General features: G+C 73.4%; 55 protein-coding genes (1 of these 55 only partly in view). 17 read left to right on the top strand and 38 right to left on the bottom strand.

Annotated features, from left to right (window positions below; genetic code table 11):
- Positions 1-31, bottom strand: the 5' portion of a protein-coding gene (locus ACFYZL_RS33745) for an ATP-binding protein (protein ID WP_388684302.1). Its footprint begins 1,565 nt before the window's first position; only the first 31 of its 1,596 coding nucleotides appear in the window; its start codon is at positions 29-31; its stop codon lies off the left edge, out of view.
- A 105-nt stretch (positions 32-136) separates the two neighbouring features.
- On the opposite strand from ACFYZL_RS33745, the gene ACFYZL_RS33740 reads away from it, so the two are divergent.
- Positions 137-1,525 (top strand): cation:dicarboxylate symporter family transporter, encoded by a 1,389-nt coding sequence (locus tag ACFYZL_RS33740; protein WP_384746641.1) that lies wholly within the window; start codon positions 137-139, stop codon positions 1,523-1,525.
- A 275-nt stretch (positions 1,526-1,800) separates the two neighbouring features.
- Complete coding sequence (locus ACFYZL_RS33735; protein WP_384746639.1) at positions 1,801-3,573, top strand: S8 family serine peptidase; 1,773 nt, start codon at positions 1,801-1,803, stop codon at positions 3,571-3,573.
- A 101-nt stretch (positions 3,574-3,674) separates the two neighbouring features.
- Here the strand turns inward: ACFYZL_RS33735 and ACFYZL_RS33730 are convergent, their stop codons facing one another.
- The 3 genes from ACFYZL_RS33730 to ACFYZL_RS33720 form a co-directional block, all read right to left on the bottom strand.
- Positions 3,675-4,343: a (2Fe-2S)-binding protein gene (locus tag ACFYZL_RS33730; protein WP_388684298.1), complete on the bottom strand. Its 669-nt coding sequence runs from the start codon at positions 4,341-4,343 to the stop codon at positions 3,675-3,677.
- A gap of 12 nt (positions 4,344-4,355) precedes the next feature.
- The gene (locus ACFYZL_RS33725) at positions 4,356-5,603 is read right to left on the bottom strand and encodes an MFS transporter (protein WP_384746635.1); all 1,248 of its coding nucleotides are present in this window, start codon (positions 5,601-5,603) and stop codon (positions 4,356-4,358) included.
- A 66-nt stretch (positions 5,604-5,669) separates the two neighbouring features.
- Positions 5,670-6,470, bottom strand: a complete 801-nt coding sequence (locus ACFYZL_RS33720) for an alpha/beta fold hydrolase (RefSeq protein ID WP_384746633.1) — start codon at positions 6,468-6,470, stop codon at positions 5,670-5,672.
- Positions 6,471-6,610: 140 nt separating this feature from the next.
- Here ACFYZL_RS33720 and ACFYZL_RS33715 point away from each other — a divergent pair, with 140 nt between their 5' ends.
- On the top strand, positions 6,611-7,297 hold the full coding sequence (locus ACFYZL_RS33715; protein WP_384746631.1) for a GNAT family N-acetyltransferase: 687 nt from the start codon (positions 6,611-6,613) through the stop codon (positions 7,295-7,297).
- Positions 7,298-7,327: 30 nt separating this feature from the next.
- Here ACFYZL_RS33715 and ACFYZL_RS33710 read toward each other — a convergent pair whose 3' ends face one another.
- From ACFYZL_RS33710 to ACFYZL_RS33700, 3 genes are all read right to left on the bottom strand, one after another.
- The gene (locus ACFYZL_RS33710; RefSeq protein WP_384746671.1) at positions 7,328-8,356 is read right to left on the bottom strand and encodes a TolB family protein; all 1,029 of its coding nucleotides are present in this window, start codon (positions 8,354-8,356) and stop codon (positions 7,328-7,330) included.
- A 65-nt stretch (positions 8,357-8,421) separates the two neighbouring features.
- Positions 8,422-9,687 carry an MFS transporter gene (locus ACFYZL_RS33705; protein WP_388684293.1) on the bottom strand — a complete coding sequence of 422 codons (1,266 nt, stop codon included), beginning with the start codon at positions 9,685-9,687 and terminating at the stop codon, positions 8,422-8,424.
- A gap of 2 nt (positions 9,688-9,689) precedes the next feature.
- Positions 9,690-10,571 carry an alkaline phosphatase family protein gene (locus tag ACFYZL_RS33700; RefSeq protein WP_384746627.1) on the bottom strand — a complete coding sequence of 294 codons (882 nt, stop codon included), beginning with the start codon at positions 10,569-10,571 and terminating at the stop codon, positions 9,690-9,692.
- A 276-nt stretch (positions 10,572-10,847) separates the two neighbouring features.
- Here ACFYZL_RS33700 and ACFYZL_RS33695 point away from each other — a divergent pair, with 276 nt between their 5' ends.
- On the top strand, positions 10,848-12,155 hold the full coding sequence (locus tag ACFYZL_RS33695; RefSeq protein ID WP_384746625.1) for an alpha/beta hydrolase: 1,308 nt from the start codon (positions 10,848-10,850) through the stop codon (positions 12,153-12,155).
- Here ACFYZL_RS33695 and ACFYZL_RS33690 read toward each other — a convergent pair.
- Complete coding sequence (locus tag ACFYZL_RS33690; protein WP_388684290.1) at positions 12,133-13,599, bottom strand: carboxylesterase/lipase family protein; 1,467 nt, start codon at positions 13,597-13,599, stop codon at positions 12,133-12,135. The genes ACFYZL_RS33695 and ACFYZL_RS33690 overlap by 23 nt on opposite strands.
- Before the next feature lie 101 nt (positions 13,600-13,700).
- Between ACFYZL_RS33690 and ACFYZL_RS33685 the strand changes: the two genes are divergently transcribed.
- Both ACFYZL_RS33685 and ACFYZL_RS33680 read left to right on the top strand, forming a co-directional pair.
- Positions 13,701-14,030 (top strand): hypothetical protein, encoded by a 330-nt coding sequence (locus ACFYZL_RS33685; RefSeq protein ID WP_388684287.1) that lies wholly within the window; start codon positions 13,701-13,703, stop codon positions 14,028-14,030.
- Between the two features lie 96 nt (positions 14,031-14,126).
- Positions 14,127-14,411, top strand: coding sequence for a chaplin (locus tag ACFYZL_RS33680; RefSeq protein ID WP_384579191.1), 285 nt, complete (start codon positions 14,127-14,129; stop codon positions 14,409-14,411).
- 129 nt (positions 14,412-14,540) lie between these two features.
- Here the strand turns inward: ACFYZL_RS33680 and ACFYZL_RS33675 are convergent, their stop codons facing one another.
- From ACFYZL_RS33675 to ACFYZL_RS33665, 3 genes are read right to left on the bottom strand one after another with little or no spacing between them, the layout of a single operon-like run.
- Positions 14,541-15,404, bottom strand: a complete 864-nt coding sequence (locus ACFYZL_RS33675; RefSeq protein ID WP_384746619.1) for a tyrosinase family protein — start codon at positions 15,402-15,404, stop codon at positions 14,541-14,543.
- A gap of 29 nt (positions 15,405-15,433) precedes the next feature.
- Positions 15,434-15,802 carry a tyrosinase family oxidase copper chaperone gene (locus ACFYZL_RS33670; RefSeq protein ID WP_384746617.1) on the bottom strand — a complete coding sequence of 123 codons (369 nt, stop codon included), beginning with the start codon at positions 15,800-15,802 and terminating at the stop codon, positions 15,434-15,436.
- Positions 15,803-15,861: 59 nt separating this feature from the next.
- On the bottom strand, positions 15,862-16,392 hold the full coding sequence (locus tag ACFYZL_RS33665) for a GNAT family N-acetyltransferase (protein WP_384746615.1): 531 nt from the start codon (positions 16,390-16,392) through the stop codon (positions 15,862-15,864).
- 229 nt (positions 16,393-16,621) lie between these two features.
- Between ACFYZL_RS33665 and ACFYZL_RS33660 the strand changes: the two genes are divergently transcribed.
- Together ACFYZL_RS33660 and ACFYZL_RS33655 are read left to right on the top strand one after the other, a co-directional pair.
- Positions 16,622-17,185, top strand: a complete 564-nt coding sequence (locus ACFYZL_RS33660) for an RNA polymerase sigma factor (RefSeq protein WP_384746613.1) — start codon at positions 16,622-16,624, stop codon at positions 17,183-17,185.
- The gene (locus tag ACFYZL_RS33655) at positions 17,182-18,204 is read left to right on the top strand and encodes a CU044_5270 family protein (protein ID WP_388684282.1); all 1,023 of its coding nucleotides are present in this window, start codon (positions 17,182-17,184) and stop codon (positions 18,202-18,204) included. Before ACFYZL_RS33660 ends, ACFYZL_RS33655 begins: the two co-directional genes overlap by 4 nt.
- 9 nt (positions 18,205-18,213) lie before the next feature.
- Here the strand turns inward: ACFYZL_RS33655 and ACFYZL_RS33650 are convergent, their stop codons facing one another.
- The 3 genes from ACFYZL_RS33650 to ACFYZL_RS33640 are packed head-to-tail and all read right to left on the bottom strand — an operon-like array spanning position 18,214 to position 21,511.
- On the bottom strand, positions 18,214-19,314 hold the full coding sequence (locus ACFYZL_RS33650) for an acyl-CoA dehydrogenase family protein (protein WP_384746609.1): 1,101 nt from the start codon (positions 19,312-19,314) through the stop codon (positions 18,214-18,216).
- Positions 19,311-20,510 (bottom strand): acyl-CoA dehydrogenase family protein, encoded by a 1,200-nt coding sequence (locus ACFYZL_RS33645; protein WP_384746607.1) that lies wholly within the window; start codon positions 20,508-20,510, stop codon positions 19,311-19,313. Before ACFYZL_RS33645 ends, ACFYZL_RS33650 begins: the two co-directional genes overlap by 4 nt.
- A complete protein-coding gene (locus ACFYZL_RS33640; RefSeq protein ID WP_384746605.1) occupies positions 20,507-21,511 on the bottom strand; it encodes an NADPH:quinone oxidoreductase family protein in 1,005 nt (334 codons plus the stop codon). Before ACFYZL_RS33640 ends, ACFYZL_RS33645 begins: the two co-directional genes overlap by 4 nt.
- Before the next feature lie 260 nt (positions 21,512-21,771).
- On the opposite strand from ACFYZL_RS33640, the gene ACFYZL_RS33635 reads away from it, so the two are divergent.
- On the top strand, positions 21,772-22,935 hold the full coding sequence (locus ACFYZL_RS33635) for a hypothetical protein (protein WP_388684277.1): 1,164 nt from the start codon (positions 21,772-21,774) through the stop codon (positions 22,933-22,935).
- A 50-nt stretch (positions 22,936-22,985) separates the two neighbouring features.
- Complete coding sequence (locus ACFYZL_RS33630) at positions 22,986-23,882, top strand: SDR family oxidoreductase (protein ID WP_388684275.1); 897 nt, start codon at positions 22,986-22,988, stop codon at positions 23,880-23,882.
- A 4-nt stretch (positions 23,883-23,886) separates the two neighbouring features.
- On the opposite strand, the gene ACFYZL_RS33625 is transcribed toward ACFYZL_RS33630, so the two are convergent.
- The 5 genes from ACFYZL_RS33625 to ACFYZL_RS33605 form a co-directional block, all read right to left on the bottom strand.
- The gene (locus tag ACFYZL_RS33625; protein ID WP_384746599.1) at positions 23,887-24,720 is read right to left on the bottom strand and encodes an enoyl-CoA hydratase/isomerase family protein; all 834 of its coding nucleotides are present in this window, start codon (positions 24,718-24,720) and stop codon (positions 23,887-23,889) included.
- A gap of 51 nt (positions 24,721-24,771) precedes the next feature.
- Positions 24,772-25,536: a PIG-L deacetylase family protein gene (locus ACFYZL_RS33620; RefSeq protein ID WP_384746597.1), complete on the bottom strand. Its 765-nt coding sequence runs from the start codon at positions 25,534-25,536 to the stop codon at positions 24,772-24,774.
- Between the two features lie 54 nt (positions 25,537-25,590).
- Positions 25,591-26,901, bottom strand: a complete 1,311-nt coding sequence (locus ACFYZL_RS33615; RefSeq protein ID WP_388684271.1) for an alpha/beta fold hydrolase — start codon at positions 26,899-26,901, stop codon at positions 25,591-25,593.
- A gap of 263 nt (positions 26,902-27,164) precedes the next feature.
- Positions 27,165-28,253, bottom strand: a complete 1,089-nt coding sequence (locus ACFYZL_RS33610; protein WP_384752482.1) for an S-(hydroxymethyl)mycothiol dehydrogenase — start codon at positions 28,251-28,253, stop codon at positions 27,165-27,167.
- Between the two features lie 88 nt (positions 28,254-28,341).
- Positions 28,342-29,370: a LysR substrate-binding domain-containing protein gene (locus ACFYZL_RS33605; RefSeq protein ID WP_388684268.1), complete on the bottom strand. Its 1,029-nt coding sequence runs from the start codon at positions 29,368-29,370 to the stop codon at positions 28,342-28,344.
- 71 nt (positions 29,371-29,441) lie between these two features.
- On the opposite strand from ACFYZL_RS33605, the gene ACFYZL_RS33600 reads away from it, so the two are divergent.
- On the top strand, positions 29,442-30,377 hold the full coding sequence (locus ACFYZL_RS33600; RefSeq protein ID WP_384752487.1) for a dihydrodipicolinate synthase family protein: 936 nt from the start codon (positions 29,442-29,444) through the stop codon (positions 30,375-30,377).
- A 376-nt stretch (positions 30,378-30,753) separates the two neighbouring features.
- Positions 30,754-31,488 (top strand): transglycosylase SLT domain-containing protein, encoded by a 735-nt coding sequence (locus tag ACFYZL_RS33595; protein WP_388684265.1) that lies wholly within the window; start codon positions 30,754-30,756, stop codon positions 31,486-31,488.
- Here ACFYZL_RS33595 and ACFYZL_RS33590 read toward each other — a convergent pair.
- The 7 genes from ACFYZL_RS33590 to ACFYZL_RS33560 all read right to left on the bottom strand — a co-directional run bounded on the left by ACFYZL_RS33590 (position 31,472) and on the right by ACFYZL_RS33560 (position 38,561).
- Positions 31,472-32,383: a squalene/phytoene synthase family protein gene (locus ACFYZL_RS33590; RefSeq protein ID WP_388684262.1), complete on the bottom strand. Its 912-nt coding sequence runs from the start codon at positions 32,381-32,383 to the stop codon at positions 31,472-31,474. The two genes, ACFYZL_RS33595 and ACFYZL_RS33590, sit on opposite strands and share 17 nt — an antisense overlap.
- A gap of 53 nt (positions 32,384-32,436) precedes the next feature.
- Positions 32,437-34,128, bottom strand: a complete 1,692-nt coding sequence (locus ACFYZL_RS33585; protein WP_388684260.1) for a serine/threonine-protein kinase — start codon at positions 34,126-34,128, stop codon at positions 32,437-32,439.
- Positions 34,129-34,155: 27 nt separating this feature from the next.
- A complete protein-coding gene (locus ACFYZL_RS33580) occupies positions 34,156-35,814 on the bottom strand; it encodes a peptide-N4-asparagine amidase (protein WP_388684258.1) in 1,659 nt (552 codons plus the stop codon).
- A 90-nt stretch (positions 35,815-35,904) separates the two neighbouring features.
- On the bottom strand, positions 35,905-36,420 hold the full coding sequence (rraA, locus tag ACFYZL_RS33575) for a ribonuclease E activity regulator RraA (RefSeq protein ID WP_388684251.1): 516 nt from the start codon (positions 36,418-36,420) through the stop codon (positions 35,905-35,907).
- 56 nt (positions 36,421-36,476) lie between these two features.
- On the bottom strand, positions 36,477-36,743 hold the full coding sequence (locus ACFYZL_RS33570) for a GlsB/YeaQ/YmgE family stress response membrane protein (RefSeq protein WP_384581544.1): 267 nt from the start codon (positions 36,741-36,743) through the stop codon (positions 36,477-36,479).
- A gap of 67 nt (positions 36,744-36,810) precedes the next feature.
- On the bottom strand, positions 36,811-37,653 hold the full coding sequence (locus tag ACFYZL_RS33565) for a hypothetical protein (RefSeq protein ID WP_384752504.1): 843 nt from the start codon (positions 37,651-37,653) through the stop codon (positions 36,811-36,813).
- Positions 37,650-38,561 carry a phosphatase PAP2 family protein gene (locus tag ACFYZL_RS33560; RefSeq protein ID WP_388684248.1) on the bottom strand — a complete coding sequence of 304 codons (912 nt, stop codon included), beginning with the start codon at positions 38,559-38,561 and terminating at the stop codon, positions 37,650-37,652. The genes ACFYZL_RS33565 and ACFYZL_RS33560 overlap by 4 nt, the downstream gene beginning before the upstream one ends.
- 193 nt (positions 38,562-38,754) lie before the next feature.
- Here ACFYZL_RS33560 and ACFYZL_RS33555 point away from each other — a divergent pair, with 193 nt between their 5' ends.
- Positions 38,755-39,372, top strand: a complete 618-nt coding sequence (locus ACFYZL_RS33555; RefSeq protein WP_384752509.1) for a TetR/AcrR family transcriptional regulator — start codon at positions 38,755-38,757, stop codon at positions 39,370-39,372.
- A gap of 170 nt (positions 39,373-39,542) precedes the next feature.
- On the opposite strand, the gene ACFYZL_RS33550 is transcribed toward ACFYZL_RS33555, so the two are convergent.
- Both ACFYZL_RS33550 and ACFYZL_RS33545 read right to left on the bottom strand, forming a co-directional pair.
- Positions 39,543-40,085, bottom strand: coding sequence for a TerD family protein (locus ACFYZL_RS33550; protein ID WP_384752511.1), 543 nt, complete (start codon positions 40,083-40,085; stop codon positions 39,543-39,545).
- A 123-nt stretch (positions 40,086-40,208) separates the two neighbouring features.
- Complete coding sequence (locus tag ACFYZL_RS33545; RefSeq protein WP_388684244.1) at positions 40,209-41,330, bottom strand: hypothetical protein; 1,122 nt, start codon at positions 41,328-41,330, stop codon at positions 40,209-40,211.
- 226 nt (positions 41,331-41,556) lie between these two features.
- Here ACFYZL_RS33545 and ACFYZL_RS33540 point away from each other — a divergent pair, with 226 nt between their 5' ends.
- Entirely contained in the window at positions 41,557-42,375 is an 819-nt protein-coding gene (locus ACFYZL_RS33540; RefSeq protein WP_384752516.1) for a glutamate ABC transporter substrate-binding protein, read from the top strand.
- Here ACFYZL_RS33540 and ACFYZL_RS33535 read toward each other — a convergent pair.
- Together ACFYZL_RS33535 and ACFYZL_RS33530 are read right to left on the bottom strand one after the other, a co-directional pair.
- Positions 42,359-43,342, bottom strand: coding sequence for an SMP-30/gluconolactonase/LRE family protein (locus ACFYZL_RS33535; RefSeq protein WP_384752519.1), 984 nt, complete (start codon positions 43,340-43,342; stop codon positions 42,359-42,361). The two genes, ACFYZL_RS33540 and ACFYZL_RS33535, sit on opposite strands and share 17 nt — an antisense overlap.
- A 189-nt stretch (positions 43,343-43,531) precedes the next feature.
- Positions 43,532-44,098, bottom strand: a complete 567-nt coding sequence (locus tag ACFYZL_RS33530) for a DJ-1/PfpI family protein (RefSeq protein ID WP_384752522.1) — start codon at positions 44,096-44,098, stop codon at positions 43,532-43,534.
- 229 nt (positions 44,099-44,327) lie between these two features.
- Here ACFYZL_RS33530 and ACFYZL_RS33525 point away from each other — a divergent pair, with 229 nt between their 5' ends.
- On the top strand, positions 44,328-45,140 hold the full coding sequence (locus tag ACFYZL_RS33525; protein WP_384752525.1) for an endonuclease I family protein: 813 nt from the start codon (positions 44,328-44,330) through the stop codon (positions 45,138-45,140).
- A gap of 21 nt (positions 45,141-45,161) precedes the next feature.
- Here ACFYZL_RS33525 and ACFYZL_RS33520 read toward each other — a convergent pair whose 3' ends face one another.
- The 3 genes from ACFYZL_RS33520 to ACFYZL_RS33510 all read right to left on the bottom strand — a co-directional run bounded on the left by ACFYZL_RS33520 (position 45,162) and on the right by ACFYZL_RS33510 (position 48,876).
- A complete protein-coding gene (locus tag ACFYZL_RS33520) occupies positions 45,162-45,773 on the bottom strand; it encodes a hypothetical protein (RefSeq protein ID WP_384752527.1) in 612 nt (203 codons plus the stop codon).
- A 164-nt stretch (positions 45,774-45,937) separates the two neighbouring features.
- On the bottom strand, positions 45,938-47,602 hold the full coding sequence (locus ACFYZL_RS33515; protein WP_388684346.1) for a family 20 glycosylhydrolase: 1,665 nt from the start codon (positions 47,600-47,602) through the stop codon (positions 45,938-45,940).
- A gap of 62 nt (positions 47,603-47,664) precedes the next feature.
- Positions 47,665-48,876: an MFS transporter gene (locus ACFYZL_RS33510; RefSeq protein ID WP_388684239.1), complete on the bottom strand. Its 1,212-nt coding sequence runs from the start codon at positions 48,874-48,876 to the stop codon at positions 47,665-47,667.
- A gap of 114 nt (positions 48,877-48,990) precedes the next feature.
- On the opposite strand from ACFYZL_RS33510, the gene ACFYZL_RS33505 reads away from it, so the two are divergent.
- Positions 48,991-49,446, top strand: coding sequence for a MarR family winged helix-turn-helix transcriptional regulator (locus tag ACFYZL_RS33505; RefSeq protein WP_384752533.1), 456 nt, complete (start codon positions 48,991-48,993; stop codon positions 49,444-49,446).
- Here the strand turns inward: ACFYZL_RS33505 and ACFYZL_RS33500 are convergent.
- Genes ACFYZL_RS33500 through ACFYZL_RS33480 form a run of 5 tightly spaced genes read right to left on the bottom strand, consistent with a single transcriptional unit; the run spans position 49,443 to position 53,944 of the window.
- Complete coding sequence (locus ACFYZL_RS33500; protein WP_388684236.1) at positions 49,443-50,735, bottom strand: protein kinase; 1,293 nt, start codon at positions 50,733-50,735, stop codon at positions 49,443-49,445. The two genes, ACFYZL_RS33505 and ACFYZL_RS33500, sit on opposite strands and share 4 nt — an antisense overlap.
- Before the next feature lie 30 nt (positions 50,736-50,765).
- Entirely contained in the window at positions 50,766-51,257 is a 492-nt protein-coding gene (locus tag ACFYZL_RS33495) for a hypothetical protein (RefSeq protein WP_384758656.1), read from the bottom strand.
- Positions 51,254-51,907, bottom strand: coding sequence for an RNA polymerase sigma factor (locus ACFYZL_RS33490; RefSeq protein ID WP_384758653.1), 654 nt, complete (start codon positions 51,905-51,907; stop codon positions 51,254-51,256). The genes ACFYZL_RS33495 and ACFYZL_RS33490 overlap by 4 nt, the downstream gene beginning before the upstream one ends.
- Before the next feature lie 8 nt (positions 51,908-51,915).
- Entirely contained in the window at positions 51,916-52,359 is a 444-nt protein-coding gene (locus ACFYZL_RS33485; protein ID WP_384758650.1) for an LAETG motif-containing sortase-dependent surface protein, read from the bottom strand.
- Positions 52,360-52,402: 43 nt separating this feature from the next.
- Entirely contained in the window at positions 52,403-53,944 is a 1,542-nt protein-coding gene (locus ACFYZL_RS33480; RefSeq protein ID WP_388684232.1) for a PLP-dependent aminotransferase family protein, read from the bottom strand.
- Between the two features lie 29 nt (positions 53,945-53,973).
- Between ACFYZL_RS33480 and ACFYZL_RS33475 the strand changes: the two genes are divergently transcribed.
- Positions 53,974-54,900, top strand: coding sequence for an EamA family transporter (locus ACFYZL_RS33475; RefSeq protein ID WP_388684229.1), 927 nt, complete (start codon positions 53,974-53,976; stop codon positions 54,898-54,900).
- Positions 54,901-55,050 lie beyond the last annotated feature (150 nt).

Here is a 55,050-nt window from a genome sequence, read left to right as displayed (position 1 = left end):
GACTGCGCGGGGGCCGGGGGAAGCGGAACATGGCGCTCAGTGTGCACCGGGTCGTGAACTCAATGAACGCAAGGGTGACCGGGGTCACAGCGCTGGGCGATGGTCTCCCGGAACGACTTCACCACCAGGAGGCATCGTGGCCGCCAGGCGCGACAGAACGCACTATCTCTACATCGCGGTGATCGCCGCGGTGCTGCTCGGCATCGCCGTCGGCTTCGCCGCGCCCGGCGTGGCCGTGGAGCTCAAGCCGCTGGGCACCGGCTTCGTCAACCTCATCAAGATGATGATCTCGCCGGTGATCTTCTGCACGATCGTGCTGGGCATCGGTTCCGTCCGCAAGGCCGCCAAGGTGGGGGCGGTGGGCGGGCTCGCCCTGGGCTACTTCATGGTGATGTCCACGGTCGCGCTGGCGATCGGACTGCTGGTCGGCAACCTCCTGGAACCGGGCAGCGGGCTGCACCTGACCGAGGCCGTGAAGCACGCGGGTGAGGCGCAGGCCAAGGCGGGCGGGGCGCAGAGCACTCCGGAGTTCCTGCTCGGGATCATCCCGACCACGCTGGTGTCCGCCTTCACCGGCGGGCAGGTGCTGCAGACGCTGCTGGTGGCGCTGCTCTGCGGGTTCGCGCTGCAGGCCATGGGCTCCGCGGGCGAGCCGGTGCTGCGCGGGATCGGGCACGTGCAGAAACTGGTGTTCCGGGTGCTCGCGATGATCATGTGGGCGGCGCCGGTGGGTGCCTTCGGCGCGATCGCGGCGGTGGTCGGGGCGACGGGCATGGACGCGCTCAAATCCCTGGCCGTCATCATGATCGGCTTCTACACGACCTGTCTGCTGTTCGTGTTCGTGGTGCTCGGCACGCTGCTGCGGGTGTGCACGGGAGTCAGCGTCTTCGCCCTGCTGCGCTACCTGGGCCGCGAGTTCCTGCTGATCCTGTCGACCTCCTCGTCGGAGTCGGCGCTGCCGCGGCTCATCGCGAAGATGGAGCACCTGGGGGTCTCGCGTCCCGTCACGGGGATCACGGTGCCGACCGGGTACTCCTTCAACCTGGACGGGACCGCGATCTACCTGACGATGTCCTCGCTGTTCATCGCCGAGGCGATGGGCAAGCCGCTCGCACTGGGCGAGCAGATCTCGCTGCTGCTCTTCATGGTCATCGCGTCGAAGGGCGCGGCCGGGGTCACCGGCGCGGGTCTGGCCACGCTGGCGGGCGGGCTCCAGTCGCACCGGCCGGAACTCGTCGACGGAGTGGGCCTGATCGTGGGCATCGACCGGTTCATGAGCGAGGCCCGGGCGCTGACCAACTTCGCGGGCAACGCCGTCGCGACGGTCCTCATCGGGACGTGGACGAAGGAGTTCGACCGCGCACGGGCCGGTGAAGTCCTCGCGGGACGGCTGCCCTTCGACGAGAGCACGCTCATCGACGACGCGCACGTGACGGCCCCCGCCGACCACGGCGACCCGGCCGGGGAGCCGGTGGCCGCGGTGCCGCCGCCCGCGGGCGGCCCCAAGGACGGCGTTCCGGCCTAGCCGGTACGCCCGTACGGGCCGGCCGGGCAGGGTTCGCCCCCACGGTGCCCAGCCCGGTCGGCCCCGTCATCTTCCGACACCGCTCGAAATAGACGAATTTCAGCCACCGGCGTGCGAACCGTAGTGCTGTAAAAGGTACTTCCATACCGGGGCATCCGTCTGACATCTTGCGTCCACCACTCGTTTCGTACGACGCGATAGGTGCCACCAGCACCATCGCGTCATCGGAGGACGCATTGATACCCCACATATCCAGCCGACCTCGACGTACTCTCGTGCTGGCCGCCACCCTCGGCGCCGCACTCGCTTTCGGGGCCCCCGCCGCGCTCGCCGGCACCGCCCCCGTCTCGCCTTCCGGCTCTCCCGTCAAGGCCGGCTCCGCATCCGCGGCGCCCAAGGCCGCGGCGCCGACTTCCCAGAGTGCGACCTGGGCCGCCGGCACCCGCGCCTACCTCGTGATCACCGCTCCGGGTGACACCACCGCGGTCCGCAACGCCGTCGCGGCCAACGGCGGCACGGTCTTCCAGTACTACGACGCCATCGGCGTGGTCCTGGCCCACACCACCTCCGGCACCTTCGCCACGACCATGCGCGGCGTGAGCGGGGTCCAGAAGGTGGGTGCCACCCGCACCTCGGACGTGCCGGCCGACGCCTACGACCCGGCGCTGCCCGCCAACCCGGCGCAGGCCGCCACGCCCGCGGGCGAGCCGGCCCGCGTCGACATGACCCAGATCAAGGCCGACCAGGCCTGGGCCGTCACCACCGGCTCGCCCTCCGTCAAGGTCGGCATCCTGGACACCGGCGTGGACGACCAGCACCAGGACCTGGCCCCGAACTTCAACGCGGCCGACTCGGTCTCCTGCGCCTACGGCAAGCCGGACACCCGTACGGGCGCCTGGCGCGACGTCGGCACCCACGGCACCCACGTGGCCGGTACGGTCGCCGCCGCCAAGAACGGCAAGGGCGTCGTCGGCGTGGCCCCGGGCGTGAAGATCTCCTCGGTGCGCATCGCCGAGCCCGGCTCCTCGCTCTTCTTCGCCGAGAACACCGTCTGCGGGTTCATGTGGGCCGGTGACCACGGCTTCAAGGTCACCAACAACAGCTATTACACGGACCCGTGGCAGTTCAACTGCCCGGACAACCTCGACCAGGCCGCGATCATCGAGGGCGTCAAGCGCGCCCAGGAGTACGCGGAGGGCAAGGGTTCGCTCCAGGTCGCGGCGGCCGGCAACTCCAACATCGACCTGGCCAACAAGACGACCGACACCGAGAGCCCGAACGACTCGACGCCGGTCACCCGCACCATCACCAACGCCTGCCTGGACATCCCGACCGAACTCCCGGGCGTGGTCACGGTCGCGGCGAACGGCACCGGCACCACCAAGGCGTCGTTCTCCAACTTCGGTCAGGGCGTCATCGACGTCTCCGCGCCGGGCAGCAACGTCTACTCGACCGCGCCGGGCGGCACCTACGCCACCATGAGCGGCACCTCGATGGCCAGCCCGCACGTCACCGGTGTGGCCGCGCTCATCGCCAGCACCAACCCGGGCATCACGCCGGCCCAGATCCGCGACAAGCTGGCCACCCAGGCCAACGACACCGCCTGCCCGTCGGACAGCCGGTGCAAGGGCACCACGGCCAACAACGGGTTCTTCGGAGAGGGCCAGGTCGACGCCCTGAAGGCGGTCGGGTCCACCCCGCCCCCCGGCAAGTACTTCGAGAACACCGGTGACGTCGCCATCGGCGACAACACCACCGTGGAGAGCTCCATCGCCGTCAGCGGTGTCACGGGCAACGCCCCGGCCACCCTCAAGGTGGGCGTGAACATCGTGCACACCTACATCGGTGACCTGAAGGTCGACCTGATCGCCCCCGACGGCTCCGTGTACACGGTCCACAACCGGGCCGGCGGCAGCACCGACAACATCAACCAGGTCTACACCGTGAACGCCTCCTCGGAGGTCGCCAACGGCACCTGGAAGCTGCGGGTCAACGACAACGCCGGCGGCGACACCGGCAAGATCGACTCCTGGAACCTGACCTTCTAGTCCCATCGGCACCACTGGTCCCACCGGTTCCACAGCACCCCCCCCCGCGGGCCGTCGGGGAGCAGCCCTGCTCCCCGATGGCCCGCTCCGGCGCGCCCGCGCTACCTCGTGCGCAGCACGCAGTCCCCGCAGAGCCCGCCGCCCGGCACCTTGTAGTACAGACAGCAGCTGCGCCGTACGAAGGCCACGCCGAGCCCCTCCTCGTGGACGAAGGTGCCCGTCCCGGCGAGCGCCCCGCCCTCGCCGAGCAGTTCACCGGCCACCTCCACGGCCGCGCCCCCCGGCACCCGGTCGAGCAGTACCCGCAGGGCTCCGACCAGTCCCGAAGCGGCGTTGCCCCGCAGCACCTTCGGCGAGACCCCGAACCGCTCCCGCAGTCCCGCGTCGAGCACGGCGAGGTTCCCGAGGACGTTCTCCCCGAGGGCGCCGGCCGGCAGCTCCCCCGGCTCGGGCAGCCACAACTCCAGCGAGCCCGCCGGCGGCAGCCGCCACCACACCCGGTCGGGGGCCAGGTCCGGCACCCTCCCGGCCAGGGCGGCGCAGCCGAGCCCGATGGACCACAGCCGCGAGGCGATGCCGAGCTGGGCGGTCGAGGCGGCCACCCGCCCGGGCCCGCTGCCGATCCGCCGCCCGACCTCGGCGACGTACGGCCCCAGCCGCTCGCCGTACAGCTCGCCGAGCGGTCGGAAGCCCTCCCCGGGCGGCCGGCTCCCGTGGGGCACGGTGAAGAACGGCCCGACGGAAGCGAGCCTGCGCAGTACCTCGTCCATGCCCGGATGATCTCAGGCGCGGCTGCCCAGTCGGTCGGGGAGTGGGCTGCCGGCCCGCCCGAGGGCGGCCTCGGCGGCGCGCACGGCCGGGCCCATCCCGTACGAGGCGGCCAGCAGGAGGGCGCCGAGCACCAGCCATCCCGGGATGCCCCACACCAGCAGGAGCGAGGTCAGCACCAGCGGCCCCAAGGTGCGGGCGACGGGGACCCCGGTGCCGAAGAACCCCTGGTACTGGCCCATCCGGTCGGCGGGCGCCAGGGAGAAGCCGATCTGCCAGGACCCGGCGGACTGCCGCATCTCGGCGTCCACCTGGAGCACCGCGCCCGCCACGAGCAGCCCGGCCGCCGCCCAGCCCGCCCCCGGCAGTGCCGAGAGGGCGAACACGACGCACGAGACGGCCATCACCAGCCCCGAGACCCGCAGCGCCCGCCGAGCGCTGTCCAGGTCGGTCACGGGCCGGGCCACGCGCACCTGGAAGAGCATCACGGCGACGGTGTTGAGCACGAACAGCGCCGACACAAGCCAACCGGGGGCGTGCGTGCGCTGCACGATCCACAGCGGCACGGCGAGGCTGAGCAGCGGCATTCTCAGCAGCAGGACCGCGTTCAGCAGCGTGACCAGCGCGTACGGGCGGTCCCGGAGCACGGCCAGTCGGGGTTCCCCGGCCGCCCGCCCGGGTGCGGGGGCCACCGCGGGCAGCGTCAGCAGTACGGCGGCGCAGCCGAGGAAGCCCACCGCGTCCAGGACGAAGACCGCGAGGTAGGCCCGTTCGGTGTCCGCGCCCAGGGCCAGGCCGCCCAGGGCCGCGCCCAGGGCCAGCCCGCCGTTGAGCATCGACTGGAGGTGGGCCAGCACCCCCGTCCGCTGCTCCGCGGGGACCACTCCCGCGAGGAGCGCCTGGCGGGCGGCGCCGAGGCCGCACTGGGCGGTGGCGTAGACGACCACGGCCGCCAGGAAGGCCCAGAAGGACCGGATGAAGAGGAAGGAGAGCACCGAGGCCGCGGTGGCGGCCGCCAGCAGCGCCGAGGTGCCCCGGGGGCCGCGCCGGTCGGCGAGCGCCCCCAGAGGGACGCCGGCGACGGAGCCCACGGCCCACGCGACGGTCAACCCGAGGCCGATCTGCGCGGGCGAGAGACCGACCACGCGGGTGAAGTACAGGGCCGAACACACGTAGTAGGCGCCGTCACCGACGGAGTTGCTCAACTGGGCCGCGGCGAGCCGTCGCGGCGCCCCGGGCGGGGGCAGGATCCGTAGCGTCACCCCGTCATTCCATCAGCCGGATGGCCCGCAAGGGAGAGCCATTCAAGGCTCGGGATCTTGGGCCACTCACAGGGCCGCGAGGAACTCCAAAAGCGCCCGGTTGACGGCCTCCGGCCGCTCCACCCCGGGCAGGTGCCCGGCCCCGTCGACGACCGTGAGCACCGAGTGCGGCATCAGGGCGTGCATGGCCTCGGCGTCGGCGACCGGGGTGTAGACGTCGTCCGCGCCGACCAGCAGCAGGCAGGGCTCCGAGGTCCCGGCGAGGACCGGACGGTAGTCGGGGCGCTCGGCCCGCCCGCGCAGGGCGGCGGCCGCGCCCTCGGGGTCGGTCGCGCACATCATGGCGCTCACCCGGGCGGCCGCCTCGGGCATGCCGGTCACGTTGTAAGGCGCCAGCATCTTGTCGATGACCTCTTCCGCGTACCCCTTCATGCCCTCCGCGAGGAGCCGTTCCGCGAGCTCCCGGCGGTACCTCTTGCCGTCCTCGGTCTCCGGTTCCATCGATGTGTCGCAGAGCACGAGGGCCCGTACCACACCCGGGTGGCGCAGCCGCAACTCCATGGCGATCTGCCCGCCCATGGACACACCACCGACGACCACTTGTTCGATGCCGAGGCGGGCGAGCAGGGCGGCGAGGTCGTCCGCGTGGTCGGCCAGGAGCGCCTTGCCGGGAACGACGGGACTTTCTCCGTATCCTCGCAGGTCAGGGGTGATCACCCGGTAGCCGGCGGCCGTCAGCGCGGCTGTCTGGGGCGCCCACATCGTGCGGTTGAACGGATGTCCGTGGATCAGGATTACGGGCGCTCCGGCCCGGGGACCCAAGTCATCGAAAAAGACGTTCACGCCATTGCCAAATTGGGGGTTCATGAGAGGACTTTAAGGAGCTACATTGAGCCACTCGCGTTCACCTGACAGCCCGTTGCCTTTCACCCGTGTTTTGCACGGGGGGCGACGTCAGAGACGCACACTGTGCAACCACCCCACCGCCCAGAAGGACCGAAGGCTCCGTGCCCGTACCCGTACTCCTCGCCGGCCGCTCCGTGCGGCTCGAGCCCCTCGCCCCCCACCACACCGAGGCTCTGGCCCTGGCCGGGGCCGAGGATCGTACGACTTACGCCTTCACCCCCGTACCCCATGGGGTGCAGGCGTCCCACGAGTACATCGAACGCGCCCTCGCCGATCAGGCGGCGGGCCGGTCGCTCCCGTTCGCGGTGGTCAGAGCCGCGGACGGCCTGGTTGTCGGTTCCACCCGGTTCCTGGAACTGGACTACTGGCAGGGTCCGCTGGTGTGGCCCGCGGTGCCGGGTGTCCCGTTCGGTGATCCGGCGACGGCCGTCCCCGATGCCGCCGAGATCGGCAACACCTGGCTGTCCCCGGGCGCCCAGGGCACCGGCATCAACACCGAGGCGAAGCTGCTCATGCTCCGCCATGCCTTCGAGACCTGGGGGGTGCGACGCATCTCACTGCGCGCGGACGCCCGCAACCTCCGCTCGCGGGCCGCGATGGAGCGTCTCGGCTTCACCTGTGAAGGGGTCCGCCGGGCCCATTCCCGGGGCCTCGACGGCGCGGTCCGCAGCACCGCCTTCTACTCGATCCTCGACGAGGAGTGGCCGGCCGTCCGGTCGATCATCGAGCTGAGGCTCTCGGCGAAGGCCCCGCGCAGGCGCAGGCGCAAGACGCTCGTCCCGGCGTAACGGTCCTGCGGTCTCCCGCCCCCGCCCTCCTCACCCGAGGAAGGCGGGGGCGAGGGCCGACGCCATGAGCCGGGCCGGGGCGCCGCTCCCGTCCGCGGGCACCGTGTACAGGTCGGCCCCGAAGTCCCCGGGCAGCGAGTAGGCGACGGTCCGCTCGTCCAGCCACACGACCTGGTCGTCCACGCTGCGCTCCTCGGCGAGCGGGGTCTCCGCCCCGGAGGCCAGGTCCAGGGCGTAGAGCCGCCACGGGGCCTCGGCCGGCAGGCCCTCCACCCGCTTCTTGAAGACCAGTCGCCTGCCGTCGGGTGCCAGCGACGGGCACTCCACGTTCTCGCGCAGGGTGGTCACCGTACGTGCGGTCAGGTCCCCGCGGACCAGGTGGGTCTTGCCACCGGTGGCCATGGTCGCGTAGAACGCCTGCTCGTCGGCGGTGAAGGTGACCCCCCAGAAGTTGACGTCGGCGTTCCGGTACTCCTTGCCGTCCTTGAGGATCGTGAAGTCCTCCAGGGAGGCGTCGTACCGGCCCGTGCGCAGGTCGAGGACCGAGGTCCGCGTCGAGAAGTTCGTACCGGCGTACGAATCCCCGCCGACGAAGACGGTCCACGCGGCGAGGTGCCCGCCGGGCGAGACCCGGGCGCGGGTGGGGATGCCGGCCAGCGGGTGCGCGGAGACCTCCTTCAGGTGGGCGTCGAGCACGACGGCCCGGTAGCCGTCCTGGACCCCGCCCTTGACCGCCTGGAGGCAGATGCCGGTGCCCGCCGCGGAGTGGAAGCGCAGGCAGCTCACTCCGGAGGCGGTACGGGCCCCCTCGGGCGCGGAGACGGGGACGGAGGCGAGTTCGTCGCGGTGCGGGCCCCACGCCATGTTGCGGAAGACGATCCGCGGGCCGCCGTCGCCCGGGGTCAGCGAGAGCTCACCCCGGGTGATCTCGGGACCGCCCGCCTGAACCTGGTTCTTCTGCTCCGCGCGGTCGGCGGCCCGCAGGAAGGACAGCCCCGCGACCACGGCCAGCACGGACACGACGGCGGCCAGGATCAGGATCCGGTGGCGGAGGGACAAGGGGGGCATCGGTGGCATGGGGGCCTTTCGGGGCGGCTTCGGGGGGGGTTTCGGGAGCGGCCGCGTCAGTCGTCGCCCGCGGGCAGCAGCCGTACGGACACGCAGACGGCCACGGCGAGCAGCGCGGCGGCCACGGTCAGGGCGGGGCGGGCGCCCCAGACCGTCCAGGCGGCGCCGAAGCCGAGGGACGCGGCGAACCGGGCGAGGGCCTGGCCGGTCTGGACGAGGGCCAGACCGGCGCCGCGGTGCTCCTCGGGGACGGCTCCGGCGGCCGCCGCCATCAGCACGCCGTCGGTCGCCGCGTAGAAGCCGCCGTGCAGCAGGAGCACCGCGTACGGCAGCCACCCGCCCGACCCGCCGAGCAGGAGCAGTCCGTAGGCGAGCAGCAGGGCGAGGTGGCCGCCGACGAAGACGCGGCCCCGGCCGATCCGGTCGGCGAGCCGCCCCAGGGGCAGCGCGAGCAGGAAGAACGCGGCGGCGGTGCCGAGGGGCAGCAGTGCGAACCAGCGGTCGGCGATTCCGGTGGCGCGCTGGAGCAGCAGGAAGACGAAGGCGTCGCTGACGGTGAACAGACCCAGGACCAGTGCGCAGAGGCCGATCCGGCGCAGGTCGCGTCGGCGCAGCAGCCCGACGGCGGCGCGCAGCGAGACGGGTTCGGCGTCGGCGGCCGGTGCGGTCCGCCGGCCGGGGACGAACAGGACCAGGACGAGGACGCCGAGGGCGGCCACGCAGGCGCTGACGGTGAACACGGCGTCGTAGCCGTCGGCCGCGCCGCGCAGGATGAGGAAGGCGAGGATCGGGCCGATGAGCGCGCCGGCGGTGTCCATGGCGCGGTGCACGCCGAAGGCCCGGCCGCGGTCCTCGGGGGCGGCCGCGAGGGAGATCAGGGCGTCGCGCGGGGCGGTGCGCAGGCCCTTGCCGGTGCGGTCGAGGGCCAGGACGGCGCCGATCGCGGGCAGGGTGTGGGCGAGCAGGAGCAGCGGCTTGCAGAGCGCGGAGAGGCCGTAGCCGATGCCGGCGAGGGCCTTGTGGCGGCCGAGGCGGTCGCCGAGGTGGCCTCCGGTGAGCCGGACCAGGGCACCGACCCCGTTGTAGAGGCCGTCGAGCAGTCCGAAGCCGAGCGGGGAGAGCCCGAGGCCGGCGACGAGGTAGAGCGGGAGCACGGCCGTGACCATCTCGGAGGAGACGTCGGTGATCAGGCTGACCGTGCCGAGGGCGAGGACCGTGGGGGCGAGGGCGGCGCGCCGCCCCGGGTGGGTGCCCGGGGCGGCGGCCTGCGGCTCGGGGGTCACGGCGGGCGCGGGGGTCCCGCGGCTGTCCGCAACGTACATGGTCAGGAAGCCCAGATCCCCGTGATGTCCTTGGCGGTGGCGGCGTTCCCGGCGTGGGTGGTCAGACCGGCCAGGCCCTCGAGGGTGCGCAGCATGTCGTAGTGGTTGTAGGTGGTGCTCGACGTGCTGCCGGGGGTGACGGGCTGGCCGTAGAGCACGGTGGGGATCTTGTTCCCCGCGAGCCGGTTGTCCTCGTCGAAGGTGACGACGAGCAGGCTGTTGTGCGTCTTGGCCCAGTCCGCGTAGGGCTTGATCTTGTTCTTGAGCCAGGTGTCGCCGGTGCCGACGGAGCAGTCGTGCATGTCGTTGCACAGGTCCGGGACGACGAAGGACACCTTGGGCAGGGTGTTGAAGTCCGTCGGGAACTGGGTCATCGTCTTCGCGGTGCTGGTGGGCACGTTGGAGAAGGCGAACCAGGGGTTGTGCTTGCGGGCGTACTTGCCGCTGCTGCACGTGGTGGAGCCCGCGCTGGGCAGGCCCTCGTTGTAGCTGCCCCAGCTCTTGCCCGCGGCGATCAGCTCGGAGGCCAGGTTCGGCGCGGAGCTGAAGCCGGGCGTGTAACAGCTGTCGCCGGTGACGCCCTGGTTGGAGCCCGAGAAGAGCTGGAGGTAGTTGGGCTGGCTCGGGTGGGTGATGCCGTACGACTGCGTCAGGTTGGCACCGCCGCTCCTCAGCGAGTTGATGTACGGCGCGCTGGAGCTGCCGATGACCTGGTCGTAGGCGTGGTTCTCGAAGACCACGACCACGACGTGGTCGGGCGCGGGCAGGCCCGCGGCGTGGGCGGGCTGGACGGCGCCGATGCCCGCCCACAGGGCCACGCCCGCGACGCTGAGGCCGAATGCGGTGGCGAGGGCGGTCTTACGACGAGAGCCTGGCAGGGGCATGCCAAACACGGGGTACCTCCGGGCGGAATGAGGGTTCGGACGGCGGCGCGGAGGCACCATACCCAGGGGCATGTGCACTGGCCAGGGATACTTGGCGAACAGAACCCGAACTCCACCGGCCCTTCAGGCGCCGGGTAATGGCCTCACCCAGAAAACCCCAAGAGAAGTAAAAATGCGGAACCCGGACAAGTATTCGTTCATCTTCCGAACGGACGGGACCAGCCGCCAGACCACACCGCCCCCTCGGGGGCAGCATCAGCCGGAGAGCCACCGCACATGTCGTACTCACCCGACGGGCAGCAGTTCCAGCCGTACAGGCCGCAGGGGCAGGGCCCCCAGCCGCCCTACGGGGACCAGTACGGCGGGCCCCACGCGGGGCAGCAGGCCCCCGGCCGGCCGGGGCAGGGTCCGTACGGCGGGCAGCCGCAGGCCCCGTACGAACAGCAGCAGCCGTACGGTCAACAGCCGCAGTACGACCAGCAGTACGGGGACCAGTACGGCTACGACCCGGAGCCCCCGCCGCGCAAGTCGCGGGTGCGTCGCTGGGTGATCGCGGGTGCCTCCGTGCTCGCGCTCGCCGGCATCGCGGCGCTGGTGATGAACCACTTCGAAATACCGCCGTTCACCGACAAGGGCTCCGATGTGTCCTTCGGGCAGCCCGCGGGCGGCGACGGCAAGAAGAAGGACGCCGGGCAGCCGCCGCCGAACTCCAAGATGCTGATGCCCACCGGTCCGGCCGCCGAGTTCAAGAACTCGATGACCCTGGCCGACGGCACGCACGTCGCCGTCACCACGCTGGACGGCAAGAAGTCCGGCTTCAAGGGCAAGGTCTGGGTCTGGGCGCCCAAGGAGTACAACGACCCGAAGTTCGCCAAGAGCGGCTTCCCGGTCATGATCGCCCTGCCCGGCGGCGCCGGCTACCCGAACAACTACTGGATGGGCACCGACCTGGGGCTGCAGACCAGCATCAGCAAGTGGTACGCGGAGGGCAAGAGCAAGCCGTTCATCCTCGCCATGCCGGTGCTGAACCCGGGCCCCGACGACAAGGGCATCTACTGGGACGGCTCCGACATCCCCGACCAGCCGAAGATGGGCACGTGGCTGACCGAGGACGTCCCGGACCTGATGAAGGCGAACTTCCGCACCGTCAAGTCGCGTGACGGCTGGGCCTACATGGGCTCCTCCACCGGCGGCTTCGCGAGCCTGAAGGCCGTGCTCAAGCACCCGGACAAGTTCAAGGCCGCGATCTGCTCCGGCCCGGACATCGTCCCCGACTCCTCGCTGTGGAAGGGCCACGACAAGGAGAAGGCCGAGAACAACCCGGAGCTCCTGGCGAAGGCCATGATCGACAAGAAGACCGGGCCGGACGTCTACATCGCCTTCCAGGTCGGCGACAACGAGAACAACAAGAAGACCCTGCCGGACGTGCAGAAGTTCATCGCCACCTACGGCAACAAGGGGCCGATCCACACCGAGCTGAGGGTCATCCCCGGCGGCCAGCACAACGCCAAGACCTACGTCCCGAACATGGGCATGGGGCCGATCCAGTTCATCAGCAAGGTCATGGAAGGACCCGTCGAATAGCCCGCGGCTCCTCCACCCGTTCCTCCTTCGTCTCCGGCCCGCCGAACGTCCTCGGCGGGCCGTTGCCGTCCCAGGGCGCCCAGCCCGGGTCCCCGGTCACCGCGAAGCGCACCCACGCGGAGTGCATCTCGTCGGCGAGCGCCTGCGGGGTGTCGGGGCCGGCCAGCCACGAGGCCTCCGGCACGCCGAGGGTGTCGAACACGAAACCCAGCTCCAGGGCGTGGCAGGCCCCCAGGCCCGGTACGCCGGACGGCCAGGCGAATTCGTACAGGTGACTCGGCGCGGCCCGCCGGGCCCCGGCGAGCGTGCGCAGCGGGTCGCGCAGCAGGCTGTCCGTGAGCAACTGCCCCGCGAGCTCGGCGGGGCTCGCCCCGGGCAGGGCGGCGCGCAGCGCCCGTACGTCGGCGCGGTCCTTGCCGCTGCGGAAGCGGGCCAGCCACAGGGCGAGCGGGCCGAGCCGGTCCAGGAGCCGCATCGCGCCGGTGGGGGCGAGCCAGAGCCGGTACTCCTCGGTGGTCCAACCCAGCAGCAGCGGCACCTCGCTGCGGACGGCGGCTTCGAGGGGGTCCTCGGGGAGCGTGTTCGGGTCGGTCACCAGGCCGAAGGCGGGGCCGCCGACCAGGGGGCTCGACTTGTGGAGCACGGCCGCCTGGGCGGCGAGGAGGTCGGGCAGCGGGGTGTCGGCGAACGCCTGCGCGGTGGCCTTCACCTTGAGCAGGGAGGCCATCCTGCGCACCATGGCGCGGACCTTGTCGCGCGGCAGCACACCGGGGGCCCCGCTCTGCAGGACCGCCCGGGCGAAGAGTCCGGCGGCGCGCGGGGCGGCGAGGAGGGCGCCGATGCTGATGGCCCCGGCGGACTCGCCGAAGACCGTGACGCGGGCGGGGTCGCCGCCGAAGGCCGCGATGTTGTCGCGGACCCATTCCAGGGCGGCGATCTGGTCGAGCAGGCCCCGGTTGGCGGGGGCGTCGGGGAAGAGTCCGTAGCCGAGGACCCCGAGGCGGAAGTTGCAGGAGACGAGCACGACCCCGTCGCGCGCGAAGGCGGCGCCGTCGTAGACGGGCACGGCCGAGGAGCCGCGGGTGTGCGCTCCGCCGTGCAGCCACACCATGACGGGCAGCCGGGCCGCGGGCGCCGGGTCGGGGGTCCACACGTTGACGGTCAGACAGTCGTCTCCGGGGATCTGCGGATCGGGCAGCAGGGCCGCGAAGGTGTGCTCGTAGGGCACCTTGGGCGCGGTGGGCCCGAAGGCCCCGCAGTCCCGTACGCCCTCCCAGGCGACCGGGGGCACGGGAGCCGCGAAGCGCAGGGCGCCGACGGGCGGGGCGGCGTAGGGGACGCCCCGGAAGACGGCGCTCCCGTGGGCGTCGATCCGGCCCTCGACCCGGCCGGAGCCGGTCCGGACCCGGGGCCTCGCCCGGCCGTCGTCACCGGGTGCGCTCATCTCGTCCTCCAGCTGTCGCCAGTGCTCCGCGCACGGTCGCACAGCCCTCCGACGGGTGACAAGGCGTGACCGCGTCGGGGCCCGGCCCGGTTGGACGCGGTATGCGATCCCTGCGTATCCACCACATTCTGCCCGTCCTGCTGCTGGCCGCCACCGGGCCGGCCGTCCTCGGCGGCTCGACCGCGGCCGCGGCGGAGCCGGACTTCCAGTACGTCGGCCAGGACCACCGGCCCCACGGGCTCACCGCGCCGAAGGGCTGCGTGGCGGCGGAGGGCGGCGGCGGTCGCGCGGTCTCCAACAGGACCGCGGCCACCGCGACCTTCTACCGGGACCCCGGCTGCAAGGGTCGGGTGGTCGAGGTGCTGGGGCCGGGCGCCGTCACCCGGGTGCGGCCGTACTTCGCGTCCGTGGCCTTCGCCGTCACCGGGTAGGCGCAGGGGCCGTGACCCCTCGGCCCTCTCCGCGTTGTATGCCATGTCAAATGCCGCAGATTCTGTGGCTCCCCATATCTCACGAGGAGATCTTTGATGTCGCGTATCGCGAAGGCATTCGCCATCACCGCTGTGGCCGGTAGCGCCGTCACCGCCGGTGCGGGTCTGGCTGTCGCCGATGCCGGAGCGCACGGTGCGGCGGTCGGCTCCCCCGGTGTCCTGTCGGGCAACGTGCTCCAGGTTCCCGTCCACGTCCCCGTCAACGTCTGCGGCAACACGGTCAACGTGATCGCGCTGCTCAACCCGGCGTTCGGCAACACCTGCGTCAACGCCTCGGGCGGCGGCGACCACCACACCGAGGGTGGGGACTACGGCCACTGATCGCCTGATCTCCTGATCGGCTGATCACCGAAAGGGCCCCCGCCGAACGGCGGGGGCCCTTTGCACGTCCCGGCAGGGACGGTCGTTCGCACCGGATGCGCGAACCGGATCCGTATGGATTCGTACGGGTCATTCGTAGCGGTAGACGCCCCGGTGGCCGAACGCCTCCCGCGGGGTGACGTTCCAGGGCGGCATCGGCTCGTCGAGGGCGATGACGCGGCCCCGCTGGAAGTCCTCGTAGGGAAGGGGCGCGGCCGGCAGGTAGCCGGAGTCGGGGTGCTTCTGCTGCCAGCGGTCCCAGATCAGGTCCACGAAGGAGTGGTGCAACCAGAACGCCGGGTCGTTGGGGGCGGTGCCGCCCGTCATGTGACCGCCGATCCACTGGTGGACCTTGTTGTGGTTGCGCCAGCGCTCGCTCTTGGGCGCGGCCCACCCCTCCAGCCGGTTGCGGAAGCTGCCGCCGGAAGCCGTGGAGTCCCAGGGCGACGAGTCGTACGTCGGGTCGTCGATCGCCCACTGGAGTTCCGCGGGGGTGGGCAGGCTGATCGGGTTCTGCGGGCGGCCGAGGTTGCGGGTGAGGAAGGCGGACTCCGTGATGCCGACGGTCACCGTCCAGTTGCCCTTGTCGTAGGCGAACGGTCCGGTCATCACCTTGCGGTCGCTCTCCCGGCCGGTGCCGCCGAGGAAGTCGTCGGCCCAGAGGGAGGAGACCGGGCTGTTGTCGGTGGTCCAGTCCCAGTAGGGGATCGAGACCCCGGGGTCCACGCGCTGCAACTCCTTCTCGAACTGCAGCAGGTAGAGCCGGTGCCAGGGGAAGAACGACGGCGACATGTGCCCGACGCGGAGCTTGCGGTCGCGGTCGGGCACGAAGTACTTGTCGTGGGTGCGCACGAAGGAGTCGTAGGTCCCGTCGCGCTTCAGCTCCAACACGGCCGCCGTGAACCGCTTCTTCTGGGCGCTGGTCAGGTTCTTCTGGTTCTGCCGGGTGTACAACGCGGGGCTCCTCCCCTTTCCCGTGGGTGTCAGCCGTGGTGCGGGGCCGCGAACGCCAGTTGGGTCGTGCCCAGTTCGTCGACGGCGGCGCGGGCCACTTCCAGGGGCGTCTCGTAGGACTGGAAGTGGTTGATCCCGCTGAGGTAACTGCCGTCGGCGCGCCGCATGACGTGCAGCGGACGGCCGTCGATGCGCACCCCGGCGAGGTCGACGGCGATGTGCCGGCCCCGGTACGTCTCCTCGACGAGGGGCGCCGGCGTCAGCGTCTGGCGGGGGCGGCGCGCGCGCAGTACGGGGGCCAGGGCGGCGGCCGTACCGGCGAGCACCGTCGCGGTGAACGCCGTACGGAGGACCGCGCGGCGGGTCAGTGGTGCGGCGGCGGTTGCTGCGGACAACATACGGTCTCCCTCGCTCGGTGGCCGGCGGCTACGGGTCTAACGCCGCTCGGCGGGCGAGGTCACCCTTGGGGGTGCTTGTAGAAGAGGGTGGTGGGGTGCAACCGGCCCGCCGGGTCGGTGGCGTAGTCGGGGATGGTGCCGACCTCGGTCCAGCCCGCCCGGAGGTAGACCTTCTCGGCACCGCTGCCGGTCTCGGTGTCGAGGAACAGCAGCACCACCCCGGCGCGGGCGGCGGCCGCCTCGGCCTCGGCGAGCAGGGCGAGGGCGGTGCCCCGGCCGCGGGCGCCGGGGTGGACCATCAGTTTGCGCAGCTCGGCGCGGTGGCGGCCGTTGGGCTTGGCCTCGCGGTACCAGCTGACGGTGCCGTCGATGGGGCCTTTGGCACCGCCGCGGGAGACCCACAGCGCCAGGGAACCCTCCTCGACGGCGGGCAGCAGGGAGTCCCACCAGGCGGCGGCGCCCTCGTGGTCGAGGCCGGCGAGGAACCCGAGCGAGGAGCCGGAGGCGACGACGTCGACCAGCAGGGCGGCGAGTTCGTCGCGGTGGGCCCGGAGGCCGGTGGCGGACAGCGGGGTGATCGCGGCGGTCATGCGGCGAGCATAGGGAGGGGCCGGGAGCGCGTCGCGGGCGGGGCACGTGCGCGACGCGGGAGGACCGCGGCCCCGTCCGCGGGACACCGGGGGCACCGCGGGGGGGCACCGGGGGGCGCGCTCACGGTCCGGCGGGCGGGCGCGTCGAGCGGGCCGCGAACGCTCTCGCGAGAAGGCGACAAGTACGGGGTGAGGCCGCTGCGACGGGCGGCCGGGGAGGGGAACGCGTGTGGACGCGGACGACGAAGAACTGCTGACCAGATCCCGCCGGGACACGGAGGCATTCGAGACACTGGTCGTACGGCTGTCGGCCGGCCTGCACGGCTATCTGGCGCGGAGGGCGCCCGACGCGGCGGACGACCTGCTGGCCGAGGTGTGGCTCCAGGCCTTCGCGGGGCGCGCCGGTTTCGACGCCGGCCGGGGCACGGCCAGGGCGTGGCTGTTCGGTGTGGCCAGGAACGTGCTCGCCGGACACTGGCGGCGGCTCGCCCAGGAGCGTCCCGACGCGCACCGGCACGAGCCGGACCGCAGCGACCCCTGGCACGCCGTCGACCAGCGGCTGGACGCGGCGGCCCTGGCGCCGCAGCTGCGCGACACCCTGGCCGGGCTTCCGGCCGTGGAGCGGGATCTGCTGCTGCTCGTCGCCTGGGAGCAGCTCACCCCCACCGAGGCGGCCGACGTGGTCGGCATCCCGGCCGGAACGGCCCGCTCCCGGCTCCATCGCGCCCGCGGCCGCTTGCGGGACGCCCTCGGCACCCTCAACCCCCTTCACCTGTCGGGAGAGATGGCATGACGGACATCACGACGGATTTCCTGGACTTCCCCGACGCCGACCGGCTGCGCAAGGCGGGCGAGGTCGCCGTGCCCGCCCCGCGGGTCGTGGAGGCCGCTCTGCTGGCCGTACGGGCGGCCGCCGCGGCCGAGGACAGCGCCCCCGTGACCGTCGTCGCCCCGCGCCGGACGCGGACCCGCAGGCTCCTGGTGTCCGCCGCGGCGATCGCCGCCATCGTGGCGGGCGTGAGCGTCTACCCGGTCGCCGGCCTGAAGGGATCCCCGCCCCCGGCCACCGCCAGTGCCGCCGGCTTCCTGCGGCAGGTCGCGGCGACGGAGGCGAAGTCCCCCGCGGCGGACGCGCCGTACCGGGAGGTTCACACGGTGACCCGTGCCTGGGTGACGATGGGGTCCCCGTACACGGACCCTCCGCAGGTCTACGACGAGCGTTCGTGGGTGGGAAGCGACGGCCTGTTCCGCCGGAACGGCGACGGCGAGGTCTTCAGGACCCCCTTGACGCAGATCAGGTGGCTGGAAGTGCCGGGGCAGTTCGAGGGCTTCACCTGGGAGCAGGTGAAGGCCCTGCCCGAGGACCCCTCGGCCCTGAAGGCGCTGCTGGCGCAGTCGTACAGGAAGACCCCCGGCTTCGAGATGTTCGGGGACGTCTTCTACCGCCTCGGCCTGGAGGGCCTGCTCCAGGACGCGCCCCTCGGACCGCGGCAGCGGGCCGCGGTGTACGAGGCCCTCGCGGACACGCCCGGACTGCGCCTGGTCGGACCGGTGAAGGACAGCGAGGGGCGTGACGGAACGGCCGTCGAGGTCGACAACGCCCGCACGCGCGTCCGGCTGACCATCGACTCCCGGACGGGCGGGCTGCTGGAGAAGACCGTCACCTACGTCGAAGGCGAATACGCCGGCAAGATCGCCGGGCGGGTGACGGTCCTGTCCTCCGGCCCCGCGCAGAGCGTGCCACCGTACCGGGAGCAGCCTTCGGAGCTGACGGGGCTGTCGTCCGCCAGGCCGAGGGTGCCCCTCTGGTAGGCCCACCGCCTACGGCGCCGGGAGCTCCGCGAAGTCGGCGACCAGGCCCCGGTGGTGGCCGGTGGTGCCGAGGGCCAGGGCGTCGGCCTTGGCGCGCTTGAGGTAGAGGTGGGCCGGGTGTTCCCAGGTCATGCCGATGCCTCCGTGGAGCTGGACGCACTCCTCGGCCGCTCGGACGGCCACGCCCGAGCAGTACGACTGGGCGACGGCCACCGCGAGCGGGGCGTCGGGGGCCCCGGTGGCCAGGGCGTCGGCCGCTGCCCTGGCCGCCGCGCGGGCCGAGGCCACGTCGAGCCAGAGCCGGGCGAGGCGGTGCTTGACGGCCTGGAAGGAGCCGACGGGGCGGTTGAACTGGTGCCGGGTGCGCAGGTACCCGACGGTTTCCGTCAGGCACCACTCGGCGATACCGAGCTGCTCGGAGGCCAGCAGTCCGGCCCCGGAGAGCAGGGCTCCGGCGACCGCCGCCCGGGCGGTGGCGGGATCGGCGAGCCGGGTGCCGGCGGCCCGGTCGAGGGTGACGGTGGCGAGGGGGCGGGTCAGGTCCAGCGGGACCTGGCCCGTCAGCTCGGCGGAGGCCGCGGGGACGGCGTACAGCCCGGTGTCGGCGAGGACCAGCAGCACGTCGGCGGCCACCGCGTCGGCGACGGAGGTGACCGCGCCGCTCAGGGTCCCGCCGCCGGAGTCCCGGACGGCGGCCGGCAGCGGCGAGCCGGGGGCGAGCGTCAGCGGTACGGCCGGCACGCAGACCCGGCTGCCCGAGGCCAGCTCCCGCAGCAGGTCGGCGGCTTCCGGGGTGTCGCAGCCCAGCAGGATCTCGGTGGCGAGCACCGAGCTCGTCAGGTACGGGAGGGGCGCCACCGCGCGGCCCAGCTCCTCCAGGACGACGGCCGCCTCGCGGTGGCACGCGCCCTGACCGCCGAGCTTCTCGGGCACGAGGAGACCGGCGGCTCCGATCCCGGCGGCGAGGGTCTCCCACAGGGCCGGGTCGTGCGGCCTGCCGGTCTCGGCGCGGGCGAGGACCGTCGCGCTGTCGCAGCGGTCGGCCAGCAGGGACCGCACGGCGGAGCGGAGTTCCTCCTCCGTCTCGGAGTAGAGCAGGTCGCGGGTCATCGGGCCAGGTCCTTCCACGGGAGGTCCTTGTCGTCGCGCGGCTCGGGGGGCAGCCCGAGGACGCGTTCGGCGACGATGTTGAGGAGGATTTCGCTGGTGCCGCCCTCGATGCTGTTGCCCTTGGCGCGCAGGTAGCGGTAGCCGGCCTCGCGGCCGGTGAAGTCGACGCCCTCGGGCCGCCGCATGGTCCAGTCGTCGTACGACAGGCCCTCCTCGGCGAGGAGTTCGACCTCCAGGCCGCTGATCTCCTGGTTGAGGCGGGCGAAGGTGAGCTTCATGCCGGAGCCCTCGGGGCCGGGCTGCCCCGCGGCGAGCTGCTGGCGCAGCCGCTCGCCGGTGAGGCGGGCGACCTCGGCCTCCACCCACAGTTCCAGCAGTCGCTGGTGGAGGGCGTGGGTGCGCAGTTCTGGGCGCTCGCGCCAGGTGGCGGCGACGGGGCCGATCATGCCGCCCTCGCGCGGGATGCGCATGCCGCCGATGGAGACGCGTTCGTTCATCAGGGTGGTGCGGGCGACGGCCCAGCCCTCGCCGACGGCTCCGAGGCGGTGCGCGTCGGGGATGCGGACGCCGGTCAGGAAGACCTCGTTGAACTCGGCCTCGCCGGTGATCTGGCGCAGCGGCCGGACCTCGACGCCGGGGGCGTGCATGTCGCACAGGAAGTAGGTGATGCCCTGGTGCTTGGGGAGGGCGGTGTCGGTGCGGGCGATGAGGATGCCCCAGCGGGCCGTGTGGGCGCTGGAGGTCCACACCTTCTGGCCGTCGACGACCCACTCCCCCGAGGCGTGGTCGAGGACGGCGCGGGTGGCGAGCGCGGCCAGGTCGGAGCCGGCCCCGGGCTCGCTGAAGAGCTGGCACCAGACCTCCTCGCCGGCCCACAGGGGCCGCAGGAAGCGGCGCTTCTGCTCCTCGGTGCCGTAGGCGAGGATCGTCGGGGCGGCCATGCCGAGGCCGATGCCGATCCGGCGGGGGTCGTTGTCGGGGGCTCCCGCGGCTTCCAGTTCGGCGTCGACGGCGGCCTGGAGGGTGCGGGGCGCGCCGAGTCCGCCGAGGCCCTCGGGGTAGTGGACCCAGGCGAGTCCGGCGTCGAAGCGGGCGTGCAGGAAGTCTTCGCGGGCGGTGTCGGCCGGCGGGTGGGCCGCGAGCAGGTCCCGTACGCGGGCGGACAGTTCCTCGGCGGTCACGGTGGGGCGGGTCATCGGGCCGCTCCGTCCCGGGCCGGGGCCGGAGCGTCGGCCGGGGCCTGGGCCGGTACGACGACCAGCCGGCCGGTGGTGGTCCCGTCGGCCACCCGCTGCACGGCGTCGGCGGCCGCCGACAGCGGGAGGCGCTCGCTGACCAGCGGTGTGACGGCGCCCTCGGCGGCGAGGCGGGTGAGTTCGGTGTGGCAGGCCAGGATGGCCGCCGGCTCCTTGGCGGCGTAGAGCCCCCAGTGCAGGCCGAGGATCGTGTAGTTCTTGACCAGCGCGTGGTTGAGGGCGGGGGTGGGGATGGTGCCGCTCGCGAAGCCCACGACGACGATCCGACCTTCGAACGCCACGCATTTGGCGGAGGCCGTGTAGGCGTCCCCGCCGACCGGGTCGTAGACCACGTCGGCGCCGCGGCCGCCGGTGAACTCCTTCACCCGGCCCACCAGGTCCTCGGCCGTGCGGTCGATGACCAGGTCGCAGCCGAGTTCCTCGGCGGTGCGTGCCTTGGCCTTGCCGCCGACGACGCCGATGACGGTGGCCCCGGCGGCCTTGCCGAGCTGGACGGCGGCGCTGCCGACCCCGCCGGCGGCGGCGTGCACGAGCAGGGTCTCGCCGCGCTGGAGCCGGGCGCGGCGGTGGAGCCCGAACCAGCCGGTCTGGTAGCCGATGTGCAGGGCGGCGGCCTCGGCGTCGTCGAGGCTCTCCGGCGCGGGGAGCAGGGCGCGGGCGGGCGCGGTGACGTACTCGGCGAAACCGCCGTGCGGGAGGCTCGGGTTGGCGATGACGCGGCGGCCGTCCTCGGTCTCGGCGCAGACCTCGACGCCGGGGGTGAAGGGCAGCGGCGGGCGGATCTGGTACTGCCCGCGGGCGAGCAGCGCGTCGGGGAAGTTGACGTTGGCGGCGAGCACCCGGAGCCTCACCTCGCCCTCACCGGGCACCGGCTCGGGAACCTCTTCGAGGCGCATGGCCTCGATCGGTTCGCCGGGGGTGTGTACGCGCCATGCCTGCATCCGGGGCCTCCAGCCGCCGTCGAGAATGCGTCGAGAATCACGCTCCGCGCCGCATACTAAGCGGTCGCTTGCCATTCTGTGAACCCATCGGCGCACCCGGGGGAAGGTGCCGCTCCACGTTGACGGCGGCCCCGCGCGCGACGGTTCCCGCGGAGGACTGTGTTCACGGCCCACCGTCGTGCAGCATGGCCCCGTAGATCAACAGGCAGATGCCACAGGGCATATGACACGCACGACGCACCATCAGGGGGATACCAACAGTGAACGCCATCAGCAGCAGGAGCGCCACGGCCGCCGCGGGGGCCGCCGTCGTCCTCGCGGGACTGATCACCGGCGCCGCACCGGCCACGGCGGCCGGGACGACCGCGTGCATGCCGTCCGTCCAGCTCCTGCCCGCGCTGCCGGGGCTGAGCGGGGGCACCGTGTCGGGCTTCGGCGCAGGCCTGCTCGCGGTCGGCGAGAGCGGTGGCCTGCCCGCGTACTGGACGGGCGCCGAACACACGGTCCACGCCGTTCCGCTGCCCGCCGGCTTCGACCGGGGCGGCGTCAAGGCCGTCAGCGCGACGGGCCTGATGGTGGGGACGGCCATCCGGGACTCCGACGGCGCCCGGGCCGCCTTCACCCACCAGCAGGGCGCCGCCACCTCCGAGGCGCTCACGACGCCCGCCACGGGGAGCTCCGCGGACGTCGACGTCAACCCGTCGGGCCGGGTCGTGGCCGTGGACCGGGGCGTCGCCAAGGAGTGGGTGAACGGCAAGGTCGTGCGGGAGCTGCCGGTTCCCGACGACGCGATCCCGGGCAGCAGCATCGTCGCGCTGACCGGCATCAACAAGCGGGGCGACATCGTCGGCACGGCCAGCGGCTCCTACTTCGACGCCGCCAACGACATCGAGGTCACCAAGACCTTCCCGGTGGTCTGGCCCGCCGGGGGCGGCTACCCGCCGTACAGCCTCCAGGTGTGGAACGGCTACCACCGGTCCTTCGCCACCATCGGTCGGGACATCGACGACCGCGGCCGGGTCGTCGGCGTGGAGGACTACTACTACCGCAACGACCCGAGGCTGACCCCGGCGGTCTGGAAGAAGCCGTACGACGCCCTGCCCACCGACCCGGGCCGGCTGGCCGGCCACGGGCACCTGGAGCTCTCGGGCAGCAGCCCGACCACGAACGTGGCCGTCGGCACGGCCACGACCTTCGAGGAGAGTTGGCCCAGCCACTTCCAGGCCGTCTACTGGCCCGGCAAGGGGGCCCCGCTGGCGCTGCCCGCCCCGGCGGGCGCCCCGGGCGACGTGCCGCTCACCCGCGCCTTCGCCGCCACCGACGACGACCGGGTCGGAGGCAGCGTCGTCGACCGGAACACCCGGGCGGGCGGTGCCGTGATCTGGAACTGCGCGAGCGGGCAGGCGTACGCACCGCGCAGCTGATCCGGTCGGCGGCATGGTGATCTCGGCGCCCGCACGCTATCGATGGGCGCATGGAGAACCCCCCGCGCGGGCTGCCCGCGCCACCGCCGCTCGGCGCCGCCGCCCTGCCCTCCGGTACGTACGCGGGGCAGGTGGTCCTCGTGACGGGCGGCGGCACCGGGCTGGGGAAGGCCATCGCCGCCGAGTTCGCCCGGCTCGGCGCCGACCTGGTGATCGCGGGGCGGCGCGTCGAGCAGCTGAAGAGCGCGCGGGACGAGCTGGCGGCCGTGCCCGGCGCGGGTCGGGTGACGGCCGCCGTCTGCGACATCCGGGACCCCGAGCGGGTCGCGGAGGTCTTCGACGCCGCCGAGGCGGCCTTGGGCCTGCCGGACGTGCTGGTCAACAACGCCGCCGCCAACTTCCCCTCCCCCGCCGAGGACTTGTCGCCGAACGCCTGGCGGGCGGTGGTCGACATCACCCTGACCGGCACCTGGTTCATGACCCGCGAGTTCGGCCGCCGTCACCTCGCCGCGGGCAGTCCGGGGTCGATCGTGAACATCGGCGCCTCGTACGCGTGGACGGGCGGTCCGGGCTTCGCCCACAGCGCCGCCGCCAAGGCCGGGGTGAAGAACCTGGTGGAGACCCTCGCCGTCGAGTGGGGCCCGTACGGCATCCAGATCAACGGGCTCGTCCCCGGGCTGTTCCCGCACGCCGACATGACCGCGGACATCCGCGGCGGACTGGAGCGGGCCGCCCCCGACGCCAAGGACGCCCGGCAGCCCGCGCTGCGGGTGGGCGCGCCCCGCGAACTGGGCTGGGCCGCCACCTTCCTGGCCTCGCCGTACGCCCGCTTCGTCACCGGCCACACGCTGGTGGTGGACGGGGCGAACTGGCAGCGCCGGGGCGTGGTCAACCCCGAGGTGGTCCCGCTGCGGGAGCAGCTGGGGCGGGGTCCGTTCACCGGATGAGCGGTCAGCCCCCGGTGAAGTGCGGCGGGCGGCGCGCCGCCTTGGCGCCGTAGCCCTCGCGGACGTCCTCCGAGGTGAGGGTGAGGGCCGCGGTCATCGCCACCCGGTCCAGGGCGGCGGGCAGGGCCGCGTCGGCGTAGGCGTCGATGCCGCGTTTGATGCCCTGGACCGCGAGGGGCGCGTTCGCGGCGATCTCCGCCGCCAGCGCGCGGGCGGTGGGCTCCAGTTCGTCGCCGGGGACGGTCAGCTGGACCAGGTTCAGGCGGTGGGCCGTCGCCGCGTCGATGCGGCGGCCGGTCAGGGCCAGGTACTTGGCCCATCCCGCGCCCGCCTCGCGGGCGATGCGCAGGTCGCCGCCCGCGTCCACGGCCACGCCCAGCCCGGCTTCCGGGAGGGCGAAGACCGCGTCCTCGGCCGCCACCCTGATGTCCGCCATCAGGGCCAGCTCGAAGCCGAAGCCCAGGCAGTAGCCCTGGACCGCGGCCACCACCGGCTGCGGGAGGCGGGCGAGGACGGCGAAGCGCTCGTGGACCCAGCGGATGCCCTCGTAGTAGTTGCGGGTGCGTTCGGCCGCCGAGGCTCCGGTGATGGCGCCGCCGGGCGCGGTGACGTCGATGCCCGCGCAGAAGGCCCGCCCCTCGGCGCGCAGCAGCACCACCCGCACCGAGGGGTCGAAGCGGATCCGGTCCGCGAGCAGGCCGAGCTGCCGGGTGGACTCCCAGCTCCAGCCGTTCAGCTTCTCCGGGCGGCACAGGGTGAGGACCGCGATCCCGTCCGCCGTTTCCAGCCGGATCCGCTCCCCACCCTCCGCGATCTCCGTGGAGACGGTGTCGATCACCGGGCCGCACCCCCTCATCGCCTGACGAACCGTCAGACTAAGGGTGGCGGATCAGCGGGGGAAGACCTCGAACAGCACCGCCGGACGGCCGCCGAAGCGGGCACCCGCCTGTTCCGCCGCTCCGCCGAGGAAGCCCCGTACGTACTCCTCGGGGTCCTGGTCCGTCAGCACCTCGATGTACGCCTTGTGTTCCATGAGGGACTTCACTGCCCGCTCCATGCCCGGACCGGCGTCGGCCGCGTGCGTGGGGGTGGTCGTGCCGGTCACCGCGACCCACCGCACCCCGTTCCAGGGCTCCAGACCCTGCTCGGTGATCAGCTCGGGGAAGATCCACCGGTTGCCGGCGTCGGCCGCCGCGTCCAGGGTCGCCCGTCCCACGGCCTTGTGGTCGGGGGTGTTCCAGTAGCCGCCGCCCTCGGCACCGCCCCAGGTGTCGCGGTGGTTCATCGTGACGACCAGCTCGGGGCGGTGGCGACGGATGGCCGCGGCGATGTCCCGGCGCAGGTCCAGGCCGTACTCGACCACGCCGTCGCGGTAGTCGAGGAACTCCACCTGCGACACGCCGACGGCGGCCGCGCTCGCGCGCTGCTCCGCCTCGCGCAGCGGGGCGCATGCGGCGGGCGCGACGGTGTCGATGCCCGCCTCGCCCCGCGTGGCGAGGACGTAGACGACCTCCCGGCCGCCGTCCGTCCAGTCCGCGATGGCGGCGGACGCGCCGTACTCCAGGTCGTCGGGGTGCGCCACCACGGCGAGAGCGCGCTGCCAGTCGGTGGGCATGGGAGGCAACTGGGGCTGCTGAGACTGCTGTTCGGTCATGCGTCGCACAATAGGCGAACGGCCCGACGTGGACGGGCCGGAACGCGGCGCCCCCTACGCCTCGTCGCGTACGAGGGCCAACAGCCGGTCCAGGACCCGCGGGCCGCCGGCGCGGACCCCGTCGTGCTCGAACTCGTCCGTCACCCAGGTGCGCAGGCCGCGGATCGCCCGGGCGGTCTCCAGGGAGTTCGCGGTGTCCACGTACAGGTCGTCGTGGTAGACGGCGGCGGCCACCGGCACCTCGTTGGCCGCGAGCCGGGCCGGGTCGTAGAGCGGCTGCCAGCCGGTACGGGAGGCCAGCAGTTCGGCGGTCTCGCGCAGCGGGACGAGGGCCGGGTCGGTCGTGAAGTGCCAGGGGTGGACGGTCTCCCCCGTGAACAGCAGCGGCTCGTCGCCCGCGAGGGTCTTGGCGGCGTCGAAGCGGGGCCGGTCCGCGAGCGCCCGGTCGGCGGCCCAGGCCGTGGCCGCGGAGGGGTCCTGGGCGTAGATCGCCTCGTGGAGCAGCGCGTAGAGGGGGTGCCCCGCGAAGGAGAGGTGCGCGCGGACGGACTCCAGGAAGCCGTCGCAGAGCGCGGGGCCGGCCGGGGTGGGGACGAAGGCGTCCTCCAGGAGGTAGTGCAGTGCGTGGCTGCCTTCGCCGGAGCCGAGGAGGATGCCGAGGGACTGGAAGGCGGAAGCCGTCAGGCGGTGGCCGCCGGGGAGTTCGACGGGACGCTCGGCGAGGTGGGCGGCGATCCGGCGGGCGCGGTCGACGTCCATCGGGTACCGGGCGTAGTGCGCCAGGTTCTTGCGCTCCATGCGGGGGCACGCGGCCTCGTACACCTCCCGCGCGGTGGCGGTCAGGGACGGCAGCCCGCCCGTGATCAGGGCGGCGGTCAGGCCCTCGGGGGCGGTGGAGAGGTAGTTGACCGTGCAGAAGCCGCCGAAGCTCTGGCCGAGCACCGTCCAGGGCGCGCCGCCGGTCAGGCCGGGGCGGATGGCCTCGGCGTCGCGCACGATGGAGTCCGCGCGGAAGTGGGCGAGGTACTCGGCCTGCCGGTCGGGAGTGCCCCGCAGGGGCAGGGTCTGGCGGTTGACCGGGGTGGAGCGGCCGGTGCCGCGCTGGTCGAGGAGGAGCACCCGGTACTCGGCGAGCGCGCGCCCCAGCCAGGCCTGCCGGCCGACGAACCGGCGGGCACCGAAGCCGGGACCGCCCTCCAGGTACAGCAGCCACGGCAGGGACGCGGGGTCCCGGTCCGAGGCGACGACCTCCCGGGCGTACAGCTCGATCCGCTCCCCGTCCGGGTGCTCGTGGTCCAGCGGGACGGTGAACCGGTGGTCGGTGAGGACCGTTCCGGGATGGCGGTAGCTGTGCTCGACGGTCACGGACGGCCCCTGGGGTGCGAGGTGCGGGAAGGCCCGCGCCCCGGCCGGATCGCGGCCGGGGCGCGGGTGTGGTGTTCCGCCCGAGTCTAGTGCTCTGACCGGAAAGGTTCACCGCCTCACGACGCCCGGCACGGCACCTCGCCGCGTTGTCGGGCCACGCAAGTACGTCCAGTACGAGCCGTGGCCCTCCGCCTTGCGATGCACCGCACCGGACGCCGCGAGTCGGCAAACCTTTCCGGCCAGGGCACTAGGTGCTGCCGGGGCTACGGGAACTCGACCACCGAGCGGAGCACCTCGCCGCGTTCCATCCGGGCGAAGGCCTCCTCGACGCCGTCCAGCGGGATGGTCTCGGAGACGAAGGCGTCGAGGTCGAGCCGGCCCTGGAGGTAGAGGTCGATCAGGAGCGGGAAGTCCCGCTCGGGCAGGCAGTCCCCGTACCAGGAGGACTTGAGGGCGCCGCCGCGGCCGAAGACGTCGATGAGCGGGAGTTCGAGCTTCATGTCCGGGGTCGGCACGCCGACCAGGACCACGGTGCCCGCGAGGTCGCGTGCGTAGAAGGCCTGGTTGTAGGTCTCGGGGCGACCGACCGCCTCGATGACCACGTCCGCGCCGTTGCCTCCGGTCAGTTCCCGGACGGCCTTGACCACGTCCTCCGTACGGCCGTTGACGGTGTGGGTGGCGCCGAGGCCGCGGGCCCACTCCAGCTTCCGGTCGTCGAGGTCGACGGCGATGATCCGCGAGGCGCCCGCCAGCCGGGCCCCGGCCACGGCGGCGTTGCCCACTCCCCCGCAGCCGATGACGGCGACGGAGTCGCCGCGCCCGACGTTGCCCGTGTTCAGGGCCGCGCCGAGGCCGGCCATCACCCCGCAACCGAGGAGGCCCGCGGCGGCGGGCGAGGCGGCCGGGTCCACCTTGGTGCACTGGCCGGCCGCGACGAGGGTCTTCTCGGCGAAGGCGCCGATGCCGAGCGCCGGGGAGAGCGGGGTGCCGTCCTCCAGGGTCATCGGCTGGGTGGCGTTGTGCGTGGCGAAGCAGTACCACGGCCGGCCGCGCCGGCAGGCCCGACAGGTACCGCACACGGCTCGCCAGTTGAGGACGACGAAGTCGCCGGGGGCCACCGAGGTGACGTCCGGGCCGACCGATTCGACGATCCCGGCGGCCTCGTGGCCGAGCAGGAAGGGGAACTCGTCGTTGATGCCGCCCTGTCGGTAGTGCAGGTCGGTGTGGCAGACCCCGCAGGCCTGCACCCGTACGAGCGCCTCGCCCGGTCCGGGATCGGGCACCAGGACCGTCGTCGTCTCCACCGGTGCGCCCTTGCTCCGGGCGATGACCCCTCGTACGCGATGCGTCACGTCTACCCCGCTCTGCTGTCGTCGGCTCCGTCGGTACGGAACGTACACGGGCGGGGCCGTCCAAGGCAGTTGCGGCGGCGCGGTTGTGTCACGGCACGGCGCGCGATCCCGCCAGTTCCGGCGGCACGGCCGCGCGCAGGGCCGCGCCGAAGGCGGCCACGGCCGGGTGGGCGGCGGCTCCGCTGCGGAAGGCGAGCTGGGTGCGGCGGCCCATGAGCAGGCGGGTGAGGCGTACGGCGGGGTCGGCGGGGGCCGTGATGCCGAGCTGCGGCACGACGGCCACGCCCTGGCCGGCCGCGACCAGGGCGAGGACGGTGGCGAACTCGTCGACCTGGTGGCGGACCCGGGGCGTGAACCCGGCGGCCTGGCAGGCCCGCAGGGTCATGGCGTGGCAGAGGGTGCCGGGCGTGGCGGTGATCCACGGGGCGTGGGCGTGCGCGAGCAGGACGGCGTCCTGATCCCCACCCGGGCTTCCTGCGGCCCGCTCGGCGGTCGGGCCGCCGTCCGCGTGGGCGACGACCGCGGGATCCGGCATCGGGACGGCGCCCCCGGAGGCCGGGGCCGGGGCCGGGGCCGGGGGGTCGGATGCCGGGGTGGCCAGGTACATCGCCTCGGCGTACAGCGGCTCGGTGGCGAGGCCCGGCTCCCGGGCGGCGGGGACGAAGTCGTACTCGTGGACGAGGGCCACGTCCAGGTCCCCGGCGCGCAGGGCGTGCGCCACGGCCGCCGGGTCGGTCTCCGAGACCATGGGCTCCAGTCCCGGGTGGCGCCGGGCGAGGGCCGTCAGGGCCGCGGGGACGATGGCCCGGGTGGCGGTGGGGAAGGCCCCGATCCGCAGGGCTCCGGCCAGACCGCCGCGCGCCTCGGCGAGATCGGCCTCGGCCCGCTCCAGCCGTTCGAGGACGGCCTCGGCGTGTTCGACCAGGTGCTGCCCGGCCGGGGTGAGGCGGACCCCGCGGCCGGTGCGCTCCAGCAGCGGCAGACCGGCCTCCCGTTCGAGGACGCCGAGCTGCTGGGAGACCGCCGAAGGGCTGAACGCGAGGGCTTCGGCCACGGCGGCGATGGTGCCCCGGCGGGCCAGTTCGCGCAGCAGGCGCAGGCGTCGTACGTCGAGCATCGGATCAGCTTACGCTTCGGGTAAGAAATGCGAACTGGATCTGTCGGGTCGGGCGGGCCAGGCTCTCTGTCATGGCACTCGACACAGCGCAGGACACGGCTCGGACCCCTTCCCCCACCGTCCCCCTCCGGGGGATCCACGTACCCCTCGTCACCCCCTTCGACCGGGCCGGGGAGGTGGCGGCCAAGGCTCTGGAAGGCCTGGCCCACGAGGTGCTCGACGCGGGCGCGAGCGGGATCGTGGCGCTCGGCACCACCGCGGAGAGCGCGGCCCTCGACGGGGCGGAGCGGGACCTGGTCACCGACGTGTGCGCCCGGGTCTGCCGGGAGCGGGGTGCGGTGCTGACGGTCGGGGCGGGGGCGGGCGCGACGCGGGACGCGGAGGCCTCGCTGGCCCGGCTGGCGCGGTGGCCCGAGGCGCGGGCGGCGCTGGTGACCGTCCCGTCGTTCGTACGGCCCTCGGCAGCGGGGGTGCTGGCGCATTTCGCGCGGCTGGCCGAGGTGAGCCCCGTACCGCTGATCGTCTATCACATCCCGTACCGCACGGGGCAGCCCCTGGACGCGGCCGCGCTGCGGGCGCTCGGGGCACTGCCCGGGGTGGCGGGGATGAAGTACGCGGGCGGGGGCATCGGCGAGGACACGGTGGCGCTGCTGGGCGACCTGCCGGACGGGTTCGAGGTGCTCGCGGGTGACGACGCGTACGCGTCCCCGCTGCTGGCGATGGGCGCGGCGGGCGCGATCCTCGCCTCGGCGCATCTGGCGACGGACCGGTTCGCGGAGCTCGCCGGGGCCTGGCGGACGGGGGACGTGACGCGGGCGCGCCCGCTGGGGCACGCCCTGGCGCGCCTGTCCTCGGCGGTCTTCGCCGAACCCAATCCGGTGGTCGTCAAGGGCGCGCTGCACGCGCTGGGCCGGATTCCCACGCCCGGTGTGCGGCTTCCGCTGCTGCCGGCGTCCGAGGCGGCGGTGGCGGCCGCCCTGGAGCGGCTGGCGGAGGTCGAGTCGTAGGAACACCCCGCCCGAAAATGCCCGATTCGCGCGATTCGCAACCTAAGACCCGGTCGCCCGAATGAGCCGCATGGAGACCGGACTTGCCCGGATTGGGCACGAGGCCCCCGACCCGTGATGTGAGTCACGGCGATTCCTCCAACATCATTTCTCCCGGACGGCCGATTCCCTTTTCCCGGAAAGGGAATCGGCCATTTCTCCGGTACGCCATCAAGGTCATTTACCGGACGTAAAGCAGGAAGTCGATCTACCGGCGGAATTCGGGTCTTGTTGCCGCCCGGCGGACTCACCTACGGTCACCTCACTCCCGGTGGTCCCCAGCCGAATCCGGTCCACCCACCAGGGTCTCCCGTCCCCCCACGTGAGGAATTCCGCCATGCCCGCAAAGGGTAAGCACCGTCGGCCGAAGCACCAGAAGATCACCCGCAAGCTGGCCCTCGCCGGCACCGGTGGCGCGGCCCTCACCCTCCCGCTGATCAGCGCGACCACCGCCGGGGCGGTGGAGACCACCACCGCTCCCGCGACGCACGCCATCGCCGCCGTGGCTCCCGCCGCCGCCGACGCGACCTATTCCGTGAAGGCCGGCGACACCCTTTCCGGGATCGCGTCGAAGCATTCCGTGAGCGGCGGCTGGAAGACGCTCTACGAGACGAACAAGAGCGTCATCGGCAACAATCCGTCGATCATCCGGCCCGGCGTCAAACTGAAGCTCGGCGCCCAGCCCGAGGCCGCACGTGCGAGCCGCTCCGCCGCCCGGACCACGCTCGCGCCCGCCGCCGCACCCACCTACCCGAACAACCTCGACGGGTGGATCCGCGAGTCCCTGTCCGTGATGGCCAAGCACGGAATTCCCGGCACCTACAACGGAATTCACCGCAACGTGATGCGCGAGTCCTCGGGCAACCCGCTCGCCATCAACAACTGGGACATCAACGCCCAGAACGGCATCCCGTCCAAGGGCCTGCTCCAGGTCATCGACCCGACCTTCCAGGCGTACCACGTGCCGGGCACCTCGCTGAACTCCTACGACCCGGTCGCCAACATCACCGCGGCGTGCAACTACGCGGCCGCCCGCTACGGTTCCATCGACAACGTCAACGGGGCCTACTGAGCCCCTTGCGGGCGAGCACGAGGGTGCGCAGGGGCCCCACCAGCCCGTAGCCGACGTCCCGGCGCAGGGCGGTGACCCCCGCGCGCTCCACCGCGGTCAACTGGTGCTCCATCAGTTCCCGCATGGTGGCGATCACCGGACGCAGCCCCGGTTCGGCCAGTCCGAGGATGCCGTCGGTGGCGTCGAGGGAGGCCCGGGCGCGCCGGGTCTCGGCAGCGAGCAGGGCCCGCACGGCAGGGGTGTCGCGGGCCCGTTCGAGGTCGGCCCGGGTGACCGCGTGCTCGGCGAGGCTGCTGCGCGGGATGCACAGCCGGCCGTCCGCCAGGTCTCCGCACAGGTCGGCGAGGAAGTCGACGCGCTGGGCCGCGTCGACGAACCGCCGCCAGCCCGCGGCCTGTTCGGGGTCGGGTCCGCCCCGGTACTGGAGTCCGGTGAAGACCAGCACCCCGGGCCAGGCGTAGACGTCGAGGTAGGTCTGGAAGTCCGCTTCGGTGTCGAAGCCGTCGAAGCCCGCCTCGGCGGTGGCGGCGCCGTCGAGGAAGCGGGAGATCCAGTGCGCGGGCAGCGCCCGGGTGTGGACCGCGTGGGCGTAGGCGCGCAGGACGGGGTCGGGGCTGTCGCCGGCCTTCAGGGCCGCCTCCACCCGCCCGGTGAGCGCGGCGAGTCCCTCGGCCCGCTGCCCGGGCGTGCCGGTCTCGGCCACGTCGTCGACCAGGTTCATGAAGGCGAGACCGGCGGCGAGGTACGGCACCAGCGCGGGTGCCGCGAGCAGGCGCAGCGCGAGGTAGGGGGCGGGTTCCCTGCGGAGCACCCGGCGGGCGGCGTGCGTGTAGTCGTCGCGCAGCCGGGGGCCGGAGATCCCGGCCCCCGTGAGGGTGGTGCGCCAGCTGGGCATGTCGGTGGTGCTCCTCGGCGTGTCGAACCGTATGGGCCTACGGGGACACGATGTCAGGAGGAGACGACCTTCTTGACCTTGCCGTCGATCCCCGCGAGCACGTAGCCGCCGCGGCCGTACTCGTCGCTGAGGTACGGGCGCATGCAGGGGACCTGGTCCATCATCCACGGCTCGACGATGACGTAGCGCGAGCTCGGGTTGGGGACGTTCAGGTCCTTCTTGGACTGCTCCAGCAGCCCGGGCAGGGCGTCCCAGTTGACCGTGGCCATGTCGATCAGGGGCTCGCCCTCCTTGACCGTGCCGTCCGGGCCGGTGCGCTTGGCGGCGCCGTCGCGGTACTGCCAGGCGTCGACGGTCTCGGCACCGGGGGCGGTGGGGATGGAGGCGAGGACGTAGCCGTCGTAGACCTTCAGGTCCACGAAGGTGGTCGTGCCCGCCTGCTGCTTGAAGGCCTCCAGGGCGATCCGGATGTTCTCCGGGGTGAGCATGCTGCCCCGGGGCGCGGTCGCCTTGGACCCGCTCGCCTTCGCTCCCGGGGTGGCGCTGGCGGGCCGGTCGGCGGCGGAGCTCGTGGAGACGGTGGGGCGGGCGGAGGAGCCGCCCTTGGCCGCGTCCCGGCCGCCGTCGTCGTTCCCGCCGGGCAGCGCCCTGACGATCCCGACGACCGCGGCCGCCAGCACCACCACGGCCACGGCGCCGATCAGCGCCGGGCGCCTGCGCGGGGCCGGTGTCGTGGCGAGGGGCGTCGTGTTGGCCGCGTACGGGGAGGGCACCGGGCCGAACGGGGGCGGGGTGGGCGGCCCGTACTGTCCGTAGGGGGACGGAGGGACGGGCGCGGCCACGGGGGCGGCGCCGAGCGGAGTCGCGACCGCGGCTCCGGCTCCGGCTCCGGCTGCGAGAGCGGTGCTCGCGTCCCGGAGCAGCTGTTCCAGCTGCGCGCCGTCGGGCCGCGCGGCCGGGTCCCGTACGAGCAGCCGTTCCAGTACGGATCCCAGCGGGCCCGAGCGCACGGGCGTCGGGATCGGGTCGTCCAGGACGGCGACGACCGTGGCCAGGCTGGTGGCGCGGCGCAGCGGATGGACGCCCTCCGCGGCCACGTACAGCATCATGCCCAGCGACCACAGGTCGGAGGCGGCGAGCCCCTCCTCGCCCCGCACGCGTTCGGGCGCGATGTACTCCGGCGAGCCGATCAGCACACCGGTCGCGGTGAGCCCCGTCGATTCCTGGAGGGCCGCGATGCCGAAGTCGGTGAGCACCGCCGACCCGTCGGGTCGCAGCAGCACGTTGGCCGGTTTCACATCACGGTGCAGGATCCCCTCCGCGTGTGCGGCGCGCAGCGCGGACAGCACGTCGAGGCCGGTCCGCAGCACCTCCGAGAGCGGCATCGGACCGGCCGCCAGCTTGTCGTGCAGCGAGCCGCCCCGGACGAGCTCCATGACGATCCACGGATGCCCGTCCGCACCCTCGGGCGGTTCGACGATGTGGTGGATCGTCACCACGTGGGGGTGGGCGAGGCGGGCGAGGGCACGGGCCTCGCGGACGGCCCGTTCGCGCAGCTGATCGGCGAGACCGGGCTGGGCCGCGGCGGTGGCCGGGTCCGGCGGGCGCACCTCCTTGAGTGCGACCTCGCGGTGCAGGGCGACGTCGCGGGCCCGCCACACCGTACCCATGCCCCCGCTGCCCAGGGGTGCGACGAGTTCGAATCGCCCGTCGATCATTTGTCTGCCGGCCTCACCAGTGCTCATGGCCGGTCATCGTAGGCCCCTCCGCTGTCAGCAGCGTCGGCGGTCCTCCGTGAGCGTTCCCTGCACGGTGGTGATCGTACGGTCGTAGCAGCCGTCCGGCGCCCCGGAGCCGTGCAGCCGGTAGCGGGCGGAGGTGGTGGCGACCGCGTGGCGCTGGTCGCGCGGGACGTTCGCGGTGTAGGTGGCGTCGCCCGTGTACCGGTCGTCGAGGTGCGATGCTTCGACACCGCGGCCGCCGCGCAGGGTCACGGTGTCGGCGCGGTCGCCGAGCGAGAGGACGGTCCTGAGCCGGTCCCCGGCGCCCAGGGTGGTCTCGCCGTCCATCGTGTACGTGCGGGTGGTTCGGGTGGTGGCGGGCCCGCGGGTCACGGTCTCCTCGTCGGTCCAGGTCGCGGTCAGCGCGTCGCGGCTCTCGCCCTCGGTCCAGCGGTGTACCGAGGTGCCCCGCACGGCGCGGGTGACGGTGGTGGTGACCCGGCCGTGTGAGGTGTCCAGGTATCCGGAGACGGTCAGCCGGTGGCTGCCCTCGGTGTCCAGGCGGTGTTCGCCGCCGGGGGCGGCGGGCGTCCAACGCGAGGAGCCGGCCGGTTCTTCCTGCTCCTGCCGGGTCAGGGCCCCGGTGACGGTCTCGCGGGCCTCGTCCTGCCAGAGCAGCAGGTTCGTCGGGGTGCTCCAGCCGCTCTGCCCGGCCGGCACCCCCGCCACGGACACCTCGATCCGGTGCGGGCGGCCGTCGTTCAGGAGCGCCGCGTAGGGGGTCAGGTCGTAGAGGATCGGCTGGACGTCGAAGGCGCGCGGGCCGGGAGTGACGTACCAGAGGAAGGGGTTGGACCAGCCGCCGGTCCAGACGGTCGGGAAGGGCGCGGCGATGCCCGCGAGTTGCCCGTCGACGGAGATCCGCACCTCGCGGTGGGGGCCCTTCGCCGCCTTGCACGAGTACGGGGCCGCATCGGGGACGGTCATGTACCAGTACTCCTCGCATCCGCCGCCGGAGCCGGTGGCGTACACCTCGGCGAGGAGGCGTTCGGTGTTGCGCGGGGTGGTGACCGCCGGGGTCGTGAGGGGCAGTACGCGGTCGGGGGTGTCGGCGGCCGGCGGGGTGCGGCCCTCGGCGGCGTGGAAGGTCAGGGTGACCTTGACGTCGATGACTCCCGTGTAGGTGTCGTCGACGACGTTGCCGATGAGCATCTCGACGGGCTGCGGGCGGGCGAGGGTGTCGCGGTAGCGGGTGACGTCCTTCTCCACGGACCAGGCGATGCCGTCGGGTGAGGGCTGCGGGGTGGAGGTGCGCAGGATCTCGACGCCGCCGAGGGTGAGGTTGCCCAGGCGGTCGTACTGGCGGCCCTTGACCTTGCCTTCGAGGCGGAGCACCACCTTGGCCCAGTTTCCGGGTCCGCAGTCCGCGGGCGGTGCGTAGCCGCCGCGGTAGGGGGTGAAGTCGCGGAACTGCGCCTCCGCGAGGGTCACCCGGCAGGACCTGGTCCCGGGCCGGGCGACGGGCGGGGCGGGGGTGAGCGGGTCGTGCCAGTCGGTGCCGAACTCGGCGGGCGGGTCGGCCGAGGCCGCCAGGGCGGGGTGCGCGGTGGCGGGGCGGCCGTTGGCGGCGTGCGCGGGTCCCGCGCTGGCCAGGGTGCCCGTCGCCAGCGCGATCGCGCCGAGCAGGCCCATGATCCTGTGTCGTCTCATGGGCCCGCAGTGAAACCCGGCCCGCAGGGGCGGCGCCAGGGCGGACGCGACGGATGTGGCGCGATCTCGCCCCTGCGGGAGGGCTCCGGGTCAGGCCGGCAGGACCACGACGCCGTCGTCGTCGGCGTGGACGACGTCCCCGGGGCGGAAGGTGGTGCCGCCGATGGTGACGGGCACGTCCACCTCGCCCGCACCGGTCTTCCCGCTCTTGCGCGGGACCGTGCCCATGGCCTTGACGCCGAGGTCGAGCCCGCCGAGGGCCACGCTGTCGCGGACGGCGCCGTTGATGATCAGGCCCGCCCAGCCGTTGCGCTCGGCGGCTCCGGCGATCAGGTCGCCGACGAGGGCGGTGCGCAGCGAGCCGCCGCCGTCCACCACGAGTACGGCGCCCTCGCCGGGCCCGTTCACGAGTTCGCGCAGCAACGCGTTGTCCTCGTGGCAGGAAAGGGTCCGCACCGGACCGGCGAACAGCCGGCGACCGCCGAGCTGCCGGAACTGCGTGGCACAGATGTCGAGGGCCTCGCCGTGCTCGTCGTACAGATCGGCCGTGGGGACGGGGGTGACGCTCATGTCGCTGATGGTTCCTCGCTGCTCGTTCTCACTCATGGGTCGCGCCGTACGGCCAGCGTAGTGGCCGCCCGGCGCTCGCTCGCGGACGCCTGTCAGCGGCGGGAGTTGCCGAAGAGGATCCGGTAGGCGATGAGCAGCACGAGGGAGCCGGCGATGGCGGCGCCCCAGGTGGTGAGGTCGAAGAACTCGGTCTGGATCGGCTTGTCGAGGAACTTCGCCGAGAGCCAGCCGCCGATGAAGGAGCCTGCGACACCGATGAGGGTGGTGACGATCAGGCCACCGGGGTCCCGGCCGGGCAGCAGGAACTTGGCTATGCCTCCGGCCAGCAGTCCCAGGACGATCCAGCTGACGATACCCATGCCCAGTCACTCCGTTTCGGTGGTTCGGTGTTCTCCGAGGAGGACGCGGCGCGGGCCGATACGGTTCTCAGGCGGTGGCACCGGCCATGGCGGCGGGCGGCGTTCGGGTCAGCAGGAGCACCCCGCGGGTCGCGGCGAGTGCTCCGGCCACCGCCAGCAGCACGCCCAGCGCGCCGCCCTGGAGGCGTTCGCCGAGCAGGAGCATGCCGATGGCGGCCGCCGCGAGGGGGTTGGACAGGTTCACCACGGCGAGCGGGGCACCGAGGCCGCCCCGGTAGGCCCGCTGCGACAGCAGCATCCCGCCGACCGCGAACACCACGACGAGCAGGGCCACCGAGACGACCCGGACGCTGAGCAGGTCCCCGCCGCGGCCGCCCGCCACGGCCACGGTCTGGGTCAGGGCGGAGGCCGCCGCCGAGGCGAGCCCGGACGCGGTCGCGTGCCGGAGCCCGGAGCGGGGGTCCTTGCGGGCGGTCAGCAGCAGGATCACGGCGGCCGTCGCCCCCGAGACGGCGAAGGCCTCGGCGAGGGAGAGGGTGTCGTCGGGGGCCGGCCCCGAGGCCGGGAGCAGCAGCAGGCCGAGCCCGGTGACGGTGGCCAGGGTGCCCCGCCATTCGGTGGCGGCGACGCGGCGCCCGGCCCCGTGCGCGCCCAGCGGGACGGCGGCCACGAGGGTGAGCGCGCCGAGCGGCTGGACCAGGGTGAGCGGACCGTACCGCAGGGCGGCGGCGTGCAGGAGCGCGGCGGCGGCGTTCAGTCCGGCCGACCACCACCAGGCGCCGTTGCCGATCAGGGCACGGAAGCTGCGCGCGACGGCGGCCCTGGCGAGCCGCTCCTGGGCGACGGCCGCGGCGGCGTACGTGACGGCCGAGGCGAGGCAGAGCAGGACGGCGAGGACGGTGGCGTTCACCGCGGTGCTCCTGCGGAGGCTCGGGCGACGGTGGCGGTGGCGATGGAGGCGGAGGCGGAGGTGTCCGAAGCGGCGTCCCGCGCCGAGACCGGAGCCAAGGCCGGAGCCGGGGCCGCCTGGGGCGGCGCGGTGCGTCGGGGCCGCGGGGCGACGGCTTCGGCCCCGGTCCGGGGCGGGCCCTGCGTCGGGCGCGGGACCAGGAGGAGCGCCGCGCCGAGGAGCACGGCGGCGACGATCGAGTCGAGCCAGTAGTGGTTGGCCGTGCCGACCACCACGAGCAGGGTCGCCAGCGGGTGCAGCAGCCACAGCGCACGCCACCGCGAGGTGGTGGCGGCGATCATGCCGAGCGCGAGCATCAGCGCCCAGCCGAAGTGCAGGGAGGGCATCGCGGCGAACTGGTTGGCCATCGTGTCGGCGGCCGGCTCGGCTCCGTAGACGGAGGGCCCGTACACCCGGCCGGTGTCGACGAGGTGGGCCGCTCCGAGCATCCGCGGAGGCGCCAGCGGAAAGGCGAGGTGCAGGACGAGGGCGGCTCCGGTGAGCACGGCGAGGACCCGGCGGGCCCACAGGTAGTGGCCGGGGCGGCGCACGTAGAGCCAGATCAGGAAGAGCGCGGTCGCGGGGAAGTGGACCACCGCGTAGTAGGTGTTGGCCGTGTGCACCAGGGCGTCGCCGTGCAGCAGCAGCCGCTGTACCGCGCCCTCGCCGGGCAGGTGCAGGGCCCGCTCGGCGTCCCAGGTCCACCCCGCGTTGCGGAAGGCCTCGTCGGTGCGGCCGGTCGAGAGGGTCCGGCCCGCCTTGTAGACGGCGAACAGTCCCGCGACGAGCAGCACCTCGCGTATGAGCCGGCGCCGCGCCGCCCCCGGTTGGCCGGGCTCCTCGGATATCCCGGTGGTCTGGGCGTTCATCCGCCGGTCTCGCTTCCTGTTCGCACTCGCATCGGTCCCGCGTCCCTCTGGGTTCGGCCTGCTTCCGACCGACATCGACACGCCAGTGTATCGATACATTCGCGTATCGATACGACGGTGTACCGATACGCTCGCGTTCCCGTAGACTTTCACCAGAACCTGTCACCCATGCGCCCCGAGGAGAGCCGCATCCATGACGTCGACGCAGCCGACCCCCGCGCGCCGCTCCAAGATCACCCCGGAGCGGGAGCAGGAGTTCTTCGACGCCGTCCTGGACCAGTTGCGCGAGCACGGGTACGAGGCCCTCACCATGGAGGGCGTGGCCGCGCGCGCCAGCTGCGGCAAGTCCACGCTCTACCGGCAGTGGAAGACCAAGCCGCGGCTGGTCGCCGCCGCCCTGCGGGCGAACCGGCAGGGCACGCTCGCCGCGGTGGACACCGGGTCGCTGGCCGGCGATCTGCGCGAGGCCGCTCGGATCGCGGCGTGCACCTCGGGCCGGGACACCCGGCTGACGCAGGCCCTCGGGCACGCGGTGCTCAGCGACGAGGAGCTCCAGTCCGCGCTGCGCGAGGCGCTGGTCGAGCCGGAGCTGGCTGCCTTCGACGCGATGGTGGGGCGGGCGGTGGCGCGGGGTGAGATCACCGCGGACCACCCGGCGGTGGAGTTCCTGCCCGCGCAGCTGATGGGCGTGCTCCGGATCCGCCACGTGCTGGAGGGCCGGTACGCCGACGCCGACTACCTGGTCCGGTTCGTCGACGCGGTCATGCTCCCCTCCCTGGGTCTGACGCCGGCCGGCGGTCGGACCCCCTGAAACCGGCGGGCCGCCGTCCCGATGACCTGACGGCGACCCGCCCGCGCTGCCTCGTGGGGACGGTGGCAGCGCGCCACCCGGGCCGGGCGACGGTCACTCACTCGTGGAGTGGCCGCCGCCCGGGCCGTGTGGGCGGCCCCGGTGGCACGACCGTCCGGTCGCGCGGGGTGTCAGCGCACGGAGCCCATCTCGCGCGCGTACTCCTCCGGGTCGGCGTCGAAGCCGCGCACCCGTGCGTCGAGGGACCAGGCGCCCGAGGCGTCCCGCAGGAACTCGGCGACCGTGGCCGCCGTGGCGGTCGGCACGTCCCCGAAGTCCCCCTGTGCGAGGTCCGTGTGGCCCTCCCGGATCCGGAAGCCCGTACCGCCGATGTCGGCGAAGGTCTTCGGGTCGCCGCCGGCGCCCGCGAGGGCGTTCTGTATGACCACGCCGACGACGACCCGTCGCACGTCCTCGCCCATCCGGTCGAGTTCGATCGTCATCACCTCGTCGAAGCCGAAGCCCTGGCCGGTGTGGCTGTCCCGGTTCAGGGTGATCGTGCCGTCGGGCGAGCGCCTTCCGAAGTGGACCAGCTGGACGGGCTCCCGGTGGAGGTCCGCCGTCCCGTAGACGGCGGCGATGACGTCCAGGTCGTTCGCGGGCGTGCCGGCCGGGCTGGGATCCCACTTCAGGGCGACCTCCACCTTGGCCAGGCCCTTGCGTACACCGGTCACCGAACTCCCCCTCCGTTCAACGGGTATGGCCCGGCCATGATCCCACGCACGTGCCGGGCGGGCCCGAACGACCGTATGATCCCGGCCAGTCGGACCCGCGCACCGTCGCCCGCCCCGTCCGGTCTACCAGTCGCCGTCCCGTACGGGCCTGCCCGGCCGCGGGGCGTTGCCCAGCGGCTTGACCTGGCCCGGGGTCGGCTCCGCCCAGGGGTCGTGGTCGTCGCCGAGCCACTCCCCCACCGGCTTGACCCGTTCCAGGGCCTCCGCCGGGGGGAGGTCGGCGGCGGATTCGTCGTAGTGGTCGAACCAGGGCAGGCCGGCCCTGGTGTAGGCGGCCCGGTCGATCGGCGAGGGCGGGGCGTCCTCGCCGGTGATGCGCCGCCACGCGGGCGGGGGCACCAGGTGGACGAAGACCCGCCCGGCCGGCTCCTCGGCCCAGTCGGACAGCGGCCGGTCGTCCCGGTAGACCTCCTGGCGCATGGAGCCACCCACCCCGAGCCCCATCGCCGGAGCCGCGGGCGGCCGGGCGGCGCCTCCCGGGCGCGCGGAGCCGAGGGCACCGCCGGGCATCATGGGCGCGGGCATCTGCGGGGACATCTGCGGGGGCATCGACGCGGCCGCCGGGCCGCCGAAGCCCCCGGGGGGCTGCGGAGCCCCGTACCCGGCGCCGCCGCCCGGCCTCCCCGTCCGCGGCGCCCGGGCCGCCTGCGACCCACGCCACTGCGCGAGCGCCGTCGGCCCCAGCGCGAACGCCTGGAGCTGCACGCCGCCGGTGGTCTCCTCACCGGTGACCTGGCCCTCGACGGTGGCGCCGAGCCCGAGCGGTACGGCCACGAACTGGCGTACCGTGCCGTTCCCGGAGTTGATCCCGTCCAGCCACGGCTGCCGGGGCAGCGTGACGTAGTTCTGCGGGTCACGCGCGAGCCGCCCCGTCCAGCGGTCGCCCGAGACGGCGCAGACCTTGCCGACCCCGACCTGGAGGGCCGCCGGTTCACGGGTGCCGCCGAAGCGCAGCCACATCGCCTCGCGCAGGTACACGGGCAACATCACGCCGCCCTTCGCGAGCCACTCGGGCGGCACGGTGTCCGGATGGTCCTCCACGCGGCGCAGCGGGAACTCCCCCAGCCCCGGCGGCAGCGCGTGCGTACCGGATTCGGGAAGCCGCAGGGTCCGAATGAAGTGGATCCGCACCCCTTCTCCTAGTATCAGAGCATTTCCGTGCACCCTCACCGAACCGGTTCCCATGCCGCCCCTTTTCCCGTCCGGGCGCCGATCGGCCACAGGATCGACGGTAGGTCCGGATCGTTATCCTCAAGTTTTGCTCAGATGTAGTGACGCTGAGCCCGTCACCTTCCTAGCTTCCTGTTACACGCGTCTTTCTCGTACGCGTGTCTCGACGTCCCCCACGTCTCCGCGGTTCCACGCGACCGGCGATCCCGGCGCACCGCCGTGTCCAAAGAAAGAGTGCAAGATGAAGGTTCCCCAGGCCTGCGCGGTCGCCACAGTGATCGCCCTCACCCTCACCACCGCCGGGTGCGGTGGCGACGACGAGGCCAAGGGGAAGCTCGCGGTCGGCATCAAGTTCGACCAGCCGGGCATCGGGATGCGGGAGCCCGACGGCACCTTCACCGGTTTCGACGTGGACGTCGCCCGCTACATCGCCAAGGAGCTCGGGTACAAGGCCGACCAGATCGAGTTCAAGCAGGTGTACAGCAACGACCGCGAGCTGTTCCTGCAGTACAACGAGGTGCAGCTGATCGCCGCGAGCTACTCGATCAACGACAAGCGCAAGGAGAAGGTCGACTTCGCCGGCCCGTACTTCGTCGCCCACCAGGACCTGCTGACCCGCGCCGACGACACGAGCGTCAACAAGCCCGAGGACCTCAACACCCCCGCCAAGCAGCTCTGCTCCGTCACCGGCTCCACCTCGGCGGAGAACCTCAGGAGCAGGCTCGCGCCGAAGGCGAGCATCCTCGAGCTCGCCGGCTACTCGGAGTGCGTCGTCGCCCTTCAGAACCACACGGCCGACGCGATGACCACGGACAATTCCATCCTGGCCGGCTACGCGGCCCGGAAGGGCAACGAGGGCAAGTTCAAGCTCCTGGGCCAGAGCCTGAGCGTCGAGAACTACGGCATCGGCGTCAAGAAGGGCAACAAGGAGCTCGTGGCCAAGGTCAACGCCGCGCTCAAGAAGATGGTCGAGGACGGCTCCTGGGCGGCGGCGGTGAAGAAGAACTTCGGCGCCGACTACAAGGCCGACCAGGCCCCGGCGATCACAGCGGGCAGCTGACGATCGTCGAGGCGGTGGCCGGATCCGCCCAGTCGGCGTCGAAGCGGGCGTTGACCACGTAGAGCCGGTCGCCGTACACGGCCGCCGTGGTGGGTTCGTCGAAGCGCGGGTCGGTGATCCGCTTCACGAACCGGGCCCGGCGGCCGTCGCCGCTCAGCGTGAAGACGTCCACGGCGTAGGCCCAGTTCCGTACGACGTACAGGGTGCGGCCGTGGACCACGAGCCCGTCGCCGTTGCCCACCGAGCCCCCGTCGAGGACGGTCCGGGTCGCGGTTCCGGTGCGCGGGTCGACGCGGAAGAGGGCCTCGGCGGTGTCGTGCACCAACAGCAGGGCCTGGCCGTCGGGGGTGCGCTCGATGCCGTTGGCGCCCCAGTACTGGCCGCCGGGCGGGACCGGGACCCACTCCCCGCCCAGGCGCAGCGGGCGCGGCGCGGCGTCGGCGCCCGTGAGCGAGCGGCCGGCGGGCAGGAAGTACACGACGTCGGCGAAGGAGTCGGTGAACCAGGCCCCGCCGCATCCGACGACGACGTCGTTGATGAAGGCCGTGCCGGTGGCGGCCTGGTGGGTGGCCAGCACCCGGCCGTCGCCGGAGTGGATCACCCGGATCTGCCCGCTGTCGCCACCGGCGACGAGGAGCCTGCCGTACGTGTCGAGCTTGAGGCCGACCGACATCGGCCCCTGGCCCGGGGTGATGATCCGGCCGGTGCCGGTGGCGAGGTCGGCGCGGTAGATCGAGCCGTCGATCAGCGATCCGGTGTACGCCACTCCCCGTCCCGAGACGGCGATGCCCTCGGGCTGGAATCCGGGCGGGGTGGCGACGGAGTCGGGTCGGGAGGCGGTGGGCGAGGGCTCGTCGGCCGTCGTACGGGCCTGGGCGAGCGGGGCGAGCGGCCCGGCGAGCGCGACGCTGCCGAGGGCCGCGGCCGCCCCGATGAAGCTGCGCCTGCCCAAGGGTCGTCCAGTCACGGTGGTGTCCTTTCAACTGCCTTGAAATCAGCATCGATTGACCCACCCACCTCAGCACACCCGCCCTGTCCCGTCAGCGTGCCCGCCCGGACACTTCACAAGGGAATGGGGAGCCTCCCGTTCACCGCCGGCCCGGGGACCGCGACCCCCGGGCCGGGGCGGGCAGGGCGGGGTCGGGGAGAGCGCGGCTCAGGCCACCGGGGCCTTGCCGCGCAGCACCGTGAGGAACTCCCTCATCCAGCGCGAGTGGTCGGGCCAGGCGCGGGCGGAGACCAGGGTGCCGTCGACCACCGTCTCGGAGTCCTCGAACTCCGCCCCGGCCGACTTCATGTCCGGCTCCAGCGCCGGGTACGCGGTGACCCGGCGTCCGGACAGGCCCCCGGCCGCGGCCGTGATCAGGGGGCCGTGGCAGATCTGGGCGATCGGCTTGTCGGCGTCGGCGAAGGCCGCCAGGATCCGCCGCACCTCGGGGTCGTTGCGCAGGTACTCCGGCGCCCGACCACCGGGCACGACCAGGGCCGCGTACTCCTGTGGCACCACGTCGGCGAAGGCCACGTCGGCCGGCCAGGTGTAGCCGGGCTTCTCGGTGTAGGTGTCGAAGCCCTCCTCGAAGTCGTGGACCACGAAGCGCAGCTTCTTGACCGCCGGCGCCGCGATGTGGACCTCGTAGCCCTCCTCGCGGAGCCGCTGGTACGGATACAGGACCTCCAGCGATTCGGCCGCGTCGCCGGTCACGATGAGGATCTTCACTGCCATGGGCTGCTCCCGGTAGGTGTGCACGGTACGGGGGTGCGCGATCGGCCCGGCCCCGCCGGGCCACCGCTACCCTGCCCGCGCCGCGGCGGCCGCACACCCACGAAGATCCGCGTGCCGGACACATGGCCTTTACCTGCCGGGCACATGACAATGTGAGCCTCGCTCTGCCACCTGACACCCCGCCAACACCCAGGGCGGGGACGGTGTTTGTGGAGAGGACCCCCACGTCATGAGATTATCCCGCCTGACCCCTTGGGCCTGCGGCCTCGCCGTGACCGCCCTGATCGCGATACCGGCGGCCGCCTCCGCCGGCCAGGACCGCAACGAGGCCCCCGCGGCCGCGAGGCCCGCCGTCTCCGTGGACGCGTACTACGCCGCCGCCGAGGGCAAGTCCGGGGCCGCGCTCAAGACCGCCCTGCACGACATCATCAAGGTGCAGTCGAAGGTGAGCTACGACGGCGTGTGGAACGCGCTGAAGGTCACCGACCAGGACCCGGCGAACCCGAACAACGTCATCCTGGTCTACTCCGGCCGCTCCCAGTCGAAGTCCACCAACGGCGGCGGCGTCAACGACTGGAACCGCGAGCACGTCTGGGCCAAGAGCCACGGGGACTTCGGCACCGCCACCGGCCCGGGCACCGACCTGCACCACCTGCGCCCCGAGGACGTCACCGTCAACAGCACCCGCGGCAACAAGGACTTCGACCTGGGCGGCAGCCCGGTCGCCGAGGCCCCGGGCAGCTTCACCGACGGCGACTCCTTCGAGCCCCGCGACGCCGTCAAGGGCGACGTCGCGCGGATGCTCCTCTACATGGCCGTGCGCTACGACGGCGGCGACGGCTTCGCCGACCTGGAGATGAACGACAGGGTCAACAACGGCACGGCTCCGCTGTTCGGCCGGATCAGCGTGCTGAAGCAGTGGAACCGGATGGACCCGCCGGACGCCTTCGAGCAGCGCCGCAACCAGGTCATCTACGACACGTACCAGCACAACCGGAACCCGTTCATCGACCACCCGGAGTGGGTCGACTCGATCTGGTAGCCGCCCCGGTGGGCTCGGCGGCTACTTGACATAGATCTCGTCGAGGGTGTCGATGACCCCCGCCGCGTCCAGGTGGTAGCGGAAGGGCAGGCCCTTGTCCGGGTGGGTGTCCAGCCAGGAGGTCAGCTCGCTGGTGGAGATGGGCTTGCCCATCACCTCGGAGGGGAGGATCGGCGCCGTCGCGGTGATCTTGGCCTTCTCCGAGATCGGGATGTACGTCCACGCGCCCGACGGTTCGAAGCGCCCGGGGCAGCCGTACGTACCGTGCTGGACGATCAGGCTGATCATGCCGCCCTCCGGCGTGTAGCGGTGCACGGCGATCGTGTCGGGCGCAACCGGCATCCTGTGGTCCGGGCCGCAGACCGGCCCGGAGGGCGGGGCCGGGGCGGGGGGATTCTTCCCCGCCGGGGTGGCGGTCGCCGAGGTCTTGGGCGCCGCGCCGGTCTTCGAGGGGGCGGGCGCGGAGGCCGTGGCGGCGGGCGCGGAGGCCGTGGCGGTCGGCACGGCCGGTGCGGCCGCGGTGGGCCCGGCGCCCGACGCGGCCGGGTCGTCGCCGTTCTGACAGGCGGTGAGCGCCAGCATGCCGCACACCGCGAGGGCGGCCATGGCCGCCTGCCCCCGTACCGCTCTCATGGTCTTCTCCCTCTCCCGGGTTCCGGCGTCGCCGCACCGTAGCCCCCGGGATCCGGCCGGGGCGACGGCCGGATCCGGTTCGTCACCGGGTGGGGATCCGGTTGTTGCGGAGTACGGACCTCCGCCCCGCTCGGAGGACGCCCGTGACCGCCGAGCGGCCGGGCTCAGGAGCCCAGGCGGTCGGCGAGGGCCTTGAAACCGGTCCAGGGCTGCGTCGGCGTGCGGGCGTCCCACACCTTCTGGGAGAGCGCGGCCAGCGGCAGCCGGATCCCCGCCGCGACCTGGGCCGGGGTCTGGGCGCCGGACAGATCGCACCAGACGGCGAGCCGCGCGCCCAGGATCTGCGGCGCGTACGAGGCCGGGACGGCGGTGGTCCCGCGCAGTACGAGCGGGGTCCACTGCTCGTAGATGCGGCGGCCGGTGGGGTACGTGAACTGGTTCGGCTCGCCCAGCACGTAGTACAGGTACTCGTCGTTGAGGTTCACGACCTTGCGGCCCTCGCGCAGGTACTCCAGCGGTGGGCGGGCGCCGATCTCCTTGCCCGTCCAGTACTCGACCTGGAGGTCCTTGGCCGCGGTGGTCACCCCGCCGGTGAAGAAGCCGTCGTTCCACGCCTTCAGCGCCTTGCCCGAGGGGCGGACGACGGCCGCCCGATCGTTCAGCCAGCCCGTCGCCAGGTCCTGTACGCGGGCGTTCGCCCCGTACCGCTGCCGTGCGGCGGCGGCCAGTTGGGGGAAGGAGGCCCGCGGGTCGCGGTAGACGAGCGCCTGGTACTCGTCGGCTCCCAGGTGCCAGGCCCCGCCGGGGAACAGCGGCAGGTACTCGCGGAGCAGTTCGTCGACGAGCTTGGCCGCGGCCGGGTCGGATATGTCCACCGCGCCCTTGACCGCCCTGCCCTGTACGTCGTGGAGTTGCAGGCCGGGGTGGGCGCGTATCACCGCGCCCAGGTGTCCGGGCGAGTCGATCTCCGGGACGACGGTGATGTGCAGCCGTGCGGCGAGCGCGTTGATGTCGCGCACCTGGGCCTTGGTGAGGTGCGGGGTGGACACGATCTCGGGGTGGCTGGTGGATTCGATCCGGAAGGCCTGGTCGTCGGAGAAGTGCAGGCCGAGCTGGTTGAGCTTGAGGTCGGCCATCTCCCGCAGCCTGTCCTTGATCCAGTCCGGGGTGAAGTACTTGCGCGCGATGTCGAGGTTGAGGCCGCGCTGGGGCTTGGCGGGCGCGTCGCGGACGGTGCCCTCGGGGGCCAAGCCGGCTGCCTTGACCGCCTGCTTGAGGGTGCGGGTGCCGTAGAACACCCCGGCCTGGTCGGGGCCGGTGACGTGGACCCGACCGTCCTTGACGGTGAGGGTGTACGACTCCGGCGACCCCGATGTCGCGTCGCCGAGGGACAGTTCCACGTCTCCGGTGTTCGGTGCCGCGGACTCCGCGTAGCCGATGCCCAGTTCACCGGCGAGCAGTCTGCCCTCGTCGGAGAGGGCCGCCTTGTCCTCCGGCGGGACGACCACCCGCGAGCCGGGGGCGGGCTTCCAGCCGGGGCCCCGGGCGGGCACGTGCTCCCGTACGGCCGGGATGGTCTGCGGGGCCGTGGAGAGCGGGTAGGTGCGGGTCGGCGTCGGCGAGGGAGTGGGGGCGGCCTCGGGGGCGGGCTCGGTGCCGCCGTCGGCCGGTGTGCCGGTGCCGGACCCCTGGGTCGGGGTGGCGGGGGCGGCCGGGGCACGGGCGTTGTCGGAGGCGGCCGTACAGCCCGGGACGGCAAGGGTGACCAGCGCGGCGGCGGTCGCCGTCGCGATGGCGTGGATCCTCTTGTGCCGTATTCGATTCCGCATCATGCTCCCGTGTCTCCCGTACCAACGTGGCACGGGGGACACGGGCGCGCGACCGGTGGGGCTCAGCGGCGCGCCGCGACGCGGACGGGTTCGGGGCTCCCGGAGGCCACGATCCGGCCGGGCCGGACCGCCGTACGACGCTCCAGGGCTCCGGAGACCAGGGCGAGCACGAGGGCGGAGGCGGCCAGGGCGGCGCCGACCCAGTTCGGCGCGGTCCAGCCGAGGCCCGCGGCGATGACCAGGCCGCCGAGCCAGGCGGCGAGGGCGTTGCCGAGGTTGAAGGCGCCGATGTTGACTGCGGAGGCCAGGGTGGGGGCCCCGGCGGCCTGGTCGAGGACCCGCTTCTGGAGCGGCGGAACGGTCGCGAAGCCGAGGGCGCCGATGAGGACGACGGTGACGGCGGCGCCCGCCTTGCTGTGCGCGGTGAGCGTGAACAGGGCCAGTACGACGGCCAGCGCGCCCAGGGTCACGTACAGCATCGGCATGAGCGCCCGGTCGGCGAACCGGCCGCCGACGAGGTTGCCGGCGACCATGCCGAGCCCGAAGAGGACGAGCAGCCAGGTGACGGACGTGTCGGCGAAACCGGCGACCGAGGTCATCATCGGGGTGATGTAGGTGATCGCCGCGAAGACCCCGCCGAAGCCGAGGACGGTCATGGCCATCGCGAGGAGCACCTGGACGTTGCGGAACGCGGCCAGCTCGTGGCGGATCCGCACGCCCTGCGGCCGCGGCAGCTCGGGCACCAGCCGGGCGATGCCGAGCAGGCCGAGGACGCCGAGGGAGGCGACGATCAGGAAGGTGAGGCGCCAGCCGGCGGTCTGTCCGACGAGGGTGCCGAGCGGGACGCCGACGACGTTGGCCACGGTCAGGCCGGTGAACATCATCGCGATGGCGCCGGCCTTCTTCTCGGGGGCGACGAGCGATGCGGCGACGACCGCGCCGATGCCGAAGAAGGCTCCGTGCGCGAGGGAGGCGACGACCCGGCCGGCGAGCATGACGCCGAAGACGGGGGCGAGCGCCGAGAGCACGTTGCCCGCGATGAACAGGCCCATGAGCAGCATCAGCATGCGCTTGCGGGGCACGCGGGTGCCGAGGACGGTCATCAGGGGGGCGCCGAGGACGACGCCGAGGGCGTAGCCGGTGACCAGGAAGCCCGCGGTGGGGATGGAGACGCCGTAGTCGGCGGCGACCTCGGGCAGCAGGCCCATGATCACGAATTCGGTGGTGCCGATCCCGAAGGCCCCGATGGCGAGGGCGAGGAGGGCGAGTGGCATGAGGGGTGCCCCTTCAGGGGAGATTGCTTTCGCGGCTTACGTGCGTCCACATTAATTGCAGACGCGGGATAATTGCAAGCGCGGGCTATTGCGGTCCTCGCCTATCCTGGGGGCATGACGGCCACCGACAGCGCACAGACCGACCTCGCCCAGGGCTGGTGCGCCCTCTCCCTCCTGCACGGGCGGATCGAGTCGCACCTCGAGCGGGCGCTCCAGGCGGGGCACGGGCTCAGCGTGCGCGAGTACTCCCTGCTGGACGTGTTGAGCCGGCAGCACTCCGGGCCGGGCGGACACCTGCAGATGAAGCAGGTCGCCGACGCGGTGGTGCTCAGCCAGAGCGCGACGACCCGTCTGGTGACCCGGCTGGAGGACCGCGGACTGCTGGCCCGCTACATCTGCGACACCGACCGTCGGGGCATCTACACCGACGTGAGCGAGTCGGGCCTGGCCCTGCTGACCGAGGCCCGGCCCACGAACGACGCCGCGCTCCAGGAGGCCCTTGACCAGGCCGCGCTGAAGCCCGAGCTGGCGCCGCTGGTGGCGGCCGTGCGGGGCACGGAAGGGGCTTAGCGCCTGCCGGGGGCGACCCGCCACAGGGCGAAGGCACCGGTGCCGAGGACCAGCCCGTTGAGGACGGTCGGCCAGAGGGCCCACGCGCCCAGGACGAGGTCGGTCGCGACGAACAGCAGGATGTTCGCGCCCACGAACGCCGGCCAGGCCCAGCCGGCGTGCGGCCGCGGCCGCACCACCGCGTTCACCAGGGCCGCCACCAGCGCGACCACGAGGATGGGCAGCCCCCGCGCGGGGGTGAACCAGTGCCCGACGCGGCTCCACGGGAGCAGGAAGGCCCCCGCCCACACCAGTGCGAAGCAGACCCCGCCGCGCAGCGCCAGAGCCCGGCCGGCATGCCTCCACGAGTCGGGCCGCCCGTCCGGCGGGGCGGGCGTCGACGCGGCGTGGGCCCGCGGCTCCGGTACCCGCGGATACGCCGACCGCGCCGCCGCGACACGGGTCGCCGCGGGACGGGGTGGGGGCCCGTCCCCGCGCGCGACGCCTTCCAGCGCGGCCAGGGCCTGTTCGGAAGTGGCCCGCAGCGCCGGGTCCTTCGTCAACAGCGCCGCCAGTACGTCCGCCAGCGGCCCGGCCCGCTCCGCCGTACGCGGTTCCTGCGTGACGATGGCGACGCACAGCGCCGTGAACGTCTCCGCGGAGAACGGGGCGGCGCCCTCTACCGCGCCGTAGAGGGTGGCGCCCAGCGCCCACAGGTCCGTGGCGGGCGTCGGCGGCTTGCCCTCCAGCTGCTCGGGGGCCATGTAGGCGGGCGTGCCGATGATCGTTCCGCTGTGGGTGAGGGCCGTGGTCGCGTCCGACACGTGCGCGACGCCGAAGTCCGTGATGATCACGCGATCGTCCATGAGCAGCACGTTGTCGGGCTTCAGGTCGCGGTGCACGATGCCGGCGGCGTGGGCCACCCCGAGCGCCTTGAGCAGCTGTACGCCGATCTCCGCGACCCGCCGCGCCGGCAGCGGTCCGTCCTGCGCCACGGCGGCGGCGAGGGAGGAGCCCGTCACGAACTCCATGACGATGGCGGGCGCACCCTCGTGCACGACCACGTCGTGCACGGTGATGATCCCCGGGTGGTTGAGCCGGGCTGCGGCCCTGGCCTCGCGCATGACCCGCTGGAGCAGGACCTCGCGCTGTGCCTCGCCCACGCCCTGAGGGAGCGTCACCTCCTTGACCGCGACCTCCCGGCCGAGCGTCTCGTCGCGCCCCCGCCACACCCGGCCCATGCCGCCCCGGCCCACCGGTTCGATGAGTTGGTACCGGCCCCCGACCAACGCCCCGCTCGTCTCTGCCACGTGGGACACCTTAGGCGGTGTCCCCGACGGTCAGGACGGGCTCGGCGAGCGGGGCACCGACGGCGAGACCGACGACCCGCCCGGGGTCGGGAAACCCGAGGGCGTGACGGAGCGACTCACCGATGCCCCCGGGGTGAGCGGCGAACTCGGCGACGGGGAAGACGACTTCGGCGCCCTCGTCCCCCCGGGCGACGGCGTCGCCGTACCGGGGGACGACAACGAGGGCGACGGCGAGGGCGACGGCGTGGGTGAGCCGAGCTCGGGGGGCGCCGCCGGCGGAGCCGGACGGACCGGCGCGTCCTGCGGGGCGAGGACGAGGTACCCGGCCAGCCCGGCGGCCGCCGCCCCCAGCCCGGCCAGGGCGAAGACGAGACGGCGCCGCAGCCGTGGCACGGCCGTGTGCGGTCCGGGCGGATCGGCGGGCCGCAGCGTGCGTACCGTGACCTCGGCGGCGCGTGCGTCGAGGGCCTGCCGCAGCCGCCGCTCGACGGGGCGTTCGCCGTCGTGCGTCGTGGGCGTCATATCCGTCCCTCCAGAATCCGCTCCAGCGCGTCCAGACCGCGGCTCGCGTTCGACTTCACCGCTCCCCGGCTGATCCCGAGGGTGGTGGCGATCTCCGCCTCGCTGAGCTCGGCCCAGTAGCGCAGCACCAGGACCTGGCGCCGGCGCGGGCTCAACCGGCCCAGCGCGGCCAGCACTTCGCGGTGCGCCTCGTCGAGCACGACGGACGCCTCGGCGGACGGCACCTCCGCGGCGGCGGGCGGCGTCCAGGCCCGCGCGGTGCGCCTGCGGCGCAGCACGGAGCGCGAGGTGTTGACCACGGCGGTGCGCAGGTAGCCGAGCGCGTTGTCGACCTCGGCGATGTGCTCGCCGTGGCGGCGGTACAGGGCGGTGAAGGCGTCCTGGACCACGTCCTCGGCGGTGGCGAGGTCGTCCACGAGCAGTACGGCCAGGCGCACCATCCGCAGCCGGTGCGCGTGGTAGAGCGCGGACACGGTGGGCGGCTGCCCGGAGTCGCCGTGGCCGGTGAAGTCGTAGGTGTACGCGTGCCCGTACGCGGGCGTGGTCACCGGCGGGGCGGAGCGTTCGCGGCGCAGCAACGCCCACAGGCCCCGCCACGCCCGATCGAGAACGGGCGTGGCGGGGCCGGCGGTCGGTACGAGGTGAAGCACGGGTTTCCTCAGCCGTTGGTGCGGCGCCGGACGGCGTACAGGGTTCCGGCTCCGGCGGCGAGGAGGACGGCGGCCCCGGCACCCAGGGCGGTGGTGGTCGCGGAGGAGCCAGTATGCGCGAGCTCGGCGTCACCGGAGGCGGCGGGTGAGGGGGAGGCGCCGGAGGCCGTGCCGGGGGCGGCGCTGGGGGCGGAGGACACGGATGCCGAGGGCGCGGCGCTCGGCGAGGCGCTCGGCGAGGCGCTGCCCGGGACGCTGACCGAGGGGCTCGGCTTCGCCGTGGGCGTCTTCGGAGCGGGGCTCGGCGAGGCGCTGGAGGCGGGCGCGGGCGACGGCGAGGCGGAGGCCCCCGTGGCGAAGGCCGGTCCGGCGAGGGCGACGACCGCCCCGGCGGCGGCAACGGTGACGGCCGCCCGGCGGACGGTTCGGGGGACGCGCTTCAGGTTCTTCACGGTGGTTCTCCACGGTCGGGTCGAGGGCGCGGGACCGCACCCTTCATCCCCGCACGACGCGCGACCCCGCCGGAGGTTGCTTCTTTTCCGGAAGATCTTCCGAACCGATCTTCCGACCGGTCCGCGAGAGCCCGCCCAGGGCCGTGCCCAGCGTGGCGACGCCCTCCTCGATCTCGCTCACGGAGCCGGCCGCGTAGCCGAGGATCAGGCCCGGCGCGCCCGGTCGCATCCGGTGCCAGGACAGCGGATGGGCCTTGACCCCGAGGGCCAGGGCCGCCGAGGCGAGGTCGGTGTCCTCGAAGCGGGCGCCGTCGAAGGTGACCATGAGGTGCAGACCGGCGGCCGCTCCGTGCACCCGGGCGTCCGGCAGTCGCTCGGCGAGGGCCCTGAGCATCGTGTCCCGGCGGCGGCGGTGGCGGCGCCGCACGAAGCGCAGGTGCCGTTCCAGCTCGCCCGATTCCATCAGCCGGGCCAGGACGAGTTGGGCGAGGACCGGGTTGCCGAGGTCGGCGTACCTCTTCGCCTCGATCACGCGGTCGCGCAGCCTCGGCGGGACGAGCAGCCAGCCGAGACGCAGCGCGGGGGCGAGCAGTTTGGAGACGCTCCCGGCGTAGCAGACGCCCTCGGGGAGCAGGGCGCGCAACGCGGGGACGGGGGCGCGGTCGTAGCGGTGCTCGGCGTCGTAGTCGTCCTCGATGACCAGTCCGCCGGCGGCCGCCCAGCCGAGCAGTTCCCGGCGGCGTTCGCCGTCGAGGACGACCCCCGTCGGGAACTGGTGCGCCGGGGTCATCAGTACGGCGCCCGCCCCGCACTCGCGCAACGCGGCCACGTCCAGCCCGGCCCCGTCCACGGGCACCGGCACGGTCTCGATCCGCCCGTACTCCAACTGCTGCCGTGCCCCGAGGGAGCCGGGGTCCTCCACCGCGACGCGCCGTACGCCGTCCTCACGGAGGACCTGCGCGAGGAGCCCGAGGGCCTGGGCCACGCCGCCGACGATCACCACCTCCTCCGGATCGGCCCGGATGCCCCGGTTGCGGGACAACCAGCCGGCGACGGCCTCGCGCAGCGCCGGCGCGCCCTGCGGATTGCCGTAGCCGAAGTCCGCGGGGGTGAGTGCGGCGAGCACCCGGCGCTCGGCCTGCAGCCAGGCGGTGCGGGGGAAGGCGGTCAGGTCGGGGACCCCGGGCGAGAGGTCGATCCGGCAGGGCACGGCACGCAGGGCGTCGACCAGCCCGCCGCGTTCCGGGGCGGCGGTCGGGGCGGCCACCGGGGGCGGGGCGGCGACCACCACGGTGCCTCCGCGCCCGCGGCCGTCGACCTGGCCGGTTTCCGCGAGCCGCTGGTACGCCTCGGTGACCAGCCCCCGCGAGACCCGGAGTTCGGCGGCGAGCACACGGCTGGCGGGGAGCCTGCTGCCGACCGGGAGGGTGCCGTCGGCGATGGCGGCGCGGAGCCGACCGGCGAGCCAGTCGGTGCGCCCGCCGGTCGGTGCCTCGCCGATGTCGAGCTGCAGGAAGTCCGACCCCGCCGACGCGCCCGCCGCCACTTTGGACCCCTGGTTTCCACCCTCTTTGGACCTGCTCACGGGTCCATTGTGGACCCAGGCTGGTCCGTATGACCAAGAACTCCACCTTCCGGGACCTGGCCCCCGGTGTCACCGGCATGGCGCTGGTCGGCAGCAGCGTCACCGTCTCCCACTCCCTCGTCGACGCCCCTCTGTTCACCGTCCAGGCCGCCCGGTACGCGGGCGCGGCCCTGCTCCTCCTCGCGCTGGCCAGGGCGACCGGGGTGCCGGTCCGGCGGCCGCGCGGCCGGGAGTGGCTGTGGCTGGCCGGGATCGCGGTCACGGGTCTGGTGCTGTTCAACGTGGCGGTGGTGCGCGGCGTCGCTCACGCCGAACCGGCCGTGATCGCCGTCGCGGTGGCCTCCGTGCCGATCCTGCTGGGGCTGCTCGGCCCGTTCCTGGAGGGGCGGCGGCCCAGCCGGCAGGTGCTGCTCGCGGCTCCCGTGGTCGTGGCGGGGGCCGTACTGGTCGAGGGGACGGGCCGGACGGACGCCGCCGGGGTGGCATGGGCGGCACTGGCCCTGGGCTGCGAGGCCGGGTTCACCCTGCTGGCGGTTCCCGTACTGCGGCGGCACGGCCCGTGGGGAGTCTCGGTGCACGCCGTGTGGATGGGCGCGGTGATGTTCGCGGGACTCGCGGTGGTGTTCGAGCACCCCGCGGACCTGGGCGCGGTGACCGGGACGCAGTGGGCGGTCTCGGGGTACCTGGCCCTGATGGTCACCGCGGTGGCCTTCGTCCTCTGGTACCGGACGGTCGCCGCGGTGGGCCCTGGGCGGGCCGGGCTGCTGACCGGGATCGCGCCGGTCGCGGCGGCGGGGGCGGGCGTGTGCGCGGGCGGGGGCGTACCGGACCCGGCGGTGTGGCTGGGCCTGGGCGTGGTGATCGCCGGCCTGACGGTCGGCCTGCGGCCGGCCCGCACGATGCCGTCCCGGGCGGGCGCGCCCCTCCGTCAGGCAGCCCGGCAGGGCCCTGCCTGACGCACACGGGGGCGCGGCACGCCGAACGCCGTTGCTCGGCGGGGCGGCCCCACTCGGCACTCCCGCGCCGGCGGGGTCGGGTGTGCGGTGGGGCGCCCCCGCAGGGCGTCGAACGAAACCCGCTCCGCTTGCCGGTGCCGCATGGGGTTC

Origin of the sequence: Streptomyces sp. NPDC001717 (assembly GCF_042892775.1) — a bacterium.
GTDB lineage: Bacteria > Actinomycetota > Actinomycetes > Streptomycetales > Streptomycetaceae > Streptomyces.
This window is presented reverse-complemented; position numbering and strand designations above follow the sequence as displayed.

Bases quoted from the DNA above. Each gene is read 5' to 3' on its own strand.
- ACFYZL_RS33510 (WP_388684239.1), bottom strand. From the start codon at position 48,876: ATGCCACTCGCCCTCCTCGCCCTCGCCATCGGGGCCTTCGGGATCGGC.
- ACFYZL_RS33560 (WP_388684248.1), bottom strand. From the start codon at position 38,561: ATGAACGCCCAGACCACCGGGATATCCGAGGAGCCCGGCCAACCGGGG.
- ACFYZL_RS33650 (WP_384746609.1), bottom strand. From the start codon at position 19,314: ATGACCCGCGACCTGCTCTACTCCGAGACGGAGGAGGAACTCCGCTCC.
- ACFYZL_RS33600 (WP_384752487.1), top strand. From the start codon at position 29,442: ATGGCACTCGACACAGCGCAGGACACGGCTCGGACCCCTTCCCCCACC.
- ACFYZL_RS33595 (WP_388684265.1), top strand. From the start codon at position 30,754: ATGCCCGCAAAGGGTAAGCACCGTCGGCCGAAGCACCAGAAGATCACC.
- ACFYZL_RS33495 (WP_384758656.1), bottom strand. From the start codon at position 51,257: ATGACGCCCACGACGCACGACGGCGAACGCCCCGTCGAGCGGCGGCTG.
- ACFYZL_RS33640 (WP_384746605.1), bottom strand. From the start codon at position 21,511: ATGCAGGCATGGCGCGTACACACCCCCGGCGAACCGATCGAGGCCATG.
- ACFYZL_RS33680 (WP_384579191.1), top strand. From the start codon at position 14,127: ATGTCGCGTATCGCGAAGGCATTCGCCATCACCGCTGTGGCCGGTAGC.
- ACFYZL_RS33585 (WP_388684260.1), bottom strand. From the start codon at position 34,128: ATGAGCACTGGTGAGGCCGGCAGACAAATGATCGACGGGCGATTCGAA.
- ACFYZL_RS33720 (WP_384746633.1), bottom strand. From the start codon at position 6,470: ATGAACCCCCAATTTGGCAATGGCGTGAACGTCTTTTTCGATGACTTG.
- ACFYZL_RS33525 (WP_384752525.1), top strand. From the start codon at position 44,328: ATGAGATTATCCCGCCTGACCCCTTGGGCCTGCGGCCTCGCCGTGACC.
- ACFYZL_RS33700 (WP_384746627.1), bottom strand. From the start codon at position 10,571: ATGCCCCTGCCAGGCTCTCGTCGTAAGACCGCCCTCGCCACCGCATTC.
- ACFYZL_RS33515 (WP_388684346.1), bottom strand. From the start codon at position 47,602: ATGCGGAATCGAATACGGCACAAGAGGATCCACGCCATCGCGACGGCG.
- ACFYZL_RS33685 (WP_388684287.1), top strand. From the start codon at position 13,701: ATGCGATCCCTGCGTATCCACCACATTCTGCCCGTCCTGCTGCTGGCC.
- ACFYZL_RS33520 (WP_384752527.1), bottom strand. From the start codon at position 45,773: ATGAGAGCGGTACGGGGGCAGGCGGCCATGGCCGCCCTCGCGGTGTGC.
- ACFYZL_RS33645 (WP_384746607.1), bottom strand. From the start codon at position 20,510: ATGACCCGCCCCACCGTGACCGCCGAGGAACTGTCCGCCCGCGTACGG.
- rraA (WP_388684251.1), bottom strand. From the start codon at position 36,420: ATGAGTGAGAACGAGCAGCGAGGAACCATCAGCGACATGAGCGTCACC.
- ACFYZL_RS33730 (WP_388684298.1), bottom strand. From the start codon at position 4,343: ATGGACGAGGTACTGCGCAGGCTCGCTTCCGTCGGGCCGTTCTTCACC.
- ACFYZL_RS33705 (WP_388684293.1), bottom strand. From the start codon at position 9,687: ATGTACGTTGCGGACAGCCGCGGGACCCCCGCGCCCGCCGTGACCCCC.
- ACFYZL_RS33665 (WP_384746615.1), bottom strand. From the start codon at position 16,392: ATGACCGCCGCGATCACCCCGCTGTCCGCCACCGGCCTCCGGGCCCAC.
- ACFYZL_RS33670 (WP_384746617.1), bottom strand. From the start codon at position 15,802: ATGTTGTCCGCAGCAACCGCCGCCGCACCACTGACCCGCCGCGCGGTC.
- ACFYZL_RS33655 (WP_388684282.1), top strand. From the start codon at position 17,182: ATGACGGACATCACGACGGATTTCCTGGACTTCCCCGACGCCGACCGG.
- ACFYZL_RS33555 (WP_384752509.1), top strand. From the start codon at position 38,755: ATGACGTCGACGCAGCCGACCCCCGCGCGCCGCTCCAAGATCACCCCG.
- ACFYZL_RS33475 (WP_388684229.1), top strand. From the start codon at position 53,974: ATGACCAAGAACTCCACCTTCCGGGACCTGGCCCCCGGTGTCACCGGC.
- ACFYZL_RS33530 (WP_384752522.1), bottom strand. From the start codon at position 44,098: ATGGCAGTGAAGATCCTCATCGTGACCGGCGACGCGGCCGAATCGCTG.
- ACFYZL_RS33630 (WP_388684275.1), top strand. From the start codon at position 22,986: ATGGAGAACCCCCCGCGCGGGCTGCCCGCGCCACCGCCGCTCGGCGCC.
- ACFYZL_RS33690 (WP_388684290.1), bottom strand. From the start codon at position 13,599: ATGAGCGCACCCGGTGACGACGGCCGGGCGAGGCCCCGGGTCCGGACC.
- ACFYZL_RS33545 (WP_388684244.1), bottom strand. From the start codon at position 41,330: ATGGGAACCGGTTCGGTGAGGGTGCACGGAAATGCTCTGATACTAGGA.
- ACFYZL_RS33580 (WP_388684258.1), bottom strand. From the start codon at position 35,814: ATGAGACGACACAGGATCATGGGCCTGCTCGGCGCGATCGCGCTGGCG.
- ACFYZL_RS33570 (WP_384581544.1), bottom strand. From the start codon at position 36,743: ATGGGTATCGTCAGCTGGATCGTCCTGGGACTGCTGGCCGGAGGCATA.
- ACFYZL_RS33590 (WP_388684262.1), bottom strand. From the start codon at position 32,383: ATGCCCAGCTGGCGCACCACCCTCACGGGGGCCGGGATCTCCGGCCCC.
- ACFYZL_RS33540 (WP_384752516.1), top strand. From the start codon at position 41,557: ATGAAGGTTCCCCAGGCCTGCGCGGTCGCCACAGTGATCGCCCTCACC.
- ACFYZL_RS33505 (WP_384752533.1), top strand. From the start codon at position 48,991: ATGACGGCCACCGACAGCGCACAGACCGACCTCGCCCAGGGCTGGTGC.
- ACFYZL_RS33695 (WP_384746625.1), top strand. From the start codon at position 10,848: ATGTCGTACTCACCCGACGGGCAGCAGTTCCAGCCGTACAGGCCGCAG.
- ACFYZL_RS33605 (WP_388684268.1), bottom strand. From the start codon at position 29,370: ATGCTCGACGTACGACGCCTGCGCCTGCTGCGCGAACTGGCCCGCCGG.
- ACFYZL_RS33620 (WP_384746597.1), bottom strand. From the start codon at position 25,536: ATGACCGAACAGCAGTCTCAGCAGCCCCAGTTGCCTCCCATGCCCACC.